Annotated in this window: 51 protein-coding genes (1 of these 51 cut by a window edge); 25 read left to right on the plus strand and 26 right to left on the minus strand. The window is 48.9% G+C overall.

Annotation, left to right across the window (positions count from 1 at the left end; genetic code table 11):
* Window positions 1-430: 430 nt before the first annotated feature.
* Window positions 431-553, minus strand: a complete 123-nt coding sequence (locus METBU_RS29000) for a hypothetical protein (protein WP_017840329.1) — start codon at window positions 551-553, stop codon at window positions 431-433.
* Window positions 554-1062: 509 nt separating this feature from the next.
* On the opposite strand from METBU_RS29000, the gene METBU_RS0109150 reads away from it, so the two are divergent.
* From METBU_RS0109150 to METBU_RS0109160, 3 genes are all read left to right on the plus strand, one after another.
* Window positions 1063-1890 (plus strand): motility protein A, encoded by an 828-nt coding sequence (locus METBU_RS0109150; protein ID WP_017840330.1) that lies wholly within the window; start codon window positions 1063-1065, stop codon window positions 1888-1890.
* The gene (locus METBU_RS25265; RefSeq protein ID WP_017840331.1) at window positions 1883-2764 is read left to right on the plus strand and encodes an OmpA/MotB family protein; all 882 of its coding nucleotides are present in this window, start codon (window positions 1883-1885) and stop codon (window positions 2762-2764) included. The genes METBU_RS0109150 and METBU_RS25265 overlap by 8 nt, the downstream gene beginning before the upstream one ends.
* 240 nt (window positions 2765-3004) lie before the next feature.
* Entirely contained in the window at window positions 3005-4240 is a 1236-nt protein-coding gene (locus METBU_RS0109160) for a hypothetical protein (protein WP_017840332.1), read from the plus strand.
* Window positions 4241-4554: 314 nt separating this feature from the next.
* Here the strand turns inward: METBU_RS0109160 and METBU_RS0109165 are convergent, their stop codons facing one another.
* The 3 genes from METBU_RS0109165 to purE form a co-directional block, all read right to left on the minus strand.
* Window positions 4555-5310: a proteasome-type protease gene (locus METBU_RS0109165; protein ID WP_017840333.1), complete on the minus strand. Its 756-nt coding sequence runs from the start codon at window positions 5308-5310 to the stop codon at window positions 4555-4557.
* Between the two features lie 82 nt (window positions 5311-5392).
* Window positions 5393-6487, minus strand: coding sequence for a 5-(carboxyamino)imidazole ribonucleotide synthase (locus METBU_RS0109170; protein ID WP_017840334.1), 1095 nt, complete (start codon window positions 6485-6487; stop codon window positions 5393-5395).
* A complete protein-coding gene (purE, locus tag METBU_RS0109175; protein WP_017840335.1) occupies window positions 6487-6981 on the minus strand; it encodes a 5-(carboxyamino)imidazole ribonucleotide mutase in 495 nt (164 codons plus the stop codon). Before purE ends, METBU_RS0109170 begins: the two co-directional genes overlap by 1 nt.
* Window positions 6982-7961: 980 nt before the next feature.
* Between purE and edd the strand changes: the two genes are divergently transcribed.
* The 9 genes from edd to METBU_RS0109230 all read left to right on the plus strand — a co-directional run bounded on the left by edd (window position 7962) and on the right by METBU_RS0109230 (window position 20467).
* The gene (edd, locus tag METBU_RS0109185; RefSeq protein WP_017840337.1) at window positions 7962-9782 is read left to right on the plus strand and encodes a phosphogluconate dehydratase; all 1821 of its coding nucleotides are present in this window, start codon (window positions 7962-7964) and stop codon (window positions 9780-9782) included.
* Window positions 9783-9846: 64 nt separating this feature from the next.
* Window positions 9847-10497 (plus strand): bifunctional 4-hydroxy-2-oxoglutarate aldolase/2-dehydro-3-deoxy-phosphogluconate aldolase, encoded by a 651-nt coding sequence (locus METBU_RS0109190; RefSeq protein ID WP_017840338.1) that lies wholly within the window; start codon window positions 9847-9849, stop codon window positions 10495-10497.
* A 238-nt stretch (window positions 10498-10735) separates the two neighbouring features.
* On the plus strand, window positions 10736-12034 hold the full coding sequence (gene gltA, locus METBU_RS0109195) for a citrate synthase (RefSeq protein WP_017840339.1): 1299 nt from the start codon (window positions 10736-10738) through the stop codon (window positions 12032-12034).
* 760 nt (window positions 12035-12794) lie between these two features.
* Complete coding sequence (aceE, locus tag METBU_RS0109200; RefSeq protein ID WP_017840340.1) at window positions 12795-15473, plus strand: pyruvate dehydrogenase (acetyl-transferring), homodimeric type; 2679 nt, start codon at window positions 12795-12797, stop codon at window positions 15471-15473.
* Window positions 15474-15489: 16 nt separating this feature from the next.
* Entirely contained in the window at window positions 15490-16794 is a 1305-nt protein-coding gene (gene aceF, locus METBU_RS0109205; RefSeq protein WP_017840341.1) for a dihydrolipoyllysine-residue acetyltransferase, read from the plus strand.
* Window positions 16795-16894: 100 nt separating this feature from the next.
* Window positions 16895-18334 carry a dihydrolipoyl dehydrogenase gene (lpdA, locus tag METBU_RS0109215; protein WP_017840343.1) on the plus strand — a complete coding sequence of 480 codons (1440 nt, stop codon included), beginning with the start codon at window positions 16895-16897 and terminating at the stop codon, window positions 18332-18334.
* Between the two features lie 756 nt (window positions 18335-19090).
* Window positions 19091-19675: a phosphoribosylglycinamide formyltransferase gene (gene purN / locus METBU_RS0109220; protein ID WP_017840344.1), complete on the plus strand. Its 585-nt coding sequence runs from the start codon at window positions 19091-19093 to the stop codon at window positions 19673-19675.
* 397 nt (window positions 19676-20072) lie between these two features.
* Window positions 20073-20276 carry a hypothetical protein gene (locus METBU_RS0109225; RefSeq protein ID WP_017840345.1) on the plus strand — a complete coding sequence of 68 codons (204 nt, stop codon included), beginning with the start codon at window positions 20073-20075 and terminating at the stop codon, window positions 20274-20276.
* Window positions 20276-20467, plus strand: a complete 192-nt coding sequence (locus tag METBU_RS0109230; RefSeq protein WP_017840346.1) for a hypothetical protein — start codon at window positions 20276-20278, stop codon at window positions 20465-20467. The genes METBU_RS0109225 and METBU_RS0109230 overlap by 1 nt, the downstream gene beginning before the upstream one ends.
* A 588-nt stretch (window positions 20468-21055) precedes the next feature.
* On the opposite strand, the gene METBU_RS23825 is transcribed toward METBU_RS0109230, so the two are convergent.
* The 4 genes from METBU_RS23825 to METBU_RS0109250 all read right to left on the minus strand — a co-directional run bounded on the left by METBU_RS23825 (window position 21056) and on the right by METBU_RS0109250 (window position 24624).
* A complete protein-coding gene (locus tag METBU_RS23825) occupies window positions 21056-21520 on the minus strand; it encodes a DUF192 domain-containing protein (protein WP_017840347.1) in 465 nt (154 codons plus the stop codon).
* Entirely contained in the window at window positions 21517-22215 is a 699-nt protein-coding gene (locus tag METBU_RS0109240) for a 4'-phosphopantetheinyl transferase family protein (RefSeq protein ID WP_017840348.1), read from the minus strand. Before METBU_RS0109240 ends, METBU_RS23825 begins: the two co-directional genes overlap by 4 nt.
* Window positions 22208-23893, minus strand: a complete 1686-nt coding sequence (gene ggt / locus METBU_RS0109245; protein WP_014149333.1) for a gamma-glutamyltransferase — start codon at window positions 23891-23893, stop codon at window positions 22208-22210. The genes METBU_RS0109240 and ggt overlap by 8 nt, the downstream gene beginning before the upstream one ends.
* Before the next feature lie 326 nt (window positions 23894-24219).
* Complete coding sequence (locus METBU_RS0109250; protein ID WP_017840349.1) at window positions 24220-24624, minus strand: hypothetical protein; 405 nt, start codon at window positions 24622-24624, stop codon at window positions 24220-24222.
* 169 nt (window positions 24625-24793) lie between these two features.
* Here METBU_RS0109250 and METBU_RS0109255 point away from each other — a divergent pair, with 169 nt between their 5' ends.
* Both METBU_RS0109255 and gloB read left to right on the plus strand, forming a co-directional pair.
* A complete protein-coding gene (locus METBU_RS0109255) occupies window positions 24794-25777 on the plus strand; it encodes a hydrolase (RefSeq protein ID WP_017840350.1) in 984 nt (327 codons plus the stop codon).
* A gap of 110 nt (window positions 25778-25887) precedes the next feature.
* Window positions 25888-26652, plus strand: a complete 765-nt coding sequence (gloB, locus tag METBU_RS0109260) for a hydroxyacylglutathione hydrolase (protein WP_017840351.1) — start codon at window positions 25888-25890, stop codon at window positions 26650-26652.
* A gap of 8 nt (window positions 26653-26660) precedes the next feature.
* Here gloB and METBU_RS0109265 read toward each other — a convergent pair whose 3' ends face one another.
* The gene (locus METBU_RS0109265) at window positions 26661-27251 is read right to left on the minus strand and encodes a Uma2 family endonuclease (RefSeq protein WP_026130118.1); all 591 of its coding nucleotides are present in this window, start codon (window positions 27249-27251) and stop codon (window positions 26661-26663) included.
* A 372-nt stretch (window positions 27252-27623) separates the two neighbouring features.
* Here METBU_RS0109265 and METBU_RS0109270 point away from each other — a divergent pair, with 372 nt between their 5' ends.
* The 6 genes from METBU_RS0109270 (at window position 27624) to METBU_RS0109295 (ending at window position 35745) form a co-directional block, all read left to right on the plus strand.
* On the plus strand, window positions 27624-28634 hold the full coding sequence (locus tag METBU_RS0109270; protein WP_017840353.1) for an isocitrate/isopropylmalate dehydrogenase family protein: 1011 nt from the start codon (window positions 27624-27626) through the stop codon (window positions 28632-28634).
* Window positions 28635-28978: 344 nt separating this feature from the next.
* Window positions 28979-31549 (plus strand): bifunctional aconitate hydratase 2/2-methylisocitrate dehydratase, encoded by a 2571-nt coding sequence (gene acnB, locus METBU_RS0109275; protein ID WP_017840354.1) that lies wholly within the window; start codon window positions 28979-28981, stop codon window positions 31547-31549.
* Window positions 31550-31753: 204 nt separating this feature from the next.
* A complete protein-coding gene (locus METBU_RS0109280) occupies window positions 31754-33061 on the plus strand; it encodes a citrate synthase (protein ID WP_017840355.1) in 1308 nt (435 codons plus the stop codon).
* A gap of 337 nt (window positions 33062-33398) precedes the next feature.
* The gene (coaD, locus tag METBU_RS0109285; protein ID WP_017840356.1) at window positions 33399-33884 is read left to right on the plus strand and encodes a pantetheine-phosphate adenylyltransferase; all 486 of its coding nucleotides are present in this window, start codon (window positions 33399-33401) and stop codon (window positions 33882-33884) included.
* A gap of 2 nt (window positions 33885-33886) precedes the next feature.
* The gene (locus METBU_RS0109290; protein WP_017840357.1) at window positions 33887-34132 is read left to right on the plus strand and encodes a YfhL family 4Fe-4S dicluster ferredoxin; all 246 of its coding nucleotides are present in this window, start codon (window positions 33887-33889) and stop codon (window positions 34130-34132) included.
* 98 nt (window positions 34133-34230) lie between these two features.
* Complete coding sequence (locus METBU_RS0109295; protein ID WP_017840358.1) at window positions 34231-35745, plus strand: B12-binding domain-containing radical SAM protein; 1515 nt, start codon at window positions 34231-34233, stop codon at window positions 35743-35745.
* Between the two features lie 240 nt (window positions 35746-35985).
* Here the strand turns inward: METBU_RS0109295 and rfbB are convergent, their stop codons facing one another.
* The 5 genes from rfbB to METBU_RS0109320 are packed head-to-tail and all read right to left on the minus strand — an operon-like array spanning window position 35986 to window position 40722.
* The gene (rfbB, locus tag METBU_RS0109300) at window positions 35986-37053 is read right to left on the minus strand and encodes a dTDP-glucose 4,6-dehydratase (RefSeq protein ID WP_017840359.1); all 1068 of its coding nucleotides are present in this window, start codon (window positions 37051-37053) and stop codon (window positions 35986-35988) included.
* Window positions 37053-37859, minus strand: coding sequence for an ABC transporter permease (locus tag METBU_RS0109305; RefSeq protein WP_017840360.1), 807 nt, complete (start codon window positions 37857-37859; stop codon window positions 37053-37055). The genes rfbB and METBU_RS0109305 overlap by 1 nt, the downstream gene beginning before the upstream one ends.
* The gene (locus METBU_RS0109310) at window positions 37856-38593 is read right to left on the minus strand and encodes an ABC transporter ATP-binding protein (RefSeq protein ID WP_017840361.1); all 738 of its coding nucleotides are present in this window, start codon (window positions 38591-38593) and stop codon (window positions 37856-37858) included. The genes METBU_RS0109305 and METBU_RS0109310 overlap by 4 nt, the downstream gene beginning before the upstream one ends.
* On the minus strand, window positions 38590-39546 hold the full coding sequence (locus tag METBU_RS0109315) for a PQQ-dependent catabolism-associated beta-propeller protein (protein ID WP_017840362.1): 957 nt from the start codon (window positions 39544-39546) through the stop codon (window positions 38590-38592). Before METBU_RS0109315 ends, METBU_RS0109310 begins: the two co-directional genes overlap by 4 nt.
* A 12-nt stretch (window positions 39547-39558) precedes the next feature.
* Window positions 39559-40722, minus strand: a complete 1164-nt coding sequence (locus METBU_RS0109320; RefSeq protein ID WP_017840363.1) for an ABC transporter substrate-binding protein — start codon at window positions 40720-40722, stop codon at window positions 39559-39561.
* A 362-nt stretch (window positions 40723-41084) separates the two neighbouring features.
* On the opposite strand from METBU_RS0109320, the gene METBU_RS0109325 reads away from it, so the two are divergent.
* The 5 genes from METBU_RS0109325 (at window position 41085) to METBU_RS0109350 (ending at window position 45433) form a co-directional block, all read left to right on the plus strand.
* Window positions 41085-41489: a PilZ domain-containing protein gene (locus METBU_RS0109325; protein WP_014148794.1), complete on the plus strand. Its 405-nt coding sequence runs from the start codon at window positions 41085-41087 to the stop codon at window positions 41487-41489.
* 373 nt (window positions 41490-41862) lie between these two features.
* Window positions 41863-42216 (plus strand): hypothetical protein, encoded by a 354-nt coding sequence (locus METBU_RS0109335; RefSeq protein WP_017840365.1) that lies wholly within the window; start codon window positions 41863-41865, stop codon window positions 42214-42216.
* Complete coding sequence (locus METBU_RS0109340) at window positions 42217-43047, plus strand: MOSC domain-containing protein (protein ID WP_017840366.1); 831 nt, start codon at window positions 42217-42219, stop codon at window positions 43045-43047.
* A 305-nt stretch (window positions 43048-43352) separates the two neighbouring features.
* Window positions 43353-45155, plus strand: a complete 1803-nt coding sequence (locus METBU_RS0109345) for a Na/Pi cotransporter family protein (RefSeq protein WP_017840367.1) — start codon at window positions 43353-43355, stop codon at window positions 45153-45155.
* Window positions 45156-45172: 17 nt separating this feature from the next.
* Entirely contained in the window at window positions 45173-45433 is a 261-nt protein-coding gene (locus tag METBU_RS0109350) for a hypothetical protein (protein WP_017840368.1), read from the plus strand.
* 234 nt (window positions 45434-45667) lie between these two features.
* Here METBU_RS0109350 and METBU_RS0109355 read toward each other — a convergent pair whose 3' ends face one another.
* From METBU_RS0109355 to METBU_RS0109420, 12 genes are all read right to left on the minus strand, one after another.
* Window positions 45668-47434 carry a sigma-54-dependent Fis family transcriptional regulator gene (locus METBU_RS0109355; RefSeq protein WP_017840369.1) on the minus strand — a complete coding sequence of 589 codons (1767 nt, stop codon included), beginning with the start codon at window positions 47432-47434 and terminating at the stop codon, window positions 45668-45670.
* 237 nt (window positions 47435-47671) lie between these two features.
* Entirely contained in the window at window positions 47672-49351 is a 1680-nt protein-coding gene (groEL, locus tag METBU_RS0109365; protein ID WP_017840371.1) for a chaperonin GroEL, read from the minus strand.
* A gap of 207 nt (window positions 49352-49558) precedes the next feature.
* Window positions 49559-49858: a hypothetical protein gene (locus METBU_RS0109370; RefSeq protein WP_017840372.1), complete on the minus strand. Its 300-nt coding sequence runs from the start codon at window positions 49856-49858 to the stop codon at window positions 49559-49561.
* Between the two features lie 154 nt (window positions 49859-50012).
* Complete coding sequence (locus tag METBU_RS0109375; protein WP_017840373.1) at window positions 50013-50438, minus strand: BLUF domain-containing protein; 426 nt, start codon at window positions 50436-50438, stop codon at window positions 50013-50015.
* Between the two features lie 476 nt (window positions 50439-50914).
* Window positions 50915-51952 (minus strand): aromatic/alkene monooxygenase hydroxylase FAD-binding subunit MmoC, encoded by a 1038-nt coding sequence (gene mmoC, locus METBU_RS0109380; protein ID WP_017840374.1) that lies wholly within the window; start codon window positions 51950-51952, stop codon window positions 50915-50917.
* A gap of 23 nt (window positions 51953-51975) precedes the next feature.
* The gene (gene mmoD / locus METBU_RS27065; RefSeq protein ID WP_201764852.1) at window positions 51976-52224 is read right to left on the minus strand and encodes a soluble methane monooxygenase-binding protein MmoD; all 249 of its coding nucleotides are present in this window, start codon (window positions 52222-52224) and stop codon (window positions 51976-51978) included.
* A gap of 293 nt (window positions 52225-52517) precedes the next feature.
* Entirely contained in the window at window positions 52518-53021 is a 504-nt protein-coding gene (gene mmoZ / locus METBU_RS0109390) for an aromatic/alkene monooxygenase hydroxylase subunit gamma (protein WP_017840376.1), read from the minus strand.
* 9 nt (window positions 53022-53030) lie between these two features.
* Window positions 53031-53456 (minus strand): methane monooxygenase regulator MmoB, encoded by a 426-nt coding sequence (mmoB, locus tag METBU_RS0109395; protein WP_017840377.1) that lies wholly within the window; start codon window positions 53454-53456, stop codon window positions 53031-53033.
* A gap of 10 nt (window positions 53457-53466) precedes the next feature.
* Complete coding sequence (gene mmoY, locus METBU_RS0109400) at window positions 53467-54645, minus strand: aromatic/alkene monooxygenase hydroxylase subunit beta (protein WP_017840378.1); 1179 nt, start codon at window positions 54643-54645, stop codon at window positions 53467-53469.
* A 113-nt stretch (window positions 54646-54758) separates the two neighbouring features.
* Entirely contained in the window at window positions 54759-56336 is a 1578-nt protein-coding gene (gene mmoX, locus METBU_RS0109405) for an aromatic/alkene monooxygenase hydroxylase subunit alpha (RefSeq protein ID WP_017840379.1), read from the minus strand.
* Between the two features lie 715 nt (window positions 56337-57051).
* A complete protein-coding gene (locus METBU_RS23835) occupies window positions 57052-57303 on the minus strand; it encodes a hypothetical protein (protein ID WP_017840380.1) in 252 nt (83 codons plus the stop codon).
* 135 nt (window positions 57304-57438) lie between these two features.
* Window positions 57439-57671: the end of a c-type cytochrome gene (locus tag METBU_RS0109420; protein ID WP_017840382.1), read on the minus strand. 1075 nt of this gene lie beyond the right edge of the window; the window shows 233 of its 1308 coding nt (coding positions 1076-1308); the start codon falls outside the window, past its right edge; its stop codon occupies window positions 57439-57441.

Raw genomic sequence — 57671 nt, forward strand, 5'->3', positions numbered from 1 at the left:
AAAACAAGCAGGAACTTTCTCCCCACTTTGAAAAAGAGAAATTGAGGGGCTGAATACTTACGTTAAAAGCAATATAAAATCAATAGGATCGAAACCCTGATTTTACCTTGGCTCGTTCGATAGACATGTAAAAAAAATCTCCGATTTCTTTTTACTCTAGTGTGCCAAAATCGATATTATATTTCAATTCATATGACAATTGTCTTTACTGATTGCTTGGATAATCCACCTCACCTAATCTAAAGGAATATTTCCTAACCAAGCGCTGCCAAAATTTCATAACTTAATGAACGAGTGTTTGTATACCCGTCGTAGATCAAAACTCGGCGCCGGGGTGTCCGCCAAAGGACGCCGTGAATACGTCCATGTAGGCTCTATGCCAGCTCCATGCTGGTAAAGCCTTTGCGAGCAGCAATTCCCAATTTGGAAATCAACAAGGGCGAGAAGCGTGCTTGGCGAGGATATCGGCAGCAGGGCAGATTTTTGCTCCTGCAAAATCTGCATTCACGCCATCCTTGGCGCTTGCAGATTTTTGCTCCTGCAAAATCTGCATTCACGCCATCCTTGGCGCTCGAGCTGCCGCCAAGCCCCCATGGATGGGTTTACGGCGTTCCTCGACAGGCATACCCCACACCCTAAAATCGGCGAAACTGCTCAAACTGGGAATTGCTGCTTTGCGAGCGCCATGGATGGCGTGAATGTCGATTTTGCATTACGCCACGGATGGCGTGTATTTAGGGCAATGCAGGGCAGAAAAATGCTCCTGCATTTTCTGCATTCATTACATCCATGTAACTCAGCAATTGCCGAGGAGCAAAAATCGACCTAACACCCCGGCGCCTCCTCGGGCACTGCCGAAATTTGAAGTGCGAAAGGTATAATTATTCAGCATAAGCACTTGTTCGTAAATAACTTACCTATTTTATGAAGGGCGTTGATTTATAATCAATACTGAAGCCAATCCGACCAGAAACGCTAAATAGCTTCGAATGTTTAATTCAACATTTCGCAAAGTCCCTTTTTTCTTTAAACCATTTGCATAGCATTGCCTAGAATAAGCCGATGAAAAAAAGCAACTTGCTAAACCACACTTTTCAGAATACTAAAAAGAAACTAAATTACTCGACTGCTCTAGGCTTTTTATGCGGCATAGTGCTGTGCTTATTTATCGGTCTTTATGCAGCCAATGATTTCAATTCATTCATGAATTGGACCGGACTCTTTATTGTCGTTGTCGGCACGATTGCTTCGGTACTGTTGAGCTACCCCTTAAGAGATATCATTAATGGATTAAAATCGGTCAAACTGATTTTTCTTTATGAAAGCCTAAACCCTCAACATGAGGCCGATGAAATCATCAATGTTTCGAAAATGTGGTTCACTCGAAACTTCATGGCCATTGAAAATATTATCGATACGATCAATAACCCTTATCTAAAAACAGGCTTTCAATTGGTTGTCGATCAAACGCCTGTCGATGATATTTTATCGCTATTGAAATGGCGGATCGCTAGACTAAAAGCCAAGGAAAAAGCCGAAGCCAATATTTTCCACAGCATGGCAGCCTTTGCACCGGCCTTCGGCATGCTGGGCACGTTGATCGGCTTGATTAACATGCTGCAAATCATCGACATGAGGGATATTGGCGCTATTACCTTCAACATGGGGGTTTCTCTAATCACGACATTTTACGGTTTGATACTAGCCAATCTCGTTTTTACCCCGATCGCAATCAAACTAGAAAGACGCACCGAACATCGCGTCATGATTATGAGCATGGTCATGGAGGGCATCACCTTAATCGCCGACAATCGCAACCCTTCTTTTGTAAGAGAAACGCTTAAATCATTTATTGCTCATTATGACAATGAACTGAAAATCGATGAATAAAGACCCATTTTTCAAGCTACAGTCTTCGCAAACATTTGAAGAATTGATGGAAGACAGCCATAAGCCGGGAAATCAAAACTGGCTCATCAGTTATCTCGATGTATTCGTATTGATTCTAATGTTTATCATTACGCTCATAGCGCTCAGCGATTTTTCTATCGAAACCGAACCCAAGACATTGATCGCTACTCCGCAACCGATTAAAAAACCTAAACCGGCCTTACCTAAAGCCGAACGGATCATCGAAGAACCGCCTCCGACTATCGAAACAAAGCCTGAGCCGTCTGCCGCCGCACCATTCATAGGGCCTCCCAAACCCCCGATTGAAAAACCGGAGGAACCGATTGTTAGTGACAAAATAACGCCCGACATTGAACCGGAAGAAACTTTTTTAATACCCGCTCCGGAAACAACGCCACAGGAAACACTGCAATCAAAATTATCGGAAAAACTCGAACAAATGGGCTTGGATAAGTCGGTAGCGATCAAGATAACGGAGGATTATGCACAACTGGAAATCCAAGACAATATTTTATTCGAGTCGTCGCAAGCCAACCTGACCGACCCGGGCAAACATTTACTCGACGATCTAGTGCCTCTGTTACAACAGGCTGTCGGATTGATTTTCATCGAAGGTCATACCGATAATCGTCCGATCAGAACCGTTCAATTTCCGTCAAACTGGGAATTAGGCGCCGCTAGAGCCACAAGTGTTTTACATTACTTGACGACACAAGGCCTCGAGAGCACTCGAATGCGCGCAGTGACTTACGCAGACACGCAACCGATTGCCGACAACGACACCCCTGAAGGCCGAGAAATGAATCGACGCGTGAATATTTTGATTAAGGTTAAGGAACAAACCTCTCCATGATTTTATCAAAGCTTTGCTATTACGAACCCTGAAACATAAGGATTTGGTTATAAATATACCCATCGCAGATCAAAATTCGGCACCGGGGTGATCATCAAAGGACGCTGTGAAGGCGCCCTGTCAAGCGAGTTACCGAACCCGCTAGAAAGCTCATGATTTCAGGAATTTATTTGTCACGAAACCCTAAGTCTCTTGGATTCAAAATTTTAGGACAAGCGATTGAAAGACCTCATGTGCTTCATGATTAAACTGCCGAATTTAAGAATTATGGGGCTCATTCTGCTGACCGCCATGCACCTACAAGCATCGGCGCAAGAGCCAACGTTTAGCGGCCTTTTCAAAAACCGCTTCTTCACGCTTTCCCAAGACTCCGAATTATTATGCACCACAAGCGAATCCGGCTATTTGCCGATCGAGCGACTTAATGAAATCATTCATCATTACGAAAACGATAATCCAGGACTCCGGCAAGCGGCAGTCGCTTTCCTAACCCGCCACACCCACCCCGATCACCTCGACGACCTAAAGCAAATCAAGAAACATTGCCGTAATCAAAACCAAGACGAGTTATGTATTCTCGAAGGTTATTGGGACGACAGAGAAAACGCGCTTCGCGTTTTAGCACTGTTTTACGACACCAAAACCGCGATCAAGCATAGCAACCACTACCGCCTGCCGCGTTTTGAAACCGATCATTTATATGCATTTGAAAAAGGCCTAAGAAAGATTCCGCCGTTCATGCGCGACTTCATCGTCAAAGCCAAGCCAATCAGGGATCTCGATAAGGTATTCGTAAGCGCTAAAATCCCGGAAAAAACGCAGCGATTGATCCTTGATGCATTGCCGGGCGACACCGAAAGCCAAGTTTGGGCCGACGACACACACCCCATGACCATCATTCCCGGCGTCGGCTTTTTAAACCAAGTCGTCGCCCAGGTATACAGCGGCAGCAATCGCATTGTTTTTACGATCAAGAATTTCGATAAAGCCAAAGAGGGTCATTTTTATAAAGATATCGGGTTGAAATATCTGGTCGATTTCAGAATCCCGTTGATCGTGCATGAACTAGCCCATGTGATCGACAACTTTCATTTTTGGAATGGGCATGAGTCGCTATATTTTTTCTTTTGGTATCGCAAACTTTCAACCGATATCGTCTATATGCATATGATCAAGGATGCTGATTTGGCGTTATGGCCATCCCGCTGGTTCGACGCCTTTGAATTTCTTTGGGAAGTCAATGACGGTCGTTATAACGGCAAAATCAATGAAAAACTGGCAGAACTGCTTAGTCAGTATATTTTGATTCCGCAGCGATTGAAAAGCGAATCGCCGGAAGCCTATGCTTGGCTACAAAAAGAGATATTTAAAGGCATCGAATACAGCGGTTATGAAAACTGTCAAAATCCGATCGTACGCGAATTAAACTGGTGGGAAGCGGCGGTAGCAAGACCCTTAGGAAGGCGGTGGCGATAAACTCCCTTGAGAGGACGGTTGGCACAACCTGGCTCTGAGCGTTTCGTCCGAGGTCAAAGGAAGCCGAGACATTTGAGGCAAACCGAAAGGTTAGGGACGGGTAAAATACCCCGTCCCGCAGAAAGATTGCTCCCACATAGCATCCGCCGCTCTCTGTGGGAGCGACGCCTTCGTCGCGACTTCGAAGCCGGGTACGTTAAGTAACAATAAAGGGTATCGAGGTCACATTCGCTAATATGGCAAGACGGTATTTACCACTTATGAATAATGGCGACCGCTGGAGCATGGGAACGATAAAGGGGAATAATTACGACTCAAAGATCGGGCTCCAATGGCTTAGCGTACTGCGACATTAACGGCGGCAACTTCGCGAAGGCCTCACGCAACGTACTTTCCCAACTTTTTCTTAGATTAACCATATAAGGGTTTTCGGCCTCGAAACAATAATACTCATCCAGACGGAAACTATCCTTACGATAAATCAACATTTCGACCGGCGGTCCGACGCTAGCATTACTGCGTATCGTCGAATCCATCGAAACCAAGCAGCAGCGCGCGGCTTCGTCCAATGGGGTATCGAGCTTCAAAAAACGATCCAACACCGGCTTACCGTATTTAATTTCGCCGATTTGCAGGAACGGTGTATGCGGAGAAGTCGTAATGCTATTGCCTTCGGCATAGACCATATAAGCTCCCGGCGGCTCATTGCCGATTTGACCCGCAATAATAAACGTGGCGGACGGATTGAACGCCGATTGCCCTTCGGTATCGAGATGCTGCTTTTGTTTCTCGAGACTGACCTGTCCGAGGTAATTAGCCGCATCCGACAAATAGTCAACCGAATTGATATTAATCTTCGCATCCTTGAGCTTATCGCGCTTCAACTGCTCTAAAACGGCTTGCGTCGTTGCCAAATTGCCCGCACTCAACAGAACGATTTTGCGATCGGCATTCGTCTCGAACGCGTGCATTTTCCCATAAGTGCTGACATTATCGATCCCGGCATTGGTCCTTGAATCGGACACTAAAACGAGACCTTCATTGAGTGAAGCGGCGATACAGTAAGTCATAATCAAGATCTGAAAAAATAATCCGGTCAGTCTATCCTATAAATAAGGACGGGGTCCAGAAACGGATACCGGAAGCCTGCTTTCAAGAATCGTCGGTCTGCTCGGCCAGCTTTGCCAACGCAGCTATCCGCCCGGATAAAGCCTCCGGAGTATCCGATCTGACTGTGGCATGAGCGACTTTACGGCCTTTTCTTGGCGTCTTGTTATACAAATGCATATGAACTTCGGACAGAGCCAACACTTCTTTCAGGTTCGGCACGCCGCCGATAAAATTTTGCATCGCGGCAAAACCCCGTGTCTTGGTGTTGCCCAAAGGCTGATCGAGTATCGCGCGCAAATGGTTTTCAAATTGGCTGGTTTCGGAGCCTTCAATCGTCCAATGACCCGAGTTGTGCACGCGCGGAGCAAACTCATTAGCGACTAGATGCCCGTCGAGATCGAACAACTCTAACGCAAGTACGCCAACATAATCCAATGCCTCCAGCAACCTTGCAATCATCGATTCCGCTTGCGACTGCAACGGATCGTTATCGCTACTCTTGGCCAAGCGAAGAATACCTCCTCGATGCTGATTTTCCGATAATGGATAATAAACGATAGCTCCTGAAATATTGCGCGCTGCTATGATAGAAACCTCACGGCGAAACGGCACGAAACCTTCGACAATGACCGGCGAACCCTCCAGTTCCCGCCAAGCTTCCTGTAAATCGGCCGCGGAACGGGAAATGGCTTGGCCTTTCCCGTCATAGCCAAGTCTTCGGGTTTTCAAAATCGCCGGCCAACCAATTTCCGGCATAACTTCCTGCAGGCGTTCGAAACTATCGACAGCATAATAAGGCGCGGTCGGAATACCAAGCTCTCGAAAAAAATTCTTTTCGGTCAAGCGGTCCTGGCCTACCGCCAAAGCCTTAGCCGATGGATAAACAGGCGTTTTTTCAGCGATAAAATCGATAATTTCGACCGGAACGTTTTCGAATTCGTAAGTGACCACATCGCAACGTTCGGCCATTTGCGCCAACAGAGCACGATCCGTATAGTCACCTTGCAAATGCTCGCCTAATTCGCTCGCACAAGCCTCGTCCGCCGGATCAAAGAACATGAACTGCAAGCCTAAGGGTTTCCCTGCCAATGCCAACATTCTTGCCAATTGCCCGCCGCCCAAGATACCAATCATCATTATTTAACACTCCTCGGATCGGCATTCGCCAATACAGTATCAGTCTGTTGCTGTCTAAATAGCTGTAAAACTTCCCGGTATTCCGGATATTTATTACCGACTATTGCCGCTGCTAGCAAAGCCGCATTAATCGCTCCCGCCTTACCGATAGCTAGTGTTCCGACCGGAATACCGGCCGGCATTTGCACAATCGACAATAAAGAATCCATGCCGTTGAGCGCTTTGGATTGGATCGGCACGCCCAATACCGGAACCGCCGTTTTTGCCGCGACCATACCCGGTAAATGCGCAGCGCCGCCGGCACCGGCGATGATCACCTCCAAACCTCTGCTTTCCGCCGCATCGGCATAAGCAAATAATTTATCCGGCGTTCGATGCGCGGAAACGACTTCAACTTCATGAGCAATGCCGAATTGCTCAAGCTTTTCGGCCGCAAACCGCATCGTCTCCCAATCGGAAGTCGACCCCATAATGATTCCAACTAAAACAGTCATTTATGATTTCCTCTAAGCGCCATTTCCGATACCGGATCAACAAAGGCCGGCAATTGTACCCGACATCGATAAAGTTTAAAATCTGTCATTCACGCAAACTCAATTCACCCTCCCCCGTCTACCGTTTAGCAACGCCCGCTCCTCAGGCACGCACGATTGGACGATTTTTTGCAGCAATTCCCAATTTGGAAATCAACAAGGGCGAGAAGCGTGCTTGGCGAGGATATCGGCAGCAGGGCAGATTTTTGCTCCATGCAAAATCTGCATTCACGCCATCCTTGGCGTTCGATCTGCCCCCCCATGGATCACTGCCATTAAGTTAAGCCGTTCGTGGTGAGCCTGTCGAACCATGGACGGCTTAACTTATCGACCCAGGATTTTTCCATTCACCCTTCGACAGACTCAGGGCGAACGGAAAAATCCTTAACTTAATGGCAGTGCCCCATGGATGGGTTCACAGGGTTCCTCGACAGGCATACCCCACACCCTAAAATCGGCGAAACTGCTCAAACTGGGAATTGCTGAAATCCGCCGGTAAATGCACAAACTGGTAATTGCTGCGATTTTTGGCTATTTTGGTGCAAGAACCGGTTTAGATGTATAATTGCTGCTTAAATTCGCCCTTCCAATGACTCGAATACTAGCGAATGCGAAATAATAATACATATATAACAAATATTTATAAACAAATGACCTAACGGCCTAATATTTGCTTAAGGTGATTGAACAATAGCCAAATCGCTCAATCGTCTTCCGCTAAATAACACTTTTACCTTATCGCCTATGCAATCGCAAAAAACTTTAAAACAACGCAGCTTCGTCTTATCCGGCTCATTCATCGACGCCTGCCGAGCCGACGCCCCCTCCAAAACCAGATAACTTAACGGCAACCACCTCTCGAGCGTAGCGAGAAAGGCTCTTTAATTTATCGTTCAGGTTATTTGCGATAAATACGCGACATCCACTAGAAGGAAGACTTCATGCACCCCATTCTTAATTCAGTTACCGAAGAAATTATTGAACGCAGCCGTGAAAGCCGCGCCCTATACTTGGCTAGAATCGATTCGGCGGTTAAAAAAGGCCCTCATCGCTCGGCGCTCGGCTGCGGCAATCTTGCGCATGGCTTCGCCGCTTGCGCTGCTTCGGAAAAAGCAGACCTAGCGGGAGACCAAAAAGCCAATGTCGCAATTGTTTCCGCTTATAACGACATGCTCTCGGCTCACGAGCCCTATAAAGATTTCCCCAATTTAATCAAGGCCGCGGCGAAAGAAGCCGGCGGCATCGCCCAATTCGCCGGCGGCGTTCCGGCAATGTGCGACGGTGTCACGCAAGGACAACCCGGCATGGAACTATCCCTGTTCAGCCGCGACGTGATAGCGATGTCGACCGCGATCAGCTTGAGCCACGACATGTTCGATGCCGCTCTATATTTGGGAGTTTGCGATAAAATCGTACCCGGCTTATTAATGGGTGCATTGAGCTTCGGTCATTTGCCTGCCGTATTCGTGCCGGCCGGCCCGATGACCAGCGGTATTACCAACAAAGAAAAAGCGCGCACTCGCCAACAATATGCCGAAGGCAAAATCGGGCGCAAGGAACTGCTTGAATCCGAATCGAAAGCCTACCACGGCCCCGGCACTTGTACTTTTTACGGTACCGCGAACAGCAACCAAATGATGGTTGAAATCATGGGACTTCATCTGCCCGGAAGTTCGTTCATTAATCCCTATACGCCGCTACGCGACGAACTGACTAAAGCGGCTACTAAGCAGGTACTGAAATTCACGGCACTGGGCAACGATTTCCGCCCTATAGGCCATGTCATCGACGAAAAAGCCATCGTCAATGCCATCGTCGGTCTTCTCGCAACCGGCGGCTCTACGAACCACACGATGCATTTAGTAGCAATCGCACGCACAGCAGGCATCGTGATCAATTGGGATGATTTCGATAATCTATCGAAAGTTGTGCCGTTAATCGCCAAAATCTATCCGAACGGCCCCGCCGACGTGAATCATTTCCAGGCCGCCGGCGGTATGGGTGTGTTGATCGGTGAGTTATTACGTAATGGCTTGCTGCACGAAGACATCATCACTGTCGCCGACAAACAGGGTATGCAAAACTACACGCAGGAACCCAAACTCATCGACGGCCAATTGACTTGGGAACCTTGCCCGGCTACCTCACTTGACCCCGAAGTATTGTGTACTGTCGAAAAACCTTTTGCCAAGAGCGGTGGCTTACATGTCATGCACGGCAATTTGGGACGCGGCATATCGAAAGTTTCCGCCGTTAAAGAAGAACATCAAATCGTAGAAGCGCCGGCCGTTGTCTTCGATGATCAAGATGATTTAATGGCAGCCTTCAAGCGCGGCGAGCTGGAAAAGGATTTTATTGCGGTCATACGATTCCAAGGACCGAAATCCAACGGCATGCCGGAACTGCATAAACTAACCCCGCCACTGGGTTTATTACAAGACAAAGGGTTCAAAGTTGCGCTGGTAACAGATGGGCGCATGTCCGGCGCATCAGGCAAAGTCCCCTCGGCGATTCATATGTGCCCGGAATGCGCGGATGGCGGACCACTGGCAAAAGTACGCAATGGTGATATGATTCGTCTAAATGCACAAACCGGCGAAATCAATGTATTGATCGATAATACCGAATTCAATGCCCGCCGCCCGGCCGCAAATCATGCCAAAGATCATCATCACGGCATGGGCCGCGAATTGTTCGCAGGCTTTCGCCTAAACGCCTCCTCCGCGGAAACCGGGGCAACCAACGTCTTCATCAACGACTAACGGCCAGGCCACTTGAACGGAAAAAGCAAAGCGCAAAATCATAGCTAACGGAAAACCACTTAAAATGACACAAAACAATTGGAAACTTCAACCCTCCTCGGTGCTGAACGCCGGCCCTGTCATGCCTGTCATGGTCATCAAAAATCTCGAGGACGCCGTGCCTTTGGCGCAAGCATTGACCGAGGGCGGCATCAAAGTCCTCGAGATCACGTTACGCACACCGGTTGCGCTCGATGCCATTAAGCTTATCAGTGAACAAGTCAAGGATGCCATTGTTGGCGTAGGCACAGTAACCTCTCCGGAGCAATTGCAGGCTGCCGAAAAAGCCGGTGCCGTATTTGCGATCAGCCCTGGCCTGACACCGACATTACTGAAAGCTGCGACAAATAGCAATATCGCGCTCATCCCAGGAATATCAACGATCTCCGAACTGATGTTAGGCATGGAATACGGCCTGGATCACTTTAAGTTTTTTCCTGCCGCTGCAGCCGGCGGCGTCAATATGCTGAAAGGTATTGCCGGTCCCATTCCTTCAGCTACATTTTGTCCGACCGGAGGAATATCCGCCAGTAACTATAACGATTATCTAAACTTACCGAATGTTGCGTGTGTTGGCGGCTCCTGGTTAGCCCCGGATGATGCTGTCGCCGCCAAGGACTGGCTCAGAATTACCGAATTAGCTAAAACCGCAATTATGAATGCCGTAAAGAAATAACGCTCTGTCAGCGCCTATTTATTTTTTAGCATGTCGCTTGTATGCAGCTCGCTGAAATACTGAAACTGATTACACAGCTTATGCAATCAGTACTTTGAATTCCGACATTGAAAAAAATACGTAAAGCCTTACGCTTGTGCCGTTGCATTAAAGTTATTGATAACAGAACGCCCGCGCGTTATTGGGTATAAATTTAACAGGCCGGGATATCACGAATACTTAACAGAAGGGTAATACCATGACTAACCACAACCAAGTAACGATACGGAATGAGGACGATCGGATTTCATGCGAACTACCTGTCCTTCAAGGGACTATCGGTCCCGATGTGATCGATATCCGAACGCTCTACCGTGATACCGGCGCATTTACATACGACCCGGGCTTTACATCCACCGCCAGCTGTAGTTCTAGAATCACATTCATCGACGGCGACAAGGGAATCCTTCTTTATCGAGGTTATCCGATTGAACAACTGGCTGAAAAATGCGATTTCATGGAGGTGTGCTACTTATTACTGCATGATGAATTGCCGAATGGCCGGCAAATGCAAGAGTTTGTCAATGACATCACTTATCACACAATGGTTCACGATCAACTGACCGGCTTTTATAAAGGATTCCGCCGCGACGCCCACCCCATGGCAACCTTGGTTGCCGTGGTCGGCGCCCTATCCGCTTTTTACCATCATGAACTCGACATCCGGTGTCCGATAGACCGAAATTTATCTGCTATCCGCCTGATTGCCAAGATGCCGACAATCGTTGCAATGAGCCACAAATATAGCATCGGCATGCCATTCATGTACCCGCAAAACAAATTGGGTTATGTCGAAAATTTCATGTATATGATGCATGCGACACCTTGCGAAGACTATGTACAAAACCCGGTTTTAGTCAGAGCAATGGACAGAATTTTGATTCTGCATGCCGATCATGAACAAAATGCATCAACCTCCACGGTCAGACTGGCCGGCTCTTCCGGCGCCAACCCTTATGCTTGTATCACCTCCGGCATTGCTTGCCTTTGGGGCGCCGCTCACGGAGGCGCTAACGAAGCGGTACTCAGAATGCTGCTCGAAATCGGCGATGTCTCAAAAATCGGCGAGTTCATCAACAAAGCCAAGGATAAAAACGATCCGTTTAGATTAATGGGTTTCGGACATCGTGTTTATAAAAACTACGACCCGCGAGCCAAACTAATGCGAGAAACCTGCCATGAAGTACTAACCGAACTAGGACTCCATGATGACCCGTTATTCAAACTGGCGCTTGAATTGGAACGCATCGCCCTAGAAGACGATTACTTCATCGAGAAAAAACTTTATCCGAATGTCGATTTTTATTCCGGTATCGTAATGCGCGCACTGGGCATCCCAACCGTAATGTTTACTGCGATTTTCGCGATGGCCCGCTCAATAGGCTGGATTGCTCACTGGGATGAAATGATTTCCGACGAAGAACAAAAAATCGGTCGACCGCGTCAGCTATATAAAGGTCACACGCTACGCGATGTCGTTTCAATCAGCGCACGTTAATGTAGGACGGGTAGAGCGGAGCGAAACCCATCATGGAAGTAGCTATTCAGACTTCTGCATTTAAAACAAGTTGGAACTTTGCATCCCCCTTTGAAAAGGGGGGGATTGAGGGGGATTTATTTAAATAATCTCCCCTAACCCCTTTTCTCTGCGGGACAGGGTTGCAAACCCCGCCCTGCCAAATTGTAATAAATCGCGGGCTTACTTAATGGCTGCGTTACCATTACCGTCCCTTCGCTCAAATAAAGCGATGGGTTTACGCTTCGCTGCTACCCATCCTACGGCGCTAAGGCGCAAAATACTGGAACGTCGGTGTCGTAGCACCCGAAACGGGGATTGGCAGGCGAAAGTTTGTTTAAACCCTGAGAAACAGACCGATAATGCGGTGAAAAATACCGACACTACCGTTCTTTTTAAATTATGCGACAACTACGTTGACATTTACCGCCCAAGAAGGTGTGCATCGCGCAGCTTTTCATTGCATCGAATCCAACGAAACGAACCAAAATCATGCGCGGTGCGCACCCTACGATAAAATTATGAAGGCACGCCGTCACCGAAATTTGGTTAGCAATCGGTATAATAACTACCAAAAACATCACCGGTCGATTCATAACAACTTAGACAAACATGCGAATAACAAGACAAGCGGCCCTTGACCGTTATAAAATTCGCGTTCTAATCGTTACTAACGACAAATGACCAACAAACTAACAGCGATTTTCAGGCAGACAAACCTACCTGATTAGTGGAGTTATAAATGAAAAACAATAAAAGCCCTGCGGTTGTCGAACAGGAAGATATCGATCCTATCGAGACCCAGGAATGGATCGATGCACTGAAAGCAGTGATGGAAATCGAGGGCGAAACCCGCGTTCAGTATCTGATTGAGAAACTGGTCGCCGTCGCCAGACAATCGGGCTCTAATATACCGTTTAGCGCGACCACCGCCTACATCAATACGATACCCGTCGATCAGCAAATTCAATTTCCAGGCAACACCACTATCGAGCAAAGAATACGGTCCTATGTCCGTTGGAACGCAATGATGATGGTGCTTCGTGCCAACAAAAACACCAATGTCGGCGGCCATATCGCCAGTTTCGCATCGGCAGCTACCCTCTACGATGTCGGTCAAAATCATTTCTGGCGCGCGCCGTCCGAGCAACACGACGGCGACCTACTGTTCGTGCAAGGCCATTCGGCACCCGGCGATTATGCCCGAGCTTTTTTACTGGGCCGACTGACCGAAGAACAGATGGACAATTTCCGCCAAGAAGTCGACGGCAACGGTCTGTCTTCTTATCCACACCCATGGCTAATGCCTGACTTTTGGCAATTCCCGACCGTATCGATGGGCCTAGGCCCCATTATGGCGATCTACCAAGCCCGTTTCATGCGCTATTTGCAAAGCCGAAGCCTAGCAGACACCTCCAATCGCAAAGTGTGGTGTTTCCTTGGCGACGGCGAAACCGACGAACCTGAATCACTCGGTGAAATCGGCATGGCCGGCCGCGAAAAATTGGACAATCTTATTTTTGTAGTCAATTGTAACCTGCAGCGACTGGACGGACCGGTTCGCGGAAACGGCAAAATCATTCAAGAACTGGAAGGCACCTTCCGAGGCGCAGGCTGGAATGTCATTAAACTGGTTTGGGGCCGCCATTGGGACAAACTGCTGGCCCGCGACCATCAAGGTCTACTCGTCAAACGTATGATGGAATGCGTGGACGGCGATTATCAAACGTTTAAAGCCAAAGACGGCGCTTATGTTCGCGAGCATTTCTTCAACACGCCGGAATTGAAAGCGATGGTTGCCGATTTGTCCGATTTGGACATTTGGTTACTCAATAGAGGCGGCCACGATCCTGCAAAAATTTATGCAGCCTTCCATGCCGCAGTCAACCACAAAGGGCAACCGACCGTGGTACTGGCCAAAACGATCAAAGGCTATTCGATGGGCGAGTCGGGCGAAGGCCAAAATATCTCGCATCAACAAAAGAAAATGAGCGTCACTTCCCTGACGCGATTCAGAGACCGTTACGAACTGCCGGTAACCAATGAACAGCTACACGACCTACCTTACCTGAAGTTCCCCGAAGACTCTAAAGAACTGACCTACATGAAAGAACGCCGCACCGAATTGGGCGGTTACCTACCGAACAGAAGAGCCAAATCCTATGCCTTGAATGTCCCCGTTCTATCCGACTTTAAATCGCTGTTGGAAGCTACCGGCGAAGGACGCGAAATTTCGACGACCATGGCTTTCGTCAAAATGCTGAATATTTTAGTCAAGGACAAAAACATCGGTAAACGCATCGTACCGATCGTGCCGGACGAGTCCCGCACTTTCGGCATGGAAGGCATGTTCCGCCAATTGGGTATCTGGTCGCAAGTCGGACAGCTCTATACCCCTCAGGATGCGGACCAATTAATGTTTTACAAAGAAGACAAAAACGGCCAAGTCTTGCAGGAAGGCATCAACGAAGCGGGCGGCATGTGCGACTGGATCGCGGCCGGCACATCCTATTCGACCCATAACGTGCCGATGATTCCGTTTTTCATCTTCTACTCGATGTTCGGCTTCCAACGCGTCGCCGACCTGATTTGGGCGGCAGCCGACCAACGCACGCGTGGCTTCTTGCTCGGCGGAACGGCCGGAAGAACGACGCTCAACGGCGAGGGCTTACAGCACGAAGACGGACACAGTCATATTTTTGCAGGAACCGTCCCGAACTGCATTTCCTACGACCCGACCTTTTCTTACGAAATCGCGGTGATCATTCAAGACGGTTTGCGTCGGATGTATGTCGATCAAGAAGACATTTTCTATTACATCACCGTAATGAACGAGAATTACGAGCACCCGGCAATGCCGAAAGGTATCGAGCAGTCGATCCTTAAAGGCATGTACTCGTTCAAGAAAGGCGACGGCCGCGCTAAAACGCGCGTGCAATTGCTGGGTTCCGGCACGATTTTCCGCGAAGCCATCGCCGCAGCCGAACTTTTGCAAAACGACTGGAACGTAACAGCCGATCTCTGGAGCTGCACAAGCTTTACCGAATTGGCCCGCGACGGACACAGTTGCGAACGATGGAATCGGCTGCATCCGACCGAAACTCCTAAAAAGCCTCATGTCACCGAATGCCTTGAAAATGCCAAAGGGCCTATCATTGCCGCAACCGACTATGTTCGCCTGTATGCCGAACAAATTCGTCCTTACTTATCGGCGCCTTATACTGTCTTAGGTACCGACGGTTTCGGTCGTTCGGATACTCGCGAAGCCTTGCGCCGATTCTTCGAAGTCAACCGTTATCATATCGCTGTCGCGGCACTGAAAAGCCTTGCGGATATCGGCGAATTCGAACTCGCAAAAGTCGAAACGGCCATTGCCAAATACGGCATTAACCCGGAAACTGTTGCCCCGTGGCGGCTTTAATTAAAGGAATTGGCACATGAGTGAATTGATTGAGATTAAAGTACCCGACCTCGGCGGCTCCAGCGAAGTCGACGTGGTCGAAATTCTTGTTCAACCCGGCGATACGATAGTCACCGAACAGACCTTAGTCGTCTTGGAAAGCGACAAAGCCACGATGGATATGCCGTCAACGACCGCCGGCACGGTTCGAGAGCTAAAAATCAAAGTCGGCGACAAAGTGTCCCAAGGGGTAACCATCGCGACCGTCGAAATCAGCGAGTCGTCTGCAAACGAAGCGGCACCAGAACCGGAATCGGTAGCCGAGGAAGAGGCTGAGCAAGACACAGCTCCCGAAGCAAAGCCTGTTACAAGCGCCACTCCGGCAGCAGCCGCATCCCCTGCTCCGGCTCCGGCCGCTCCGATCGATAACGAACCCAGCGGCCAACACCTTCCGCATGCAACTCCGGCCACTCGCTTATTCGCTCGTGAACTTGGCGTCGACCTGAGTCTTATCAAACAAGGCAGCGGCCGAAAAGGACGCATTTTAAAAGAAGACGTCAAAGCCTATGTCAAGCAAACGCTCAGCGAAGGCATCAAATCTTCCGGAGCCGGCATACCGCCGATACCTGCCGTGGATTTCTCGCAGTTCGGCGAAACTGAAGTCTTGCCATTGAGTAAAATCAAACGCCTGACCGGACAAAACATGACCCGAGTTTGGCTGAACCTACCATTGGTGACCCATCATGACGAAGCCGATATCACAGAATTGGAAGCCTTTCGCAAACAAATCAATGCCGAAAACAGTCAAAACGCTAAGGTCACCGGCTTGATCTTCATCATCAAGGCATTGGCAAACGCGCTAAAACAGTTTCCGAATTTTAATGCCTCGTTATCGCCGGACGGCGCAAGCCTGATCCTGAAAAAATATTGTCACATAGGCATCGCCGTCGACACGCCTAACGGCCTTGTCGTCCCGGTACTGCGCGACGTCGACCGAAAAAGCATTTATGAATTATCGGCTGAACTGGCAACATTGAGCGAAAAAGCTCGTGCCGGTAAACTGATGCCGAACGAAATGCAAGGCGGCTCAATGACGATCTCCAGTCTCGGAGGCATTGGCGGCACCGCATTCACACCTATTGTTAACGCGCCGGAAGTCGCGATACTCGGTGTCACGCGCGCCAAAATGCAGCCGGTATGGGACGGTAAGGAATTCCAACCGCGTTTGATGCTACCGCTGGACATGACCTATGACCATCGAGTCATCGATGGTGCCGAAGCGGCTCGTTTTATGGTCAAATTAACAGATTTTTTGACCGATATCAGACGGTTGATACTATAAAAAAGCGCCTAGACTCAAACGTCGAGCACCGTTTGCCGGATACACACCGATTGACGAAAAGATGCTCGGCGTCAAAACGCATACTTGATAAGGAATACTCATGACTGCAAATGCTGCTGCAAACGAATCCAATCTCCATGCCGAAGTCCTGGTCCTCGGCGGTGGCCCAGGCGGTTATACAGCCGCATTCCGTGCGGCCGACCTGGGCAAACAAGTCGTCATCGTCGAACGCTACCCGGTATTGGGCGGCGTATGCCTAAATGTCGGCTGCATTCCTTCCAAAGCACTGCTACACATGGCCCAAATCGTTCATGAAGCACAGGAGTTTTCCGGCCATGGCGTCGATTTCGGCGCACCGAAATTCGACCTGGATAAAATCAGGAGCTGGAAAGATAGCGTTACGAAAGGCCTGAATAACGGTTTGGACGGCCTGGTTAAACAACGAAAAATCACGCGCATACAAGGAAACGGCTCGTTCGTATCGGAAAATCAATTGCAAGTCGATAATGAAAACGGCACCCAATTGATTAGCTTCGATCAAGCCATTATCGCAGCCGGGTCCGAGCCGACGAAAATCCCGGTTTTCCCGAACGACGACCCGCGTCTGTGGGATTCGACCGGAGCGCTCCAATTACGCGAAATTCCGAAAAAACTGTTGATTGTCGGCGGCGGCATCATCGGCCTGGAAATGGCAACGGTCTATCATGCCCTGGGCTCAAAAATCAGCGTGGTCGAATTAATGGATCAGATCATTCCCGGCTGCGACAAAGACCTGGTTCGGCCGTTACACAACCGCATTAAAAAGCAATATGAAGCCATCTGGACAGAAACCCGCGTGACCGCAATCGAAGCCCTCGAAGAAGGCCTTAAGGTCTCGTTCGAAGGCGATAAAGCCCCCGAATCCGAGATTTTCGATGCCGTGCTGGTTGCCGTGGGCCGTCGACCCAATGGCAAAAAAATCGGCGCCGAGAATGCCGGAATTCAAGTCACCGAACAAGGCTTTATCGAAGTCGACAAACAACAGCGCACAAATATCCCGCACATCTTTGCGATCGGCGACATCGTCGGTAATCCTATGTTGGCGCATAAAGCCGCTTATGAGGGTAAAATTGCCGCGGAAGTCATCGCCGGTCACAAAGCCGCATTCGATGCACTGACGATTCCGTCGGTTGCCTATACCGACCCTGAAATCGCATGGATGGGACTGACCGAAAACCAAGCGAAGGAACAAGGCATAGAGATCGACAAAGGCGTATTCCCATGGGCCGCGAGCGGACGCTCGTTGAGCATGGGCCGTAGCGAAGGCATGACCAAAGTCATTTGCGACAAGGAAACCGGCCGAATCCTCGGTGCCGGCATCGTCGGCCCGCATGCCGGCGATTTGATTGCCGAAGCCGTATTGGCGTTGGAAATGGGAGCTGACGCCGAAGACGTCGCATTAACGATTCACCCGCACCCGACTTTATCGGAAACCTTTGCTTTCGCATCCGAAGTCGTCGCCGGCACGATCACAGACCTGTATCTCGGCAAAAAACGTTGATTCCTCAAAAGAATGCTTGACAAAAAAGCCTCGTAGGATATGTACCGCATAAGCGCCAGCTTAAGAAAAGAACGAGTCATTCCGCCAGGGATTGGCGGAATCCAGTGCCACGGATGGCAATGTTTAGTAACTGTCCATCATTTACTTACCGAAGTTTAACGTAACTCCGCCCGATAAAATCGGGAGGCAGGTTTTAAATAGTTATACCTATCGCACTTCAAACTTAGGCATTAGCGTATGGAGGCGTCGGGGTGTTCGGCAAAGGCTTTGGCAGCATGGATGCTGTCATAGAGCCTACATGGACGTATTCACGGCGTCCTTTGACGGGCACCCCGATGCCGAAATTTGACTAGCAAAGGGTATACTTAGCCAATGAGTCCTCGACATCAATTATTGTCGTTTGAAGCTCTCGGCCTCGAAATCGCGACGAAGGCGTCGCTCCCACAAAGCGTCGGGTGCTCTGTGGGAGCGATCCCCAGATCGCGAAATCGGAGCAAGGTGCGCTAAGTAACAACAAACGGTATCGAGGTCGAATTCGCTAAGATTCATTATTTTTTCCGAAGTTTAGCCTAATGGACCCGATAAAATCGGGAGATAGTTTTTAGACAGTTACTTAGCTTCACATCCATGCAACTAGGATATCGACAACCCATACCGATATGACGAATAAAGCCATAAACCTAAAAAGAGCAGTTGAAAGCCTTAAAAAAATTAGCGGTGCGCGCCCTACGAATCATTAGTTAAATCATCACATCTATGAAAATAAGCTTTTTAGCTTCACACGGCGGCAGCTCCGCACGAAAAATCATCGAAACGATCGAACACGGCGAATTGCCCGGGTTTGAAATCGGCATATTAATCACGAACAACAAAGATTCGGCAATTTATGACTGGTGCTTGACTCACGGCATCGAAGTTTTCCATATCAGCAGTAAAACGCACTCCGACAACGAAGACCAAGCCATCAAAAAAGCCTTACAGTCCGCCGAGACCGAATTGATCGTATTATCCGGCTACATGAAAAAAATCGGGCCGCAAACATTATCGGCCTATTCCGGCAAAATACTAAACATTCACCCGTCTCTCCTGCCGAAATTCGGAGGTCGAGGCATGTATGGCGATTTTGTGCATGCCGCCGTTCTCCAAGCGGGTGAAACCGCCTCAGGCGCCACAGTACATTTCGTCACCGACGCCTATGACGAAGGGCCGTTGCTTCTACAAAAAGAAGTCCCTGTGTTATCCGGCGACACGGTCGAATCGCTCGGTCAAAGAGTCCGCGCGATAGAGGGTGAATTGTATATCAATGCTCTCAATAAACTCCTGGCGACTACCGACACTTAACGCGAACGCCGCCATGGAAATTGCTCAGCCCTCTGTATTTAAAACAAGTTAAAGCTAGCCTTCCCCTTTGTATACCTTTCGCACTTCAATTTTCGGCATTAGCCTATGGAGGTGCCGGGGTGTGCGACAAAGGCTTTGACAGCAGGGATGCTGTCAAAGAGCCTACATGGACGTTTTCACGGCGTCCTTTGACGGACACCCCGGCGCCGAAATTTGACCAGCAAAGGGTATATTGTAGACCGTTCGTGCTGAGCCAAGTCTAAGCATGAACGATCTACAACACTTTCACCTGCTTGGTAAAAAAAGGATCTGAATTCTTAATATCAGATAAATCGAGTGGCTTTCATTAACTAAAAAGTCGTAGTACTATCGCCGCTATATCGAAAAGGAGACGCTTATGTACGTATTTCCTGAAATGGGACGCATCATCATTGTCGCGCTAATGATTGTCATTCCCGTGATGTTGATTTACCGAAAAGCCGGCTTTCATCCTGCCTGGGCATTACTGGTTTTTTTACCGGGATTCGGCTTACTATTGATTTTTTTACAATTAGCCTTGTTGCCATGGCCTAATCAAAAAACAAACGATAGGAGTTCATGATGGAAGTTTTTCTGATCGCGCTAATGGTGCTCTTGGTTATGTGGCTAGGCACGAAAATCATGGACAAAGCCGGACTTCACAAGGCTTGGGTTTTGTGTTTATTGGTCCCGATCGTTAACATCTTCATGATATGGGTTTTTGCATTCTGTCATTGGCCCAACTTAAAAGAAGATGTTAAACAAGACCTATAACCCAGCAATTCCCAGTTTGAGCAGTTTCGCCGATTTTAGGGTGTGGGGTATGCCTGTCGAGGAACGCCGTAAACCCATCCATGGGGGCTTGGCGGCAGCTAAGCGCCAAGGACGGCGTGAATGCAGATTTTGCATTACGCCAAGGATGGCGTGTAGTAGGGCAATGCAGGAGCAATTGCCGAGGAGCAAAAATCTGTCCCGCTGCCGACATCCTCGCCAAGCATACCCCACACCCTTTTTGATCTCCAAATTGGGAATTGCTGCGTCACGAAAGGCTTGCTATCTTAGCCAATGCGACTTCGATAGCGCTTATTGTTTATGAGCATTCACGGCTTCGAAATCGCGATCTGGGGATCGCTCCCACAAGGGATTCGAAGCCGCTGTGCGCTGTGGGAGCGAGGCTGCGTTTTAGCCGATGTTGGTATGAATAACCCCCGGTTCACACTCAGCGTGGTTCAAAAAAATGTGCGCGATGCGCACACTACGAAACATTCACCTTTCATCTTGCCCCTTTCACCTTTCACCTTTCACCTTTCACCTTTCATCTTTCATCTTTCATCTTTCATCTTTCACCTTTCCCCTGCTCCGCTATTCTTCCAACTCAATCAAAACCCGGTCGCCTTGCATTATTTTCAACCGTTCGACGGTTCCCGCATTTACCTCCAGCATGAACAGGGCTTTGACACGCGAATCGTAGACCCCGCAAGCCGTCGTGATACAAGGTTGAACATTCTGCAAAATCGATACGATTTTACCTTGCGGCGATATGAATAAAATATCCAACGGAATCTTGGTGTTTTTCATCCAAACCCCGAGTACGTCTTCTTTGGGATGTATAAACAACATGCCGGTATTTTCGGCAAGCGCTTCGCGAAACATCAAGCCTCTGGCCCGGGCGGTTTCGGTCATCGCCACTTCGAGCTCGATCGCATGTCGCGACTTTTCGAAAACCAAGCGGCCACGGCCCAATCGTTCGGCCGGATAAAGTTCTTGAGCTTCGGCACTGATCAGCCAAAATAAGCAAACCGTCAGTCCAAGAAATATTTTTTTCATACGATCTCTCGCCATTGAATTTTCTCGATAGCGCGATCGATCACGACCGCGCAAAAAATGTCACGTTTCCAATCGTTGCAGGCAATCCGCCAGTCCGATGCCGGCGCGAATTCTTCGGGCACTCGCAACATCCGTCCGGGCTCGCTCGGATCGACCACGCAACGATTCAAACCCAAGGCTATGCCTCGGCCGGTCGCTTTCACGAAGGCTTCCTTACGCGTCCAAAAACGGTAAAACGCGGAAATTCTATCCTCTTCCGGCAATGCTTCCCAGTATGCTATCTCTTCGATCGCAAAACATTTCTTAACGATACCGGTCAGATTCGACCGGCTTCTCGCCGCCTCGAGATCGATACCCAAGCGGCAACTCCGAGCCACGGCCAACGCGAAATAATCGCCCGAATGCGACAGATTGAATGTCCATTCCGGATAATCGGGTAAATAAGGCTTGCCGTTCGCCCCGGCCGCAAAAACGAGGGCTTCGGGTTTACATTTCAAGAGTTCGGACAACGCCAGACGTTTTTTTGCATGAATCTCGACATAGCGGTTTTGCATTTCGGCCGTGCGCCGCTGCATCGCATTCGACCGTTCGCTGTCGCTCAGCATGTCATAATAGTTTCGATTCAATACATTTATACTATAAAGCTTGCCGTATTCTATTTCGATGCAGCCGGGTTTCAGAGTCGCTTCAGTCATTGCGAATCACCGCCAGACCTTCGCCACGAGGGTCGCTCGCGGCACTGAAACGGCCTTCCCGCTTATGCCATTGCAGCGCTTGCATATCGCCGTACCGGTAGGATGTTTCGCGTAACCGATGACCCAATTTTTCAAGACCTTGCAATTCTTCAGAGGACAAGCCGCCGGGTTCGTATTGCACGGCATCGGGAATATATTGGTGATGATAACGCGGTACGCTCACCCAGGAATCCGGGCCGTTACCGTCGGCAAAGTCCAATATTCCCAGCAAGACCATCGAAATAATACGACTACCGCCCGGCGTTCCCAATACCGCGATGCGCTCGTCGTCTTCGAGAAAAGTCGGCGACATGCTCGACAGCATACGCTTACCGGGCGCTATTGCATTCGGCAATCCGCCGATCAAGCCGTATACGTTCACAGCGCCTGGCCGGCTATCGAAGTCGTCCATTTCGTCGTTCAATATCACGCCGGTACCTTCGGCCACGAACCCGGAGCCGAACGGATAGTTAACGCTCAAGGTAGCGGCAACCCGGTTGCCTTCGCCGTCCATCACCGAAAAATGCGTCGTGTTGTCGCCGCCGGCTTGTTCCGGAATATCTCCCGAGAGCATCACGCTCGGCAAAGACCTATCCTTACGAATCGTACTTCTGAGGCCGGCCGCATAATCGGGATTGATTAAGCGCGAGACCGGAACATCGATAAAATCGGGATCGCCCAAGTACAAAGCCCGGTCATGATAGACCCGGCGCAATGCTTCGGTCACCAAATGTTTGCGGGTGACTGCATCGATTGCGGTCAAATCGTATTCGGTCAGGATATTCAAGGCTTGCACCAAGCCGATGCCGCCGGCCGACGGCAGCGCCGCGCCGGTTATTCGAATGCCGCGATAAGTCCCTTTGACAGGCTCTCTTTCGACTACCCGGTAATTATCGAGATCTTGTTGACTCCAAATACCGCCGGCTGCTTTGACCGATTTCAACAGTTTTTCCGCCGTTTCGCCGGCGTAAAATCCGGCTGCTCCGAAGTCGGCGAGCCGCTGTAAAGTCTTCGCTAAATCGGGTTGACGCAAGGTCCAACCGGGGTCGGGTACTCGGCCGTTATCGAGAAATATCGCGGCCGCCGCCGGCGATGACTGGATTTGCGGTAAGCGAAATGACAGCAGACGGCGATAGCGTTCGCCGATGATAAAACCGTCGCGCGCATAACGAATCGCCGGTTGCAGCGAAGCCGACAAGGGTAATTTGCCGTAATGCTCGGCCAAGTGAACCAAGGCCGCAGGGACGCCTGGAATACCGGCCGACAGGGGCCCGTCGATCGATAGCCCCGGTATGACCCTGCCTTCGGCGTCGAGATACATGTCTTGGTGCGCGGCCAGCGGTGCTGTTTCCCGTCCGTCCAGCATCGTTTCGAAACCGTCGGAAGCGCGGTGCAACAACCAAAAACCGCCGCCGCCCAATCCGGAACCGGCCGGTTCGACCACGGCCAATACCGCGCCGATCGCAACCGCGGCATCGAAAGCATTGCCGCCCCGACCAATCATTTCCAGCGCGGCATGGCTCGCCAACGGATGCGCGCTGGCGACTGCGACTTTGTTTTCCGTCGTATGGCCGGTAATAGCCGACAGCGTCAGGAATACGGCCAGAACGGCAACGACCGGTGTTTTTGCTAATTTCAAAATCGTCTCCTTGGGGTTTCATTGGTCGTGCACAAAAGCGCAGGTTTTTTTCGTAACGCAAGAACGTCACTAAAGGGTGTATACCCTTGCTAGTCAAATTTCGGCAGCAATTCCCAATTTGGAAATCAACAAGGGCGAGAAGCGTGCTTGGCGAGGATATCGGCAGCAGGGCAGATTTTTGCTCCATGCAAAATCTGCATTCACGCCATCCTTGGCTTTCGATCTGCCCCCCCATGGATGGGCTCACAGGGTTCATCGACAGGCATACCCCACACCCTAAAATCGGCGAAACCGCTCAAACTGGGAATTGCTGAAATTTCGGTGCCTTAGCGATTGTCGCAAATATGACGGCTTGAAGTTTCCGGATTATCATAGTCTTCAGATTCTGTGACTATTTTAGGCAACATATCGGCCATGCCTTCTCCGCATTTTTTCATTGCATGAATAGCCGGGTCGTTTGCCATCTCACGGGCAAATGCCATTGCTTTGCTTTGCGCTTGGTCGCGATTGCCGGCGCGGCACAGTGCCGTTATTTCGGCATCGATCGATTGGCCGCGTTCGGAAAGCCGTTCCATCGCTGAAGGATCAATCTGACCGAAACATTCTTGCATTTTAAGGCCCTGTTGCATCATTTGCTGCATTTGCGCTTCGTTCATATTACCGAATTGAGCGTGGCCTGATATCGGCAAGAACGCGAATGCCGCAAGATAAATTCGTGCTTTTTTTGTCATGGTATAACCTTGTGTCGTTGAGTTTTCCGTTTACGATGAAAAACAGGGTCATGTATCGGAGTTTAGTCAAAATAAAGGTGTGTTCGTGCTTTGGGATGATTTTACGAAAATGGATGATAACATTACAGCAACCAAGTTCGGTATTTGATTGCTTTATACTCTTGTTTTCATGACCTACCAACCTCCGTGGTGGCTAAAGACCGCCCATTTGCAAACCGTATATCCGGCTTTGCTCAGAAAGCCGGCAATAACTCTAAACATCAGACGCGAGAGGCTTGCGACGCCGGATAACGATTTCATCGACATCGATTTTTGCGGAGAAGGCCGCAGCCCTTTGATCATACTATTACACGGACTGACCGGAAGTTCTCAATCGGGTTATATAAAGGGGTTGCAGTCCGTTTTTTGGCAACAAGGTTGGCGAAGTGCAGCGCTCAATTTTCGCGGTTGTAGCGGCGAGCCGAATCAATTGGCTCGTTGTTATCATTCAGGCGATACCGAGGACATCGATTTCCTCTATCGAATCCTTCGCCAACGTGAGCCGGAGACGCCTTTGGCGGCAGTCGGATTCTCGTTGGGCGGTAATGTCTTGCTAAAATGGTTGGGCGAACAGGGTAGTAACGTGACGCTCTCGGCAGCGGTTGCCGTATCGGTGCCTTTGGTCTTGAATATTTGCGCGACAAAATTAGATAGCGGATTTTCTAAAATTTACCGCGACCGCTTATTATTGGAGTTGAAAGAATATCTCGATACGAAGCTCAACTATTTAATCGGCATCGGGCATCATGAAGAGGCCGACAAAATTCAACGCTTGGGCGATTTATCCTCGGTAAAATCGTTTTGGCAATATGACGATCGGGTTGTGGCCAGACTGCATGGATTCGAGGATGTTCATGATTATTACCGGCGCTCGAGCTCGAGGCAATATCTTAAAGCTATCCGGGTGCCGACCTTATTGATTCAAGCATTCGACGATCCTTTCATGACGCCGGCTGTGTTGCCTACTCCTGACGAATTATCGCCGAACGTGATCTTGGAAGTCACTCCCGGAGGAGGGCATGTGGGTTTTGTGGAAGGTCGTAACCCTCTAAAACCTAAGTATTGGCTTGAGCGGCGCATCCCGCGTTTTATAGCCGAACAAGGTTTCTCTTAAGGGTTTGGTTGTCAATAATGGCCTTATTTTGATGTGGGGTAACCGAATCCTCGATATCGCTCAAAGCTCATGTTTATCGCGAAATCCTAATCATTTTAGAGGTTGATGCCATGTTAACGGTTATTCAAATCCCGGTCTTAAACGACAATTATATCTACCTGGCAAAAGACGTTGCGTCCGGATTAACGGCAGCGGTCGATCCTGCTGTTGCAGGACCAGTGCTGGATGCCATAGCCGAACAGGGTTGGCGGCTCGATTTTATCTTAAACACTCATCATCATGGCGATCATGTCGGCGGGAACCGCGAGCTCAAGAAACAGACCGGATGCCAAATTGTCGGTGCGAAAGCGGATAAACACCGCATTCCGGGCATCGATATCGAATTGTCAGACGGCGGTCATTTTCGTTTAGGAAACTCCGTTTTCCAAATTATCGAAACGCCGGGTCATACTTTGGGCCATATCGTTTATTATTCGGCCGAGGACGGTATTTTGTTTTGCGGCGATACCTTATTTGCGATGGGCTGCGGGCGTTTATTCGAAGGCACCGCCGAACAAATGTGGCATTCCTTGCAAAAGTTAAGAGCATTGCCTTCCGTAACACGCGTTTATTGCGCACATGAATATACGTTGAATAACGGCCGTTTTGCATTGACCGTCGAACCCGATAATACCGTGTTGCATCAAAGAATGGCCGAGGTTCGTCGTATGAGAGAGTCGGATCAACCTACCGTTCCTTTTTCGATCGAAGAGGAAGTAGCGACCAATCCTTTTTTTAGAGCAGATGTCGAAGCTTTGAAGGCGGCTATCGCAATGGAAACACGACAGCCCCTGGCTGTATTTACGGAATTGAGATCGAGAAAAGACGTGTTTTGACGCCTGGGTCAATATTCGGTCGGTAAGCGTGCCGCCAGTTCGTCCCACTCTATGACGACTTCTGGCAAGCTCCTCGATGATGTAGCGCCTTGCAATTCGAATATTTCCGGTTTTCCGTATTTACCGTCGCATAAACGGTAAACAGTCAATATTCGATCGATCGGGTGAACTAGCCAATATTCTTTGACGCCAGAGCGTTCGTATAGACTTAATTTCCGGATTTGGTCGTGGCCGGCAGTGGACGGCGACAAGACTTCGATGATCCAGTCCGGCGGCCCGAGTACGCCGCGGCGATCCAATTTGGCGGTATCGCACACGACGAACACGTCCGGTTGCACGACAGTGTCGATACGCTCGTCGGCTTCGTCATGTTTCGGCAAACGCACATCGACCGGTGCGATGAAGGGCCGGCATGTTTTACCTTCTAAGCTATTTGCAATTTGACGGTAAATTTCTCCGGCAATATCCTGATGGGCCAAATCAGGCGCGGGAGCCATCATAAACGCCTCGCCGTCGATTAACTCGTAGCGTTGCTCCGTTTGCCAATTGACATAATCGGCATAACTAAAATGATCGGATTTCTTTATTGCTAAATTCATCGGCTTTCTGTTGAAGGCTGGTTTAGTCCGGTTGTCGATTTTATGGTCTTTCGTAGCGTTATACCCGTCGTAGATCAAAATTCGGCGCCTGGGTGTCCGCTAAAGGACGCCGTGAATACGTCCATGTAGGCTCTATGCCAGCTCCATGCTGGCAAAGCCTTTATGAACGCCATGGATGGCGTGAATGTCGATTTTGCAGGAGCGAAAATCGACCGGACACCCAGGCGCCTCCTCAGGCACTGCCGAAATTTGAAGTGCGAAAGATATAATGCCGGATTTCGGAATATCCGTTTTTAGTAAGTACCCGGCTTGATGTATAGTTATACCTCAAAATCTTCTCATTACTGTGATTTTTTTAAATGGAGATAACAAATGCATAATGTCACTTTGATTAAAGGTGATGGTATCGGTCCTTCCATTATGGACCAAGCGGTTAAAATCATCGATGCTTCCGGCGCCAAAATTCATTGGGAAGAAGCCGATGCCGGCATGGCCGCGTTTAATAAATTCGGCACACCGATTCCCGATGCGACACTTGAGTCGATCGATAGGAACCGAGTGGCTTTTAAGGGACCTCTGACAACAGCGGTCAGCGAAGGCTTTAGAAGCATCAATGTCGAATTGCGTAAGAAATACGATCTTTATGCGAATGTGCGTCCGGCGAAAAGTTGGGCCGGCGTTCAGACTCGTTACAGCGATATCGATATCGTGATCGTTAGGGAAAATACCGAAGGATTGTATGCCGGACTCGAGCATTATCTCACCAGCAAAAGAGATATTGCCGAAAGTCTGGCCGTCGTAACCCGCCACGGTTCCGAGCGTATCGTCGAATATGCCTTCAAATACGCGAGGGACAATAACCGCAAGAAAGTTACGGTCTGCCATAAGGCCAATATTTTGAAATACACGCAAGGCCTGTTCTTGGAAACGGCAAAGGAAGTCGCCGCGCGTTATCCCGATATCGAATTCGATAGCAAGATCATCGATGCAACCTGCATGCACATGGTAATGAATCCGCAACAATTCGATGTGGTAGTGACGACGAATATGTTCGGCGATATTTTATCTGATTTGACCGCCGGCTTAGTCGGCGGTCTCGGTTTGATTCCGGGGGCGAACATCGGTGCCGATGCAGCCTTGTTCGAAGCAGTTCACGGTAGCGCGCCGGATATTGCCGATAAGAATATCGCAAATCCGACGGCCGTGATCATGGCAGGAGTCATGATGTTGGATCACTTGCATGAACATGAGGCGGCTAACAAAGTTAAAACGGCTTTGGAGAAAGTCATTGCCGAAGGCAAATATGTCACACCTGATCTGAATTCCAATGCCGGTGTCGGCACCGATGTCATGGGGCAGGCGATCATCGACGCGATGGCATAAACCTTAATCGCAAGTCGGACTAATCCTGAAACAAGGATCGTTGATGGATGATGCCGAGGGCTTTTGAGTCAAGATTATGGTCGGCGTTGGGTTGCAAAAATTCATCCAACCCAATCCTCATTTATACCTATCGCACTTCAAGTTTCGGCATTAGCGTATGGAGGTGTCGGGGTGTTCGGCAAGGGCTTTGACAGCATGGATACTGTTATAGAACCTACATGGACGTATTCACGGCGTCCTTTGACGGGCACCCCGGCGCCGAAATTTGACTAGTAAAGGTTATTCGATCACTTATACGAATAGCCCTGCCGTTTACCAAATTAACTGATTTTTAAGGTTTCACTATGTTGCAAGAATACCGTAAACATGTCGAGGAACGAGCTGCCGAAGGCGTCGTTCCCAAACCGTTGAATGCCGAGCAAGTTGCGAGCCTCGTCGAATTGATCAAAAATCCGCCGGCCGGAGAGGAAGCATTTCTGCTGGATTTGTTGGCAAACCGCATTCCGGCCGGCGTCGACGAAGCCGCCTATGTCAAGGCCGGATTTCTCACGGCAATCGCAAAGGCTGAAGTCGTGTCGCCCATATTGACGCGGGAAGAAGCGGCCGAGTTATTAGGCACGATGCTCGGCGGCTACAATGTCGCGCCGTTGATCGAATTGCTCGATAGCGCCGAGCTGGCGCCGATTGCCGCAAAAGGACTTTCGCACACCCTGTTGGTCTTCGATGCCTTCCACGATGTCCAGGAAAAAGCCGATGCCGGTAATGCCTTCGCGAAACAGGTCTTGAATTCTTGGGCAGAAGCCGAATGGTTCACGAGCAAACCCAAAGTCCCCGAAAAACTGACCGTGACCGTGTTTAAGGTCGTCGGAGAAACCAATACCGACGATCTGTCGCCGGCGCCCGATGCTTGGTCTCGTCCGGACATCCCTTTGCATGCTAAGGCAATGCTGAAAATGCCGCGCGAAGGCATCACCAATGCCGAACGACAAATCGAGGAACTGAAGCAAAAAGGCTTTCCGGTCGCCTATGTCGGTGATGTTGTCGGCACAGGGTCGTCGCGAAAATCGGCGACTAACTCGGTGCTATGGTTTACCGGACGCGACATCCCTTATGTGCCGAACAAGCGCGAAGGCGGTGTTTGTATCGGCGGCAAGATCGCGCCGATCTTTTTCAACACGATGGAAGACTCGGGAGCGTTGCCTTTCGAATGCGATGTTAGCAACATGGATATGGGTGATGTCATCGATATTTATCCTTATCTTGGCGTGGTTAAACGGCATGATAGTGAAGAGGTGATTGCCGAGTTTTCATTGAAAACCGATGTGATACTCGATGAAGTCAGAGCGGGCGGGCGCATTCCTTTGATCATCGGTCGCGGCTTGACCGATCGCGCGCGTAAGGCTTTGGACTTGAAGCCATCGACTGTGTTCAAACGTCCGGTCGATCCGGCCGATTCCGGCAAAGGCTTTACACTCGCGCAAAAAATCGTCGGCAAAGCTTGCGGCGTTAAGGGTATTAGGCCTGATAATTACTGCGAACCGCATATGACGACGGTGGGTTCTCAGGATACCACCGGGCCGATGACGCGCGACGAATTGAAGGATTTGGCTTGTCTCGGTTTTTCGGCCGATCTGGTTCTGCAATCGTTTTGCCATACCGCGGCCTATCCGAAACCGGTCGACGTCGAAATGCAGCATACCTTGCCCGATTTCATCATGAATCGCGGCGGCGTGTCATTGCGGCCCGGCGACGGTATCATTCATTCCTGGCTGAACCGCATGCTGCTGCCCGATACAGTGGGAACCGGCGGCGATTCGCATACGCGTTTCCCGATCGGCATTTCGTTTCCGGCCGGCTCCGGGTTGGTTGCGTTCGCGGCGGCAACCGGCGTGATGCCGCTCGATATGCCGGAGTCGGTGCTGGTGCGTTTTACCGGCGAAATGCAGCCAGGCATCACGTTACGCGATCTGGTCAATGCGATTCCGTATGCGGCGATTCAAAAAGGCTTGTTAACGGTCGAAAAGAAAGGCAAGAAAAACGTTTTTTCGGGCCGGATTCTCGAAATCGAAGGTTTGCCTGATTTGAAGGTCGAGCAGGCCTTCGAGCTGTCGGATGCGTCGGCCGAGCGTTCTGCCGGCGGATGCACGATTCGGTTGAGCGAAGCGCCGATCCGCGAATATCTCAATTCGAATATCACGCTGCTCAAATGGATGTTGTCGGAAGGCTACGGCGATGCGCGCACGATCAGTCGCCGCATCAAGGCGATGGAAGAGTGGCTGGCAAATCCCGTGTTGCTCGAACCCGATGCCGATGCCGAATATTTCGAAACGATCGAAATCGATATGTCCGAAATCAAAGAACCGCTGCTCGCGTGCCCGAACGACCCGGACGATGTCAAGCCGTTGTCGGAAGTCGCCGGCACTAAAATCGATGAGGTGTTTGTCGGTTCCTGCATGACCAATATCGGCCATTTCCGTGCGGCCGGCAAATTGCTCGATAAGCATAAGGAGCAATTGCCGACCAAGCTCTGGATGTCGCCGCCGACTAAAATGGATCAGTCGCAGCTGACCGAGGAAGGTTATTACGGTATCTTCGGCCGTTCCGGCGCACGAATGGAAATGCCGGGCTGTTCGCTGTGTATGGGCAATCAGGCGCGAGTCGCCGACAATGCGACTGTCGTGTCGACATCGACACGAAACTTCCCGAACCGCTTGGGTAACGGCGCCAATGTGTTTCTGGCATCGGCCGAATTAGCGGCAGTATGTTCGATTCTCGGCAAGATTCCGACTATGGATGAGTACATGCAATACGCGCAAACGATCGACGAAACTGCGGATGATACCTATCGGTACTTGAATTTCGATCGGCTTGACAGCTACCGGGAAAAAGCTGAAACGGTTGAATTGAGCGATTAAGTTTTAATTAAGATTTGGTCTAAAATTACTTCCTCCAAATGGTTTCCACGCCCCGCGTGGGAGCCTAGATAGGGACGCTTCGGCGTCCCAAATCGGTCTGCGATGTCAGCGCACTGGTTACTCCTTGGCTCGACATTTATATCGAGCTTTTATCCTCACAGATTCTTTGTTAAAACCGACAAGGAAAATTAACAGGCGATCATCATGTCAAAAGATACCTTAACAATTACAGACAATTCGACCGGAAAGGAAGTCGAATATCCATTGCTGAAAGGTACCCTCGGAAACCCTACTGTCGATGTTAGGGCACTGAAAAACGATCTGGGTTATTTTACGTTCGATCCCGGTTTTGTATCGACTGCAAGTTGTAAAAGTGCAATTACTTACATCGATGGAGAACAAGGCATCTTGCTGTATCGCGGGTATCCCATTGAGGAATTGGCTGAAAACTGCAGCTTTTTGGAAGTAGCTTATCTATTGATTCATGGCGAATTGCCGAACGAGCAAGAACTTAATCATTTTAAATTCGAGATTGACGACAGAGCCGTATTACACGAATCTCTGCGCGTTTTTTTCGACGGATTTCATTACGATGCCCATCCTATGGCGATGATGGTCGGTGTCGTCGGTTCGTTATCGGCGTTCTATCATAGCGACTTGGATGTTACCGATCCGGATAATCGCTACATTTGCGCGACCCGAATGATTGCAAAGATTCCGGCCATTGCTGCTGCTTGTTACAGGCATTCAATCGGCGCGCCGTTCGTTTATCCCCGTGTCGATTTGGATTATTGTGAGAATTTTTTAAATATGATGTTCTCGCGTCCGGAAAAACGTTTTTTAGAACAAGCGCGTGCGATTGATGAAACTGCTGTAAAAGCATTGAATCTATTGTTCATTTTGCATGCCGATCACGAGCAAAACGCAAGCACGTCGACGGTTCGACTGGCCGGAAGTACAGGCGCCAATCCTTATGCCTGCATAGCGGCCGGTATTGCTGCATTGTGGGGGCCCGCGCATGGTGGCGCGAATGAGGCGGTGTTGAGCATGCTTAAGGAAATCGGTACGGTGGAGCGGATACCGGAATACATCGCCAAAGCAAAGGATAAGGATGATCCGTTCCGCTTGATGGGCTTCGGTCACCGTGTTTATAAAAATTTCGATCCGCGCGCAACGATTATTCGTCAAACCTGTCATGACGTGTTGAGAAAATCTTGCCAGCCCGACCCGCTTTTCGATTTGGCGATGGCATTGGAAGAATATGCCTTGCAAGATGATTATTTCATCGAGAAAAAACTCTATCCCAATGTCGATTTTTATTCCGGCATCATCTACAAAGCGCTAGGTATTCCAGTCGATATGTTTACCGTGATGTTCGCAATAGCACGCACTGCCGGATGGGTCGCGCATTGGCTGGAAATGACCGCGGACACCGGCAATGTTATCGGTCGACCTAGGCAATTATATGTCGGTCCTCCGCAGAGGGAATTTATGCCTTTGCATAGACGTTAGGATTTCGCGATAAATATACTCATCGTAGATCAAAATTCGGCACCGGGGGCCCGTCAAAGGACGCCGTGAATACGTCCATGCAGGCTCGACGGCAGCTCGACCGCCAAGGATGGCGTGAATGCAGATTTTGCATTACGCCAAGGATGGCGTGTAGTAGGGCAATGCAGGAGCAATTGCCGAGGAGCAAAAACCTGCCCTGCTGCCGACATCCTCGCCAAGCATACCCCACACCCTTTTTGATCTCCAATTTGGGAATTGCTGGGGAAAACACAAACAGATGAAAAAATCCCCTTAAAACGTTATAATCCGCTACTTTTTTCATCGTTTTGGCTTAATCATGAACATCACCGCAATCTATCCGGGTACTTTCGACCCCGTGACCGCAGGGCATCTGGACTTGATTGCTCGGGCTGCTAAGCTGTACGACAAGATTATCGTTGCAATCGCGGTCGGTACGACAAAATCGCCATTATTTACGATCGACGAGCGTGTCGCGCTAGCTAAGGCTGTGACTGAAGACTTCGAAAACGTATCGGTTATCGGATTCGGCAACCTATTGGTCGATTGCGCCAAAGAACAAGGCGCCCATGTCATCATCAGAGGCCTAAGAGCGGTTTCCGATTTCGAATACGAATTTCAATTGGCCGGCATGAACCGGCGGCTTTCTCCCGATCTCGAAACGGTTTTCTTAACGCCGGCCGAACAATACGAATTCATATCGTCGAGCATGATCAAGGAAATCGCGCGCCTCAATGGCGACGTATCCAGCTTCGTGCCCGATATCGTTAAACAAAGTTTGATCAAGAAATTTAGTCAGGAGTAACCATGGCCCTTATTATCAATGACGAATGCATCAATTGCGACGTGTGCGAACCGGAGTGTCCGAACGGCGCGATTTCCCAAGGCGAGGAGATTTATATCATCGACCCGGCTTTGTGTACCGAGTGCGTGGGGCATCACGATCTACCGCAATGCATCGAAGTGTGTCCGGTCGATTGCATCGACAAAGACCCGGAGCATGCCGAAAGCAAAGACACGCTCTATCAAAAATACCTCAAATTGACTGCGTAGAGTACGCGCCGCGTAAACCTTTCGGGCTACTCCTTTATACTCAAAAATTGACTAACTTTTTTAGTCTTAGACGGTTTTTCAATCAAAAGGGAGTAAGCATGCCGCAAATACGACTGACCACGCTTAACGCCCGATACATCCATAGCGCATTCGGGCTGCGCTATCTCTACGCCAATTTGGGAGAGCTGAAAAGCGAAACCGAAATACTCGAATTCGGCATACAAGACAGGCCGATCGACATCGTCGAAAAGCTTTTGCAGCATCGCCCGAAAATCATCGGTTTCGGCGTCTATATTTGGAATGTCGCCGAAATCGGCTCGACCGTGGCATTGCTCAAACAAGTCGCGCCGGAAATCGTCGTGATCCTGGGCGGACCTGAAGTCAGTCATCCGCCCGATTTGCCTCCTGTCGCCGAGTTGGCCGACTACATCGTCACCGGCGTCGGCGAAATCAGTTTTCGCGCATTATGCGAAAAAATTCTAAACGGCGAAGCGCCCGACGAAAAAATCATAACCGGCGTCGAATCGCCGCTGGAAAGTTTGGCATCGCCTTATCTCTATTACAACGACGAAGACGTTCGTAACCGTATCGTCTATGTCGAAGCCTCCCGGGGCTGTCCGTTCAAATGCGAGTTTTGTCTCTCGGCACTCGATGTCACGGCCAAGCCTTTTGCATTGGATCGCTTCTTGGACGAAATGGAGGTGTTGTATCGGCGCGGCGTTCGGCATTTCAAATTCATCGACCGGACCTTTAATTTAAAAATCGCCGCCAGCGTTGCAATATTGGAATTTTTTCTCGAGCGCATGAGCGACGACTTGTTTTTGCATTTCGAAGTGATACCGGATCATTTGCCGGACCGGCTCAAACAAACGCTCGAGAAATTTCCGCCCGCAACGCTGCAATTCGAAGTCGGTGTGCAAACTTTCGACCCTGCCATCCAGCAATTGATCAGTCGCCGCCAGGATAACGAAAAAACAAAAGCAAACCTGCGATGGCTCAAGTCAAACACCCACGCGCACATCCATGCCGACCTGATTTTCGGTCTGCCTGGCGATACGCTGGCCAATTTCGCGGCCAGTTTCAACCAATTAGCGGCATTACAGCCACATGAAATACAATTGGGTATCTTAAAGCGCTTGCGCGGTGCGCCGCTCAATCGGCATAACGAAACCTACCGGATGCGTTACAACCCGGAGCCGCCTTACAACATCCTCAGCACCCGCGATATCGGGTTTAACGATATGCAGCGCATCAACCGCTTCGCGCGCTATTGGGACATGATCGGAAATTCCGGTCGCTTTGCCGAAACCTTGCCGTTGATACTGGCCGATGCGCCTTTCGAACGCTTCTTGCAATTAAGCGATGCCCTATACGAACTCAGCGGTAGCACCTGGAAGATAGCGCTACGACGCATGTTCGACCTGCTCTATCGGGTCATGACGGAATTCTTGGCGATTCCTACGGTTGAAGCGATACACATTCTCGAAGCGGATTACCGAAAAACCGGCGAAAAAGGGCTGCCGTCATTCATGAAAACAGAAGGTTATGAAACAAGTAAGCCCTCTCGCCAAGGCCAAGCGAATAAGCGTCAGCAAGCATTCGGTCACTCGTAGGGTGCGCGCCCTACCGGCTTTATGTCTAGGCTACTCCCTTTATATTCAAAGAATGGTTAGCTTTATGAAGGTATGGGGGCTTGGCGGCAGCTCGAGCGCCAAGGATGGCGGTAGTAGGGTAATGCAGGAGCAATTGCCGAGGAGCAAAAATCTGCCCTGCCGCCGACATCCTCGCCAAGCATACCCCACACCCTTTTCGATCTCCAAATTGGGAATTGCTGCAATTAACCCTCAGCAATTTCAAAGATTCTGCAACCCCAGTCTCTCGCCCCGGTAACTGCCGTCCAAGACATTGGCCCACCAGGCTTTATTATCGAGATACCATTGCACGGTTTTTCGCAGACCGGTTTCGAAGGTTTCTTGCGGCTCCCAACCCAATTCACGTTTGATTTTACCGGCATCGATCGCATAACGCAGATCATGACCGGGACGGTCTTGCACGAATTGCATCAAATTTCGATGCGGCCTGAAATTCGAATCCGGCATTAATTCGTCGAGCACGGCGCAAATCGTTTCGACGACTTCCAGGTTGGTTTTTTCATTGTTGCCGCCGATATTGTAAACCTCGCCGATACGGCCATTTTCGAGCACGGTCTCGATCGCGCGGCAATGGTCTTCGACATACAGCCAATCGCGCACATTCATTCCGGCCCCGTAAATCGGCAAGGACTTTCCGCTAAGCGCGTTCAAGATCATCAACGGAATGAGTTTTTCCGGGAATTGATAAGGCCCGTAATTATTCGAGCAATTGGTCGTCAATACCGGAAAATCGTATGTGTGATGATAGGCTCTGACCAAATGATCGGAGGCGGCCTTCGACGCCGAATACGGCGAATTCGGTTGATAAGGCGTTTGCTCGGTGAATTTGCCTTCCGCGCCCAGCGACCCGTAGACTTCATCGGTCGAGACATGAAGAAACCGAAAATTCTGCCGATCTTCGCTATCGAGTTGCCGCCAATAAGCCTTCGCTGAATCGAGCAATCCGTATGTGCCGACCACATTGGTCTGAATAAACGCACCGGGATTGTCGATCGAGCGGTCGACATGGCTTTCGGCCGCGAAATTGACGATGGCATCGGGTTGATAACGCGCCAACAAATAATCGACCAGGCTTTTATCGCCGATCGACCCAAGCACGAAACGGTGATTGTCGTTACCGTCCAAATCCGCCAGAGTTTCCAGATTACCGGCGTAGGTCAAGGCATCCAGATTGATGACTTTGACACTGCCTTTTTCCACTAAGCGACGGACGAAATTGCCGCCGATGAAACCGGCGCCGCCGGTTACCAAAATCGTTTTGTGTTGCATTAGGCGCCTCCTCCTTTTCGAGTCATCATGCCTTTCGATGGGTTATAACCGAGTATGGCCGCTGTCATGAAAATGACAAAGGCCGATAGTGTGTAGATAAAAGCCTCTTGATTGAATTGGTTATACAACGCAAAACGAATCAATTCCACCGCTTGCGAAAACGGATTGTACCGAGCGATTTCATGCAGCAATTCGCTGGACTCCTTGATTTTCCAAAGCGGATACAACGCAGTCGACATGAAAAACATCGGAAAAATGACGAAATTCATCACGCCGGCAAAGTTTTCCAATTGTTTGATGAACGACGACAGCAATAAGCCCAATGCGCCAAGCATCATTCCGGACAACAACAAGGCCGGCAATACCCACAGATAGCCTTCAAGCGGCGCCTCGATCTCATACAGCCAGGCAACGCCGAGAAAGACATAGACTTGCAAGACCGAGACAGCGGTTCCGGCGATCAGCTTACAAAACAGCAGAAACCAGCGCGGCAGCGGCGCGACCATCAGAATCCGCATACTGCCCATTTCGCGGTCGTAAACCATCGACAACGAACTTTGCATGCCGTTGAATAATTGAATCATGCCGATCAGACCGGGCGTGATATACACCTCGTACAGAATATAGGTTTCGTAAGGCGGCGCAATCGCGATACCGAGCGCGGCGCGAAACCCCGCCGCGAACACGAACAACCAGAGCAAGGGCCGAACCAAGGCGGAAATAAAACGTTCGCGCTGCTTAACGAAGCGCAACAATTCGCGGCCGATAATGCCCCACATCGCGCGCCAGTAATGCAATATTCTCATACCCGCGCTCCTTGAGTCAGTGCAAAAAACGCCTCGTCGATCGACTCTTTGCCGGTCTGTTGCAAAACCTTAGGAATCGCGCCGTTCGCCTTGACTTGGCCTTGATGCAACACGACCAAATGATCGTCCGGATAAATTTCGTCGATGAGATGCGTCGCCCACAGCACCGATAATTGCCCGTCCTTGACCAATTGATGAACGTGTTCGACGATCGCCTTGCGGCTCGGCACATCGAGTCCGACCGTCGGTTCGTCGAGCAGCAGCAGCGATGGCTTATGCAACAAGGCACGGGCAATTTCGACACGCCGCCGGTGCCCGCCGTTGAGTTGCCGTATTTTTTCGAAACGGCGCTCATACATATCGAATCGCTCCAATTCTTCCTGTATACGCTGTTTCGCCACTTTACGCCTCATGCCGTGCAGAGCCGTGTGGTAACGCAAATTCTGCATCACCGTCAGGTCCATATCGAGCGTGGTTTGCTGAAAAACCACGCCCAACATTGCCAATGCCTTGCGCGTTTGTTTCTTGATATCGAAGCCGGACAGTTCGATACGTCCGGAACGCGTATCGTAAAGCCTCGTAATTAACGCAAACAAGGTACTTTTTCCGGCGCCGTTCGGTCCGAGCAGAATCGTACATTCACCGGGATTTATCGAAAAGCCGACCTTATCCAGAGCTTTCTTGCCGCTGTAGGAAAAACTTAAATCCTCGACGGACAACGCGATCGAATTCATGGTTTAGCAACCACTCCCCAGGGATAGCGCCCTACCCCGACCGATTTGGTGACTTTATGACTAGCCAAGTCGATGATCGAAATATCGTTGCTGACGCCGTTGGTTGTATAAAGCCGCTTTTGATCGGGAGAGAACGCCAAATTCCAGACTCTTTCGCCAACCAACAGAAATTTTTCGATCTCGTAAGTTTTGGCATTAATTACCGCAACCCGGTTCGCAGGCCCCATTGCGACATAGCCCCAGCGATTGTCCTTATCGATCGCGACGCCGACCGGCTGAATCTTATCGAAAGTCACGCCCGGAACTTCCAGTTTAATATTCTTGACGATTTGCCGAGTCTCTGCATCGAGTATCGTCAAGGTCCCGGCCATTTCCGACGTCGCCCAAACGAATTTACTGTCGGCGGTAAAACTCAACGCCCGTGGACGCGGGTCGACTAGCGTGTTATCGACGATCGAGAGACTCTCGGTATCGATCCAGTGCAGCATATTGGTCGTTTCCGAGGCGCTGATAACCCAACGCCCGTCGGGACTCGCGGCAATGCCTTCCGGCTCGACGCCGACCTTGATTTCCTTGATCGCTTTGCGTTCTTGCACATCGATCACGGTGACCTGACTGTCGTCCTCATTCGATACATACATACGTCTGCCGTCGGGACTGACCGCAAAGGTCTCGGGATCCTCGCCGGACGGCAATCGTCCAACTTCCTCAAGCGTTTCGGCATCGATGATTTTAATCGTATCGTCGTCGCTGGTCGCTATGTAAAGGAACTTATTATCGGGGCTGATTGCAATACCGCGAGGTCTTTGCCCGACCGGTACCGTTTTGGTTAATGTTCCGGCAATCGGATCGACGACGGCCAAGGCATTGTCTTTTTCCAGTGTGACGTAAACCGTTTCGGCGTGGGCCGTAACGGCAGCGCATAGCGCGACAGTCCATAATATATTTTTCATAGTCTCTACCTTTTACTTAAATTTGGTTTCAGGTTGATCAAAACCCAGCGTATCCAATTCGGTTTTCGGATGTAAAAAACCTTCGATCGGGGCGACCGCAACCAAAGAACGTGGCGCCGCGAGTAACAGCGGTTGTCTCAACTGACCGTTCCAAGTCCGGAACGACAATGGCCTGCCTTTATAACCTTGCAACGCGAATTTGTCGCTCAACAAATAAGGCTTGATATCGTTGAGTTGGCTCGATTGGGTCCGGGTCGCGGCCTCGCCGACGGCACGAATCGCTAGATAAGCGCCGTAATCCGCCTCTTCCATCCAACGGCCCTTTTGCTCTTTGAAACGATTTTGAATTTGCACCGCGCCCCATTGTTCATGCGCACGATGCCAGGACGTCGCGATCAAGCCTTGCGTGCCGATAACCGGCCTTGGAATCCAAGTCCGATAATCGAGATATTCGCCGAACAAGCCTTGTTCGTCGGCAACCACCAATATATCGTAGTCGACGCCCTGCGTGAACACCGGTACATCGGATTGAGCGGTACGCCGAGCGTCATAGGTATGATCCCAGGCTTTCTCCGCGACGATTTTCATGCCGAAACGCTTCGCGGATCGCTTGATCGCAGCGGCGAATAATTTATCTTCATCGCTCGCACCGATCACCAAAAACCACTTGGCCCAGCGCTTTTTCAACATATATTGAGCTAAGGCATCGGCACGCATTGCGCGGCTTGGTAAGATATGCAGCACATCGCTACCGCAACGCTGCCGCAGACTGTCGTCCGTCGTCCCCGCATCGAAAATCAAGGTGTGCTCCGGCTTATTCGCATCGATGATTTTCAGTAAATCATCGGCTGGCAAATTAGCGACAACAAAGGAAAATTTCCCGGCTATCTTGTCGTTAAATTCCTGGGCGACATCGCCGTCGATCGGCACGATAACCTTGTTCAGTTTATACAATTGACCGGTAAACTGTCCGGTAGTGTTGTTATCGTCGATCGCCAGTTCGGCGCCAAGTTCCCCTTTGTCTTGAATAAACGGATCAAGATTCGACAAGGCCGGCGGAGCCGTTTTTTCTTGGGTAAAGTAAACAATTTCGATTTCCTGTTTTTGTTCCGCTTGTGCAACAAAGACAGTCAACGACAGCATACTAATACCTAACAATAAAGATCGGACGATCATTTTCCTACTCCATTCAATTGCTGTGGCTGAGATAAAAATTCGGCGCCGGGGGTCCGCCAAAGGACGCCGTGAATACGTCCATCTAGGCTCGAGAAAGCTCCATGCTGGCAAAGCCTTGTCGGACACCTCGGCGCCTCCTTAGGCACTGCCGAAATTTGAAGTGCGAAAGATATAACTTAACAAATTCCTGACGCTTAAGGTATTGCTCAATCGAGCATTATAAACATAACTGAGCAGGGTTTCCTTATGCATCGACACCGCCAATAATAAACTGCCCCCTAATACAAGCGAAAACACACTATAATTTAAAAAAGCGCCACATTATTCGATAACCCAACATTACTCATGATTTCGTAATCCCCATGGCCGACATCAATCCTCCTTCAGAAGATCATCGTGATATTTTCGATTTAGATACCGATGATACGATTCAAGATAATGGCCGAAGATCGGTTCGCTATGTCAGAAACGATATTCAAGTCGCGTTGATTGCAAAAAACCTGCTAGGGATAGATAAAAAGACACAAGCCCAACTTCAAGACATCAGCAGTAAAGGCTTACGCGTAAGCGCCGAAGAAAAACTGAGCATCAATAAAAAAATTACTGTAGTACTTAAATTCACGGACGGCAGACGATTTAATATCAAAGCCAAAGTCGTCCGCCAATCCAGCAGCAATAAGTTTGACTACGGTATCAAGTTCGAAGAAAGACAAAACGGTCTTGGCGATCATTTACTTGAAACTCAGACGGATTTACTGTTTAAATGAACGATCCAAGAAAATTATTGCCCAATTAAAAGACAGGCATTACCACCATGAAACCGGATATCGGCAAATTATACCTTTCGCACTTCAAATTTCGGCAGTGCAGCGGAAGAGACCCCGGGGCCGAATTTTCATTTACGATGGGTATAAAATGCCATATCGATACCAATGAACACTTTGTTATACCTATCGCACTTCAAATTTCGGCATTAGCGTATGGAGGCGTCGGGGCGTTCGGCAAAGGCTTTGGCAGCATGGATGCTGTCATAAAGCCCACATGGACCTATTCACGGCGTCCTTTGACGGGCACCCCGCGACGCCGAAATTTGACTAGCAAAGGGTATAGTCAGGAATCTTTTCGAATGAGGAATCCAAAATGGAAATCCAAGCCATAACACCACGCATCGACAATACCGTACCGAATGTTCCCGCTCAGCCGGAGCAAAATCGCGGACTTACCGAAGAGCTAAATCAAAGGACTGCCACACCAAGAGCGCCTATCGTTAACGATGAACAAAATCTCGAATTATCGGATAACGCACTGCAACTTTCCGAATCGTTTCGTAACCGTGAAGTGCAAAATATCAATACAGCCCCACCGGTCACCGAACCGGAACAGGCCAACGAGATTGTCAGGCAAACCGCCGACTTGATTAAACAATTTCCGTCGAACGGTCTAGCCGCTCAGAGCAACCTGACATCTAGCGTCGTGAAAGGACTGCTCGGTTAAATGATGCCTTCGCCTTTTTTAAGCGAAATTTATATTTATCCGGTTAAATCGTTGGCGGGTATTGCAGTCGACCGCTGGCCGGTGACCGAAAAAGGCCTGCGCCATGATAGGCAATGGATGTTGGTTGATAAAAACAGAAAATTTTTATCCCAGCGGCGCCTGCCTAAGATGGCATTGATTCGCACCGCATTGACCGAAAGTTGTCTGACTCTATCGGCGCCGGGTTTGGACGATTTGGTACTCCCCCTGGAGGCATCAAGCGGTGAAACGCTCGAATGCGAAATCTGGCATGACCGCTGCCTGGCACACGAGGTTTCAACACAAGCAAACCGATGGCTCAGTGATTTTTTACACATCGACTGTAAATTGGTCTACCAAGCGGAAGAAACGATTCGCCCGGTCGATCCGAATTACGCCCGGCCCGAAGACAAAGTTTATTTTTCGGACGGCTTTCCGTTCTTGATACTTTCGGAAAACTCTCTGGCCTCACTCAACCGCGCCATGAATCTGAATTATCCAATGCCCCGTTTTAGGCCTAATTTGGTCATTTCAGGTTGCGATAGCTACGCCGAAGACAGTTGGCGAACGATAAGCATCGGCGAAATCAACTTCAGATTACCTAAACCCTGTGCGCGCTGCTCGGTACCGACTATCGATCCGGAAACGGCAGAATCCGGACAAGAGCCGCTGCTCACATTAAGTAGAATTCGCAAATGGAACCAAAAAGTTTATTTCGGACAAAATGCCTTGCATGACAATACCGGAGTATTACACATCGGCGATCAGGTTAGCATCCATAAAACCGGACCCAAACAACCCCCGATAGTCTAAAACGAAATATTGATGTTGCCATGATCACGCTCATTAGAATGGCAAAACCATTAAGATTAAGACGTCGCGATTCACTGAAATTTCCTAAGCCTATACCTTTCTTTCACACTTCAAATTTCGGCAGTACCCGAGGAAGCACCGGAGTGTCCGACAAAGGCATTGCGGGCACGGAGCTGGCATAGAGCCAACATGGACGTATTCACGGCGTCCTTTGACGGACACCCCGGTGCCGAATTTTGATCTACGATGGTTATACTTAGAAAGTCATTGTAAATTTTTTAGTTTTTTATCTTAAATAGAGCGCGATGCAAAAAATTTTCCTCATCCTGGGTATTCCCTTATTAAGTATCGGCTTTTGGCTTAGCGAAGAATTTAAAGGCATCGCAGCCGGCGTTGCTATTTTTTTGTTCGGTATGTTGTCGCTCGAACAAGGCTTCAAGGCCTTTACCGGCGGCACACTGGAACGTATTCTGCAAAAAACCACTGATACGCGACTCAAAAGTCTGGGCTTTGGCATCGTCGCGACAACGCTGATGCAATCGAGCTCATTGGTATCGATCATCACGATATCGTTTCTCAGCGCGGGTTTGCTCGATTTAGCCTCAGGCATCGGGATTATCTTCGGAGCTAACCTCGGCACCTCGACCGGCGCCTGGCTAATCGCCGGCTTCGGACTTAAAGTCGATATCGCCGCATACGCGCTGCCTATGCTGGTTTTCGGTATATTATTTATTTTTCAAGCCCAGAAAAAAGTAAAAGGCGTAGGTTTCATTCTGACCGGACTCGGCTTTCTGTTTTTGGGCATCGACTATATGAAAGATAATTTCGAGCGCATCAAGGAAACCATCGACCTAGTCGAATTCGCCATGCCGGGCATCAAGGGCTTGTTGGTTTACACCGCGGTCGGCGTTGCCGCCACGGTCGTCATGCAATCGAGCCATGCCACAATGGTCTTGATCATCACCGCGCTAGCAGCACAACAAATCACTTACGAGAATGCCCTGGCCTTGGCGGTCGGCTCTAACATCGGCACGACGATCACGGCTATTATCGGCGCACTCGGCGCCAATATCGACGGCAAACGTTTAGCCTGGGCGCATTTAATTTTTAATTTTTTGACCGGCTTCGTCACACTCATATTTATTCCTTATTTTGTCGTGTCTGTAGATTGGCTAAGCGATAAGATCGGAATAAACCCCAGCGACTACACCTTAAAACTCGCCGTCTTTCACACCTTATTCAATTTTGCGGGAATCGCTCTATTATTCCCTTTTATCGGGTACATGGTCGTGTTTTTACAACGCTTCATTAAGGAAAGAAAAATCAGCATTTTCATGCCGAAATATTTAAATAGCTCGGCAGTCGAATTTCCTGAAACAATGAACGAATCGATACGACTGGAGACGCTGCATCTATACGATAATGCCGTTTATGTGATTTTAAGAACTTTCGGATTGAGTCGCCGGGATCTTCAGGACAATGAGCAGTTACTTCAAACTTTGAAGCAACAAGAAAATCCGGCCGAATACGATATCGAAAATGCTTACGAAAAACGCATTAAAGGTATTTACAGTGCCATTATCGCCTTCATCAGTCGCGCTTCTTTTTCTCCGGAAAACAAACCCTCGGCAAAACTTTATTGGCTACGCGATGCGAATCGTCATATCGTCGAGGCGATCAAAGATACCAAGCATCTACAAAACAACTGGCTGCATTTTGCCACTTCGCGTTACCGCTACGCCCGCGATGAGTATCAAAAGATTGCTTATCAAATCGCAATATTGATCAAGCAAATCGATGCATTCATGAAAAACATCGAGGCCGATGAACTCCCTTTTGTTTCGCTCGATGCTCTCAAGGCTAAAATTGAGGAAGACGACCAGCAGATCACACGCAGCATCGAGACATTGATTCGCGAAAATAAAATCACCGCCGAAACCGGCTCATCGTTGATTAATGACAGCGCTTACATGTTCAGTATCAAAACCAATCTGGTCAAAGCCGCGGAAACTTTATTTTTGCATAATACGCATCACCTTGAGCCTGAGCAGAACCTGGCATTGAATGAAACGGAAATCAAAACGGTCGTGGAAACAGTCAATTCATAAGTAAAAGGTATCGGATCATGAAAGCAAAATTTTTGACCCAATTGGAACATTTCTTCGATCCAGAGCACAAAAAAACCAAACACTACGCTAAGGAACTAAAAACCGTTCTCCGCAAACTGAAAAAGAAGGAACGCGAATTGACCGATGCGCTCGAACAAACCGCCGATCAGGAATTGGCGAAATTGTATCAAACCGAATTGGAAATCATCCGGATTCAACGCAAAAAAGGACTGGATATTTTGCAGGCGATCCGTAAGGATCGACAGAAAAACCGCTAGCCTTGGCAATGTCGGATGACTTGAAGCCACTGACCGAATAACGCATTTTCAGCCAACATCGCAGTATGACGGGCAAAAAAAAGCGGACAGAAACTGTCCGCTTGAGAAACTCTTAAAACCCTTTAGGAGGTAAGCTGCATAACGCAATTAATCAAGAGTTGAACGCATTATACCGAGCGCAAAAACCCTTGAAAATGTGACGAATTGACGCGCGACAGCTTGTCGCAGTAATATTCATTGAAAATGAAACGATGGTTGTGCGCCCGATCTGTCCAAGCCGAAGCGCTCTATTTTTTTGTATAGCGTGGAACGGGTAATACCGAGCTTTTTGGCCGCTAGCGATATATTACCCTCGCATTCAAGTAATGCCGTTTTGATACCGTAGGCTTCCCAATCAGCAAGACTCATGGATTGGCTAGGTATGAACTGACGATTGTTTATCCTCGTACCAACTGCACTGTTATCCTTGTTATTTAATTCGGCTTTAAAGTCGTCAGGCAAATCGTCCTGGGTAATCAACGAACTTTGCGCGGTATATAGGGTTGAGCGCAATACATTCAACAATTGCCGCACATTTCCGGGCCATGAATGCTGTTCAAACAGAGCGATGACATCGGAAGAAAACTCGACGCGTTCCTCAACGGGTAACTTATCCAGTTCCTGTTTCATCACGCGATGGATCAGAGGCACTTTATCGGATCGTTCGCGGAGCGGCGGCAAATGGATCTGCGCACCGTTGAGACGATAATATAAATCGCGTCTAAACCGACCGGCTTCGACTGCTTCGAGCAAATTGACATTAGTCGCGGCAACCACCTGAACATCGACCCGAACCGACCGCGTTCCCCCTACCGGAGTGAATTCGGAGGTTTCGAGCACCCTAAGCAATGTTGATTGCAGCTCGAAGCTCATATCGCCTATTTCATCCAGAAATAGAGTTCCCCGGTCAGCGAGTCTGAATTTCCCCGGCTTGCCGGAGTTACGCGCTCCTGTGAAACTACCTGCCTCGTAACCGAATAATTCGCTCTCGATCAGTTCATGAGGTATCGATGCACAATTGATCGCAATCAATGGCCCATTTTTGCGCGGACCGGCTTGTTTGATCAGATTAACAAAATAATCCTTGCCGACGCCCGATTCCCCTGTAACCAGAATCGGTATGTGGTAGCGCTGCAATTTGACCGCTTTTTTAATCATGGGCTTTAGCGTATCGGCTTCATGGTTAAAATCGATATTCGATTCTCTTCTTTTAGTTCGATACAAGCCGATTTGTTGCAAGATACGCTGTTGCGCATCTGGATCTGCGGCTATCGGAAAATTTCCGTTGATCAATACACAAATCAAATGCAAAAAAGCGAACAACGCATTCATGTTTTGCCGGCAATCACCGATTAGACCGATAACGGCAAGCAACTTGCCGTTATCTTCAATTATCGGATAACCCACGGTCGTATAGGGGTGCAGCAAGCTCAAATAGTGCTCCATCCCCTGAAAGGCGATGGGTTTTCTTAATACGACCGCACTTCCCGGACCATTATTACCGATTGCCGCCTCATGCCAATTGATATGATGGTCGTTCATGCGTTTAAGAAAATAGGCATAAGATTCAAGGTCACCCAACAGATGCAACAAATCGCCGGAATCGGAAGTTATGACCATCATCAAACCGGATTCAACCATGAAAGGCAAAAAGTTCTCTTCAATCTGTTGAATAATTTTCAGGATTTCATTCGATTCGTTGCTTTGGGAAACGGTCGGCGGCTTCATGCCGCAATACTGCCATTCGGAAAAGTGGCCCAGAGGCAATTGATACTCTTCCCGACAACGCCGCCAAGCTTGTTGAACTTCAGACCTCACCCAATCTTGTTGCTCGGGTAGCGTCCTAGTTTGATTCATCCATTGCCAAGCTTGACTAGGACGATAAAGATCGTTGTTTAAACGATGTCGATTCGAGAGCGCCTCTCGCGCCATTGTTAAATCGCGGGGTAATAGAATATCCATGTTCATTCGTTGATTTAAAACGGATTATTGACAACCATATCGACCCGAAACCATTTTTTCTTTATAAAACAGCGAGATATGGACCAATTCAAAGATGACCCACATTAACAGAATCAAAAAAAAAGGCAATGAGACATAGTGTCGCATTGACCTATGCCGCATTGCCGAGTCCTTGGAAGGATAACGAACAGCTCTATGGTGGTGTTCCTAGAGGAGATGGCAAGACAAACTGATTGACTATTCTCTGGGATCCTCCCGCGTGGCGGCGGCCCATTCCGGCGAATAACCGGCCATGATCGACAAATCGGGAACGTGCATTAAAACGGTCTCCGCAGTAATAAGCGTGGTTATCACGCTGACCGCATTACGGAGAGCCAGGCGAACAACCTTCACGGAATCGACCACACCGATATCGAGACAATTGCCGAACCGGTTTTGTATCGTATCGAATGCGATGTCCAAGTCACGATCGCTATCGATAACGGCAAAAACCGTCTCAGGGTTGATGCCTGAATTAATCAGCAATTGTCTGGTCGGCGCACGAAGCGCTTCCTGCATGATCCTGACGGCATGTTGCCGCGCATCATTCGCAACAGGTTCTCGCAAGGCTTCAATACAACGATAGAGCCCGATACCGCAACCGGGAATCACACCTTCGGCCATAGCCGCTTGTATCGATTTATAAGCATTTTCAATCCGCACCATCCGTTCCTTGATTTCGAAATCGGTGCTTCCGCCGACTTTAAATATGCCGTTTTTACCGGATAAGGCATTGATACGCTCCTCGAGTTCCTCGAGCTCATGCAGATTGCCGGTTGGCGAACCCTCACCGGGTCTTCGCGCCCTAACAAGATCGGCCTCTCGGGTGAGTCTTGCAATCAATGGTTCAATTTGCTCCGGATCACCGGTCGCACCGATAATGGTGGTTGTTAATTCATTAATGATGACGCGGCGTGCTTGCCCCAAATGCGATAAATCGATCGTATCGAGCGTCAGTAAACCATCTTCAAGTATTGCCTGTCCGCCGGTCAATACCGCCAAATCGTTGAGCCGGTCTCGGCGCCTATCTCCGAAGCCGGGCGGTTTAACGGCAACGGCGCGAAATACGCCGCGTACATGATTGAGTAACAAACCGGTCAGTGCTTTATCGATCACATTTTCCGCTATGATCAGCAAGGAGCGTTCTTGTTCGCGGACTTGCTCGAGTATCGGTATCAAATCCATCAAGTCGCCGATTTCCCTGTCGTACAACAAAATATACGGATTGTCCAAAACCGCCTCGGCGCGATCCTTGTCGGTAACGAAATAGGGAGACAAATAACCCTGTTCGTATCGCAACCCGTCGACAATCTCCAGTTCGTCTTCCCTCGAATTGCCTAGCTCGAAACTGAGCTCGCCTTTTCCGTCCAGTTCTTGATGAGCCTTGGCAAGCAATCGGGACGCTGCCTGCTCCTGTTTGGTTGCAACCATCGCCAAACTCTCCAGCCAATCGAGGCCGGAATGAATGATTGCCATGCTTTGCAATTGCGCCTCAACGATTGCCAAGGCGCCTTCAAGACCTTGCTTGATCTGCAAAGGATGGAAGCCGGCGGCAACCGACTTGATCGATTCTATGGCTAGCGTTTGAGCAAGTACGATTGCGGTCGTCGTCCCGTCGCCGACTTCACGCGAAACCGATCCCGCCACGTCGCGCAACATACGCGCGCCTAAATCGGCTACCCTATCTTCGAATTGAATCGAGTTGGCAACAGTCACGCCGTCCCGGGTAATAATCGGGGGGATACCGTCGGTTCGGTGTTGAATCACGACGGACGGCCCGGAACTACCGAAAGTCACCGAAGCCGCCCTAGCGACAGTGCGAATACCCGATAGAACACGTTCGGATGCTTCCGGATTAAAAATTACGTCGATAGTCATGTCGTCCCAGTTGATGATAATAGTTATAGTGCTCGCTCATTGTTAACTCACCCCTTAAGCCGCTCTTACTTTCTAAATTCTCTTACTGTCTAAAGTAAAGTGGGCATAAAGACGATCGTTAATCAGCGAGAGTCATAAACAAGTCGAATACTTCCTGTTTCAATCAAGTAAGCATCGTAAGCAAAGAATCGGTCGATCCACACAAACTTACTTACCTTTTAATTGATTATTTTTCATGATGGCTCTACCGGCCATTGCTCTGGTTTCATGGACTCGATTCAATCGAGACCATGTAAAAATGATCAGTTTATCCCAGTAATCCAAACCGCCTTTGAACTCCTCGATCTCATCGGGTTCGAGCTCTCCGTGCCAATAACATTTCAACTCCTCGACTCGTGCATGACCGATTTTATCCGCAAGGCGCCGCTCTTCCTGAACCAAATTTTCAATCGTCCCTTCGAGTTGGGAGACCATCTCGTCAATGAATTCGAAATCGCTTTCTTTCATAGAGATTCCCTCGCGAAGAAGTAGTGTTTTGGTGTACTAACCATGTTAAGGACTGCTTACGCTCAATGAGTGAAAACAAAATTTACAGGAGCAATCTCTAACCGCCCCCTTCGATTCCAATAACAAAACAAACTCAGGTAACAGTACTATCGGTTCAGAAAAAGATTTGGTGTTTGAATTCATTCAATAAGGCTTCCGCCTCACTGGCGCGCTCCATGAAGAACTCGGGCGTTGGTTTTTGCATAAAGTCGCAAAAGCCGTCCATACAATCCAATGTTTCATTGTCGATTTTATTAAAACCCATTGTCCATTGGCTAAAACTGCGTTCTTTAATCGGTTTTTTGTAAACCAGCATGACATCCCGATGACGCGAATCCTGAGCGATTTTGTTAAAAAGAGTCACAACCAGGTCTTCTTTGCCCTCCAATGCTTGCATGAAGAAGCCATCTCTAAATAACAACATCCCGGTGATATCATGCTTTTCATTATTGGCTCTTGCTTTTTTCAGCATATCTTTAAGGTGTTCATCAGACATACTTTGATTAGCCAAACTAACGTAAACTAAGCAAATAAGCGACATTGATCTTCTCCTTTATGAAGTTTGCAGTATCTTTGCATTCAATTAAAAAAATCGTCCCTAAAGACCGTTTTGCGCCCTACATTGATTCGAACATAGAACAAGGTTATATAGTCAACTTTCCCGTATATCTCGATTTTCCGACCATCACGCACCGGTTATAGCGAGCTTAAACTCCCAATTCCAGCTCAATTGGGCCCAACTGTATCGACCATAAGCGATCCTGATTACGTAGAACATTCAGCCAAATCGACAAAGGCCAAAAGACCCGTCATACCGGCAGGGATTGCCGGTAACCAGTGTACAGGGAACGTACTCATGTGCCTTTAAACTTTGCCTAGTCGCATCCATGCAATCTGCCCCCCGGCAATCCCTGCCTGGGTGACGATTAACAGCATTCATGGGATCTGTTACGTTCCGATTTCAGCTGAAGCTTGTTAGTAATCAGGTGAGCAATTGCTCGATAATTCTTGTGTTTTTCAAGAAATGCTAGGCAAGAATTTTTCCAGATAGACATGCTCCTTCGGAATACCTACTTCGGTACAAACTGCATAAGTCGCATCGACCATACCCGGCGGTCCGCATAAATAAAGATCCGGCTTCGCGCCTGTTTCCACTAAATCCCTTCGAAGAATATCGACCACGCTGCCTTTTTCACCATTCCAGGTATCGGTGGCTTTCCATACGCAACTCCTAACGGTCAAATTCGGCATTTCATCGGCCAAACGATTCAATTCGTCGACATAAAATATTTCATCCTCGGTATTGACGCCGAAATAAATGACGCTTTGCTGAGGTTCCTCCCAGGCTTTCATATGCCTAACCATCGATAATATAGGCGCCAAGCCGGTACCGCCGGCGACAAAGTAACGCGGTGTAAAGCCGTTTTCTTTCAAACCGAATACACCCGAGGGCCCTTTCACATGGACGGTTTGACCAATTTGAGCGTCGTGCATTAAAAATTTGGAAAACTTACCGTCAGGAAGAACACGGATCAGAAATTCCATTAGACCCTCGTTATTTTCCGTATTGGCCGGGGAATAAGAGCGCCAGGTTTCCGTTCCCGGTATTTGCAACTCGTAATACTGACCGGCCGCCAGTTTAATCTGTTGATTCGTGCCGAGCCGTTTTAGACACAATCGATAGACGTTACTGGATATCTGACTGACTTCGGTGATTTCAGTCTCGAAACAAAGATCTTCAGGCGAAAACGAGATACGGTCGTAAGTATAGGGAACTTCAACCTCGATATCGGTTTCCGGATAGCATCGGCAGAGCAAAACCATTCCCTCTTCCTCTTCATCCGGCGGCAGAGCCTGTACACTGACTTTTCCCATTTTATAATCGCCCTCGCTACAAAAACCTTTGCACGTAGCGCAACCGCCTTCCCGGCAAGAAGCCATTAGATAAATATCTTGCCGTAAGGCCGCACTTATCACATCTTCATCGTTCTTGCATTCGAGAAAGACATCTTGTTCATCCTGGGTAATTATTCTGACTTGATGCGCACTAGTCATTTATCAAGTTCTCCAATAGTATTTTAATTTTTTTTGGCTATGGCATAGAAAGACATCACATGATCTACAGCTTCCTTAGCGGATCGCAGCGATAGAGAACAACCTTCCTGTACCAATTCTTTATTGCGGTAGATCGTCCATCGCCACATGCATTCAACATCCTGAGCATAGGCGCTGTAATTTCCATCTTGCAAGAGTAAAATCCGCTCGTCATTGGCATCGTAGGTATCTTTGGGCATTGCCGACTTTTGCTCGAAAAGCTCTGCTTTCATTACTAAAACCTGTCTATAATATTTACATTTTTGATTATTTAGCCTTCTTAATAAATTCACTCCGCTAATCTTCTTTCCGGTATTTGTTAAACTCGTTCGTTCCCAATGATACTGAAGGCCGGTAAGAATAAATCCGAAAATAAGATGGCTATGAGTGGTTTGCCGACTGCGATTTTTTACCACTATTATTGTCCTGTTATTAGTGCCATAGCCCTCAACTCTTAAGCAGACCGGATAACAGAACGCGCATGGCTTAAAAAACCTCAGCCGGCAAACTTCCTATCGCATTATCATTACTGGAGCGTTACTACATTGACTCCGCGTGCCTTACGCAATTCTTCAAGCGGCATGTCGTAGTAATTGGCATTGCGCAGTTCCATCAATTTATTTCCGAGCAAGCGGTCGGTATCTTGAAAGACATTTACCGGCATCAACGGCGGTTTCCATTGTTGGCGGAATTGAATATGAATTTTTTCCGCTTCCCATTTGTCGTTGCACCTATCCATGCTGGCGAGCACTTGATTAGCAACCTGCTGGGCATCGGTGCCATCCGCATTTTTATTGAGGATTTGCGCATCGTTCATTTCCTTATGCTTCAACAAAGCCAGTTTTTGTTCGATTTTCAATTCGATCCAACCCCAATCGAGTTCCAAGTCGAAGCTTTTACGTAGCGGCGTAGTGTATTGTTCGCGAAAATCTTTTAAAAATTGAACGCCTTTAGCCAAGCTACTCAAAGCGCCGATTTTTTTCACCCATTCGTCTCGAACCGGGTTGTCGTGTATTTTGTAATTCGCCATGGTGTTCTCCTATGCTGCTTTCAAATCTTCGAGGTCACGATCAAGACCCATCAATTCCGAAGTTATCGTAAATTTTTCACCGAGCGTATAAGCTCTTCCTATCGTGGACGAAACATCGACCAGAAAGTCGTACACACTGAAAGTCCGTCCTAGAAGCTCAGATACTTCTTCGCAATCCACTTCGATTTTGCCGGTGGCCTTCAGCCACCAATATCCGGCTCTGTCCTCCACGACCAAAGTAGGGTTTTCATCCTTTCGCTCACCTAACAGAATTTCATCGACAACAATATTGATTTCATCGGATTTTTTTAGCACCAGTACCACCTCGTTGCTCTCATGGACAACTTGGTTTTCCTCGGCGAAATATTCATCGGCAAATTCTTTGCCGCTTTTCGCCATGATACCTGCGCCATAGGCGTTTGAACTTAATGACATGCTGTTCTCCTTATTTATAGCCTTTCATGATGTTTTTGATGATTTCAGCTTTGTTGAACTTATAGCTGATCTTGTCGGCGTAATCCGTTTGCCAATCGTCCAGAACCCGCGCAAGCGCCGCCTCGACGGCATCTTTGCTGGTCACGCCGGCGATTTCAGGAATATTTTCAAAAATACCCATGAAATCATGCAACGCTTGAACTGTCCTCGGCAGCCATTTATCAGTCCAGGCACGCAGCATTCTGCGGTTGTAATCGCCAAATTCCGGGTCGTCGCCCAGACAGTAAAAGAACATGTCCGAGGTAATATCTTTGGCTTGATGATAGTAAAGCTGCATTTGGTTGATGAAAAACGGCGTTAAGGTATCGCCGTAATAAGATGATAAGCGTTGGAAAAATTCGCGCCTAACGAACTGACCGAACAATGGATCGTATACCATGTGGCAGGACCACAAGATCTCGTTCCAATCGTAAGTTGCCTGCCAAATGTCTTGAACGGCCTCGCGTGCGCCTTTATAAATTTTTCCTTCGGTCCATTCCCGTTTCGGTATTTCGGTCGATTCCGGAAAACCCGGGAATACTTTGGCAAGGAACGTCCTTTCCAATTGAATCATTTGCGCGTTGTCGACTTTATCTAAGCCGATAAAAGCGATACTCATTCTCAAGGTATCGCCCAGACAATCTCTCGAGGCCGACGAGTGCGCATTGAACAATCCGTATTCGTTAAAGCAATAAGCACCCAAGTAATCGTTAAGAACTTCATCGCGCCATACCGGATCGATCGAGCGACCTTGTCCTTCAGCAGAATAAGCCTCCAGGAAGCGCGACGTGTAACGCCATTCCTCCGCTTTATCTTTTACATACGGCGCATGCCAACGTTTCGCCGGATCCCTGTGCTTATGCCAATCGGTGCTTTGCAGTTCGGTTGTTTCATTACCCCATGAAGGCCGTCCGCCATGAAATTTTTGCGTCCAATCGCCCCAATCCAAACCGCCGGGAATCCAGTCCGGCGTTGGTTGCGAGTAACAGGTTAAAATTTCATATTCGGACAACCGGCGACCGCGTGGTTTAACGAAATAGTTCATTTTACGTTGGGTATCGAGCGGCTGGTCGGGAATTGCGGCCAATATTTCCTTGACCATATCCGGATCGGTCAGACCTCTTTTTCCTTGTTGTACTTGAATCGACATTGATGTGTCTCCAGTTTGTATTTTAATGATTATTAGTTGCATCGACCGAGACGGGGGCTTTCTGTGCACCCGCCTCGTAACTCAAACGGTTCGACTTTTTGAAAAACGCGACCTTAAGCTAACGGATCCTTAAAGACGCAGTTAAGCTTTTTAATATCGTCAAGCGTCCACAATTTTCCGTTTTTATCCGTATGCGGCTGTGCGATCAATGTTTTTCCATCGCTACGCACACCATGACCTTCGGCTATGACTTCGGACAATTCGCGTCCTGCATATTGTTCGAACATGTTTTGGCACTCGTAACGTTCCGGCTCCATCAGCCACATCCGCTCGCCCCAGTCATCACTGAACGAATGTTTTTTGCCGTTCAACTCATGCACTCGCAGGGTGCTGGCGCCTTTGCACAGAGAAGGACAGAACGGAACTTGAGACACGCGATCGATATAGATCTCATGATTGTTTTCGATAAACCACATCAACGGAATAAAGCCGCTGTTCGGATCTTCGCAGCCTCTAGCCCGCCATTCTTGGTAGATTTTTCCATAGTGGTCGTACCAACCCGGATAATTGGCTTCGTACCAATCCATTTCTTCCTGGGTCGGCAAACTCAAACGGAAAAATCCGGTCGGCCATAAGGCATAAGCCAATAAAAACAAGTCGTGATGCGCCCAGTAGGCGTCTTTTTTCGCATCTCTTAAACTACGTGGCGATTCGACGCCGTATTTTCCCAGCCGTCCGATCCAAATACCGCCCCAATCTTCATAAACCCAACGATTCCAAGTTTTTACCCACGGCTCGACTTTGAACTTACTGCCGTATTCGAACAACATACCCAATACCGGGGTAAAGTATTTTTGTTGGGTCCAGAACGCATTATTCAAATCGGTATTCAAATACTTCGAAGCCGCTTCGTCGTTAGCGATCGACACGACGGTTTGATAACCGTTAGCCATATGCCGTAATTCGTCGGTTTCGATCGATAAAAATACGGTCGGCGTGATTTCGTCGCCGTTGGCAGCCGCCCATTCGGTGATCGCAACAATCAACGGATTGGTAAAACAGGCTTCACCGACAAGTTGCAGATTGATCGAACATTCGACCGCATCGCCGGAAATAAATCCGTCCGAAAACACCCGTTTCATACCTTTCCACAGAGGACCGATCGTCCGGGTTCTGCGAGCGTCGTTGTGACCGGCAGGGTCGTGGAAGTGTTTGGTATAGTAATAATTGACGTAACCGCATTGATTGGTATGGCGTATTTCATCCAACACCTGCGCTAGATAACCGTTTTTTTGTTCGGGTGCCGTTGCCGAGTCCCACAGCATGCCGGTCGCGGCAATCGCATTGTATTCGCCGACTTCCAAAAAATTGGAGGCGACTTTCATGGTTTCGCCCCATTTAGGATGAATCCGGTTACCGGCATCCAGCCGGGTCAATGCATCCTGCAAACTACCGAATTGACGCTCGTCCTTGACCGATTCCATGCGGGCATATTCTTTGGCGATCAGCTTGAATTGCTCCTTGGTATCATTCGCCATATGGTACTTTGTAGGGTATTTCGAGCGGTTTTTTTCGAAATCCCATGAAAAACTTTGCAACCAACGATGTACTTCTTGAGCACCGACACTGACCGGTGCTCGATTAATTTTTAAAGCGTCGGTTGCCGCTTTTGTTGCAGCACTTATTGCCATTTGACTTCTCCTGTGTGTTAGTTACCGAAAAAATGAGTTCTTGTTGCAACGTGAGGTTGTTATTCGTTTGCAGACTCATTCACCAAAGGAAATGCATAGACCATGCCAACATAGCTTAATTTTGTATTACCGCTTATTTACAGATACTTACATCGATAAAACCTCTGCTGAAGAAGACATCTACAGTGTTGATGGCGTCTTATATATAAACAGTGTTCAATTTCTAAACGTATAGAAAATCACAAGGCTAAGCTCCACTCGACAACACGCCACCGTTTCAAAATGAGGGCAGGACATGAATTCTATAAACATAGTAACGCTCATGAAGGCTCGGCCATCGCCCCTGCCAATGAAAGATTAACCGCGTAGCCAGAATGGAGCGTAACGCGTCCCGGGACTTTCGAAGCCCCGCCCTTCCCGTATTCCGCTTGCGCTGTATACGGGCTACGCATTTTGGCTTCGCTGGAAGCGGTCGATAGCGATACAGCATGGGAATCTGTGCTAAGTAAGTGTCCAAAATTTATTTCCCGATTTGGCTAGTATCAGGTAACGCTGGAAGAAGTGTGCGCGGCATGGACGCCGCGCCCAAGCCTATAGGGATATATTCAGGGCGTCTTCCGGAAGCGTTACCTGATACTGGCCGATAAAACCGGGTAATTATTTTGAAACAATTACTAAGTTTGGTGCGGATGGACTGAAGACTTACAACGGTATTTTATTCTTCTCCGCTGTTGAATAACGACAATAAGCGGTCGATTTTTTCTTCGATGCGTTGCACGGACCGCTTCAACTCCTTCACTTCGTGTCGCTGTTTGGCCGTATTTTCATGTATATATTCGAAATGAACCTGAAAATATTTAGGTAAAGGAAAATCACGTTTATCGTTACTACGATGTTGAGTCGGCGATTTAAAATCTGCGGCGCCTGAATTTTCTCGTATATTCGATGTGAATGGCAAAATTGTCATGAATGTAGAGCCTGAAGGGTTAAAATGTCGGTAAAAATCGCGCGCATCGAATTTCGGATTGACCCGAAATTCGATAAATGAAAACCATAGCCCCGTTCGTCCGACATTTCCTTAAACGAGAGACTATATGCCTGCCTATTCTTCGCGAGCCAGCACGTAGCGGGCAATCGCTTGTAGTTGATTGTCGCTTAAATGAGAAAAACCGGGCATTTTCATGCTCTCCGGACGTTTTTTTCCCGGCGACCGAGTCCATCGAACAAAGCCTTCCGGATCATTGGCATAAATGGTTTTAATTTCAGGAATGGCCGGCCCGACAGTCGGCAATTCCGAATGATGACACGCTGCGCAATACTGCTGAAAATCGCCCT

The organism is Methylotuvimicrobium buryatense 5G, from assembly GCF_000341735.1.
GTDB lineage: Bacteria > Pseudomonadota > Gammaproteobacteria > Methylococcales > Methylomonadaceae > Methylotuvimicrobium > Methylotuvimicrobium buryatense.

Coding starts and splice junctions, on each gene's coding strand:
- METBU_RS29000 (WP_017840329.1), bottom strand. CDS start 553: ATGCAGATTTTGCAGGAGCAAAAATCTGCAAGCGCCAAGGATGGCGTG.
- METBU_RS0109150 (WP_017840330.1), top strand. CDS start 1,063: ATGAAAAAAAGCAACTTGCTAAACCACACTTTTCAGAATACTAAAAAG.
- METBU_RS25265 (WP_017840331.1), top strand. CDS start 1,883: ATGAATAAAGACCCATTTTTCAAGCTACAGTCTTCGCAAACATTTGAA.
- METBU_RS0109160 (WP_017840332.1), top strand. CDS start 3,005: ATGATTAAACTGCCGAATTTAAGAATTATGGGGCTCATTCTGCTGACC.
- METBU_RS0109165 (WP_017840333.1), bottom strand. CDS start 5,310: ATGACTTACTGTATCGCCGCTTCACTCAATGAAGGTCTCGTTTTAGTG.
- METBU_RS0109170 (WP_017840334.1), bottom strand. CDS start 6,487: ATGATGATTGGTATCTTGGGCGGCGGGCAATTGGCAAGAATGTTGGCA.
- purE (WP_017840335.1), bottom strand. CDS start 6,981: ATGACTGTTTTAGTTGGAATCATTATGGGGTCGACTTCCGATTGGGAG.
- edd (WP_017840337.1), top strand. CDS start 7,962: ATGCACCCCATTCTTAATTCAGTTACCGAAGAAATTATTGAACGCAGC.
- METBU_RS0109190 (WP_017840338.1), top strand. CDS start 9,847: ATGACACAAAACAATTGGAAACTTCAACCCTCCTCGGTGCTGAACGCC.
- gltA (WP_017840339.1), top strand. CDS start 10,736: ATGACTAACCACAACCAAGTAACGATACGGAATGAGGACGATCGGATT.
- aceE (WP_017840340.1), top strand. CDS start 12,795: ATGAAAAACAATAAAAGCCCTGCGGTTGTCGAACAGGAAGATATCGAT.
- aceF (WP_017840341.1), top strand. CDS start 15,490: ATGAGTGAATTGATTGAGATTAAAGTACCCGACCTCGGCGGCTCCAGC.
- lpdA (WP_017840343.1), top strand. CDS start 16,895: ATGACTGCAAATGCTGCTGCAAACGAATCCAATCTCCATGCCGAAGTC.
- purN (WP_017840344.1), top strand. CDS start 19,091: ATGAAAATAAGCTTTTTAGCTTCACACGGCGGCAGCTCCGCACGAAAA.
- METBU_RS0109225 (WP_017840345.1), top strand. CDS start 20,073: ATGTACGTATTTCCTGAAATGGGACGCATCATCATTGTCGCGCTAATG.
- METBU_RS0109230 (WP_017840346.1), top strand. CDS start 20,276: ATGGAAGTTTTTCTGATCGCGCTAATGGTGCTCTTGGTTATGTGGCTA.
- METBU_RS23825 (WP_017840347.1), bottom strand. CDS start 21,520: ATGAAAAAAATATTTCTTGGACTGACGGTTTGCTTATTTTGGCTGATC.
- METBU_RS0109240 (WP_017840348.1), bottom strand. CDS start 22,215: ATGACTGAAGCGACTCTGAAACCCGGCTGCATCGAAATAGAATACGGC.
- METBU_RS0109250 (WP_017840349.1), bottom strand. CDS start 24,624: ATGACAAAAAAAGCACGAATTTATCTTGCGGCATTCGCGTTCTTGCCG.
- METBU_RS0109255 (WP_017840350.1), top strand. CDS start 24,794: ATGACCTACCAACCTCCGTGGTGGCTAAAGACCGCCCATTTGCAAACC.
- gloB (WP_017840351.1), top strand. CDS start 25,888: ATGTTAACGGTTATTCAAATCCCGGTCTTAAACGACAATTATATCTAC.
- METBU_RS0109265 (WP_026130118.1), bottom strand. CDS start 27,251: ATGAATTTAGCAATAAAGAAATCCGATCATTTTAGTTATGCCGATTAT.
- METBU_RS0109270 (WP_017840353.1), top strand. CDS start 27,624: ATGCATAATGTCACTTTGATTAAAGGTGATGGTATCGGTCCTTCCATT.
- acnB (WP_017840354.1), top strand. CDS start 28,979: ATGTTGCAAGAATACCGTAAACATGTCGAGGAACGAGCTGCCGAAGGC.
- METBU_RS0109280 (WP_017840355.1), top strand. CDS start 31,754: ATGTCAAAAGATACCTTAACAATTACAGACAATTCGACCGGAAAGGAA.
- coaD (WP_017840356.1), top strand. CDS start 33,399: ATGAACATCACCGCAATCTATCCGGGTACTTTCGACCCCGTGACCGCA.
- METBU_RS0109290 (WP_017840357.1), top strand. CDS start 33,887: ATGGCCCTTATTATCAATGACGAATGCATCAATTGCGACGTGTGCGAA.
- METBU_RS0109295 (WP_017840358.1), top strand. CDS start 34,231: ATGCCGCAAATACGACTGACCACGCTTAACGCCCGATACATCCATAGC.
- rfbB (WP_017840359.1), bottom strand. CDS start 37,053: ATGCAACACAAAACGATTTTGGTAACCGGCGGCGCCGGTTTCATCGGC.
- METBU_RS0109305 (WP_017840360.1), bottom strand. CDS start 37,859: ATGAGAATATTGCATTACTGGCGCGCGATGTGGGGCATTATCGGCCGC.
- METBU_RS0109310 (WP_017840361.1), bottom strand. CDS start 38,593: ATGAATTCGATCGCGTTGTCCGTCGAGGATTTAAGTTTTTCCTACAGC.
- METBU_RS0109315 (WP_017840362.1), bottom strand. CDS start 39,546: ATGAAAAATATATTATGGACTGTCGCGCTATGCGCTGCCGTTACGGCC.
- METBU_RS0109320 (WP_017840363.1), bottom strand. CDS start 40,722: ATGATCGTCCGATCTTTATTGTTAGGTATTAGTATGCTGTCGTTGACT.
- METBU_RS0109325 (WP_014148794.1), top strand. CDS start 41,085: ATGGCCGACATCAATCCTCCTTCAGAAGATCATCGTGATATTTTCGAT.
- METBU_RS0109335 (WP_017840365.1), top strand. CDS start 41,863: ATGGAAATCCAAGCCATAACACCACGCATCGACAATACCGTACCGAAT.
- METBU_RS0109340 (WP_017840366.1), top strand. CDS start 42,217: ATGATGCCTTCGCCTTTTTTAAGCGAAATTTATATTTATCCGGTTAAA.
- METBU_RS0109345 (WP_017840367.1), top strand. CDS start 43,353: ATGCAAAAAATTTTCCTCATCCTGGGTATTCCCTTATTAAGTATCGGC.
- METBU_RS0109350 (WP_017840368.1), top strand. CDS start 45,173: ATGAAAGCAAAATTTTTGACCCAATTGGAACATTTCTTCGATCCAGAG.
- METBU_RS0109355 (WP_017840369.1), bottom strand. CDS start 47,434: ATGGATATTCTATTACCCCGCGATTTAACAATGGCGCGAGAGGCGCTC.
- groEL (WP_017840371.1), bottom strand. CDS start 49,351: ATGACTATCGACGTAATTTTTAATCCGGAAGCATCCGAACGTGTTCTA.
- METBU_RS0109370 (WP_017840372.1), bottom strand. CDS start 49,858: ATGAAAGAAAGCGATTTCGAATTCATTGACGAGATGGTCTCCCAACTC.
- METBU_RS0109375 (WP_017840373.1), bottom strand. CDS start 50,438: ATGTCGCTTATTTGCTTAGTTTACGTTAGTTTGGCTAATCAAAGTATG.
- mmoC (WP_017840374.1), bottom strand. CDS start 51,952: ATGACTAGTGCGCATCAAGTCAGAATAATTACCCAGGATGAACAAGAT.
- mmoD (WP_201764852.1), bottom strand. CDS start 52,224: ATGAAAGCAGAGCTTTTCGAGCAAAAGTCGGCAATGCCCAAAGATACC.
- mmoZ (WP_017840376.1), bottom strand. CDS start 53,021: ATGGCGAATTACAAAATACACGACAACCCGGTTCGAGACGAATGGGTG.
- mmoB (WP_017840377.1), bottom strand. CDS start 53,456: ATGTCATTAAGTTCAAACGCCTATGGCGCAGGTATCATGGCGAAAAGC.
- mmoY (WP_017840378.1), bottom strand. CDS start 54,645: ATGTCGATTCAAGTACAACAAGGAAAAAGAGGTCTGACCGATCCGGAT.
- mmoX (WP_017840379.1), bottom strand. CDS start 56,336: ATGGCAATAAGTGCTGCAACAAAAGCGGCAACCGACGCTTTAAAAATT.
- METBU_RS23835 (WP_017840380.1), bottom strand. CDS start 57,303: ATGACAATTTTGCCATTCACATCGAATATACGAGAAAATTCAGGCGCC.